The sequence below is a fragment of the Thalassospira lucentensis genome, from assembly GCF_032921865.1.
GTDB classification, from domain to species: domain Bacteria; phylum Pseudomonadota; class Alphaproteobacteria; order Rhodospirillales; family Thalassospiraceae; genus Thalassospira; species Thalassospira lucentensis_A.
On sequence record NZ_CP136684.1, the window covers coordinates 4,135,078 to 4,190,000 of the forward strand.

The 54,923-nt window shown below is 55.6% G+C and carries 53 protein-coding genes and 2 rRNA genes (1 of these 55 running past the window's edge); 18 read left to right on the forward strand and 37 right to left on the reverse strand.

The features are described from left to right. A protein-coding gene (locus R1T41_RS19970; protein WP_317338771.1) for a siderophore-interacting protein crosses the window boundary here: on the forward strand, positions 1-138 show its end. It extends 642 nt beyond the left edge of the window; 138 of the gene's 780 nt are visible here — the last part of the coding sequence; its start codon lies off the left edge, out of view; its stop codon occupies positions 136-138. Positions 139-146: 8 nt separating this feature from the next. Here the strand turns inward: R1T41_RS19970 and R1T41_RS19975 are convergent, their stop codons facing one another. After that, a complete protein-coding gene (locus R1T41_RS19975) occupies positions 147-1,064 on the reverse strand; it encodes a LysR family transcriptional regulator (protein ID WP_085643553.1) in 918 nt (305 codons plus the stop codon). 144 nt (positions 1,065-1,208) lie between these two features. On the opposite strand from R1T41_RS19975, the gene R1T41_RS19980 reads away from it, so the two are divergent. Continuing rightward, positions 1,209-2,057 (forward strand): oxidoreductase, encoded by an 849-nt coding sequence (locus R1T41_RS19980; RefSeq protein WP_317338775.1) that lies wholly within the window; start codon positions 1,209-1,211, stop codon positions 2,055-2,057. Between the two features lie 14 nt (positions 2,058-2,071). Here the strand turns inward: R1T41_RS19980 and R1T41_RS19985 are convergent, their stop codons facing one another. The 3 genes from R1T41_RS19985 to R1T41_RS19995 all read right to left on the reverse strand — a co-directional run bounded on the left by R1T41_RS19985 (position 2,072) and on the right by R1T41_RS19995 (position 3,898). Further along, complete coding sequence (locus tag R1T41_RS19985; protein ID WP_317338776.1) at positions 2,072-2,725, reverse strand: exopolysaccharide biosynthesis protein; 654 nt, start codon at positions 2,723-2,725, stop codon at positions 2,072-2,074. Positions 2,726-2,832: 107 nt separating this feature from the next. After that, positions 2,833-3,510, reverse strand: coding sequence for a hypothetical protein (locus R1T41_RS19990; protein WP_317338777.1), 678 nt, complete (start codon positions 3,508-3,510; stop codon positions 2,833-2,835). 169 nt (positions 3,511-3,679) lie between these two features. Further along, positions 3,680-3,898, reverse strand: a complete 219-nt coding sequence (locus tag R1T41_RS19995) for a DUF3126 family protein (RefSeq protein WP_062953055.1) — start codon at positions 3,896-3,898, stop codon at positions 3,680-3,682. Between the two features lie 362 nt (positions 3,899-4,260). Between R1T41_RS19995 and R1T41_RS20000 the strand changes: the two genes are divergently transcribed. Then, positions 4,261-4,923 carry a glutathione S-transferase gene (locus tag R1T41_RS20000; protein WP_317338779.1) on the forward strand — a complete coding sequence of 221 codons (663 nt, stop codon included), beginning with the start codon at positions 4,261-4,263 and terminating at the stop codon, positions 4,921-4,923. Positions 4,924-5,118: 195 nt separating this feature from the next. Beyond that, positions 5,119-5,655 (forward strand): hypoxanthine phosphoribosyltransferase, encoded by a 537-nt coding sequence (gene hpt / locus R1T41_RS20005; protein WP_062953053.1) that lies wholly within the window; start codon positions 5,119-5,121, stop codon positions 5,653-5,655. Positions 5,656-5,696: 41 nt separating this feature from the next. On the opposite strand, the gene R1T41_RS20010 is transcribed toward hpt, so the two are convergent. From R1T41_RS20010 to R1T41_RS20025, 4 genes are all read right to left on the reverse strand, one after another. After that, positions 5,697-6,194, reverse strand: coding sequence for a hypothetical protein (locus R1T41_RS20010; protein ID WP_317338782.1), 498 nt, complete (start codon positions 6,192-6,194; stop codon positions 5,697-5,699). Beyond that, positions 6,191-6,484 (reverse strand): YqjD family protein, encoded by a 294-nt coding sequence (locus R1T41_RS20015; protein WP_062953051.1) that lies wholly within the window; start codon positions 6,482-6,484, stop codon positions 6,191-6,193. Before R1T41_RS20015 ends, R1T41_RS20010 begins: the two co-directional genes overlap by 4 nt. 229 nt (positions 6,485-6,713) lie before the next feature. Then, entirely contained in the window at positions 6,714-7,886 is a 1,173-nt protein-coding gene (gene pobA / locus R1T41_RS20020; protein WP_317338784.1) for a 4-hydroxybenzoate 3-monooxygenase, read from the reverse strand. A gap of 176 nt (positions 7,887-8,062) precedes the next feature. Continuing rightward, positions 8,063-8,911 carry a hypothetical protein gene (locus tag R1T41_RS20025; RefSeq protein ID WP_317338785.1) on the reverse strand — a complete coding sequence of 283 codons (849 nt, stop codon included), beginning with the start codon at positions 8,909-8,911 and terminating at the stop codon, positions 8,063-8,065. A 285-nt stretch (positions 8,912-9,196) separates the two neighbouring features. Between R1T41_RS20025 and R1T41_RS20030 the strand changes: the two genes are divergently transcribed. Together R1T41_RS20030 and R1T41_RS20035 are read left to right on the forward strand one after the other, a co-directional pair. Further along, positions 9,197-10,027, forward strand: coding sequence for an HAD-IIB family hydrolase (locus R1T41_RS20030; protein WP_317338787.1), 831 nt, complete (start codon positions 9,197-9,199; stop codon positions 10,025-10,027). Beyond that, a complete protein-coding gene (locus R1T41_RS20035; RefSeq protein ID WP_317338789.1) occupies positions 10,020-11,249 on the forward strand; it encodes a glycosyl transferase in 1,230 nt (409 codons plus the stop codon). The genes R1T41_RS20030 and R1T41_RS20035 overlap by 8 nt, the downstream gene beginning before the upstream one ends. A gap of 22 nt (positions 11,250-11,271) precedes the next feature. Here the strand turns inward: R1T41_RS20035 and R1T41_RS20040 are convergent, their stop codons facing one another. The 4 genes from R1T41_RS20040 to R1T41_RS20055 form a co-directional block, all read right to left on the reverse strand. Continuing rightward, positions 11,272-11,763, reverse strand: a complete 492-nt coding sequence (locus tag R1T41_RS20040) for a hypothetical protein (RefSeq protein ID WP_317338792.1) — start codon at positions 11,761-11,763, stop codon at positions 11,272-11,274. 90 nt (positions 11,764-11,853) lie between these two features. Further along, positions 11,854-12,324: a hypothetical protein gene (locus R1T41_RS20045; protein WP_062953043.1), complete on the reverse strand. Its 471-nt coding sequence runs from the start codon at positions 12,322-12,324 to the stop codon at positions 11,854-11,856. Positions 12,325-12,460: 136 nt separating this feature from the next. Further along, positions 12,461-14,275, reverse strand: a complete 1,815-nt coding sequence (locus tag R1T41_RS20050; protein WP_317338794.1) for an alpha-amylase family glycosyl hydrolase — start codon at positions 14,273-14,275, stop codon at positions 12,461-12,463. A gap of 236 nt (positions 14,276-14,511) precedes the next feature. Continuing rightward, the gene (locus R1T41_RS20055) at positions 14,512-15,084 is read right to left on the reverse strand and encodes a hypothetical protein (protein WP_317338796.1); all 573 of its coding nucleotides are present in this window, start codon (positions 15,082-15,084) and stop codon (positions 14,512-14,514) included. Positions 15,085-15,257: 173 nt separating this feature from the next. Between R1T41_RS20055 and R1T41_RS20060 the strand changes: the two genes are divergently transcribed. Continuing rightward, positions 15,258-16,154 (forward strand): LysR family transcriptional regulator, encoded by an 897-nt coding sequence (locus tag R1T41_RS20060; protein ID WP_317338798.1) that lies wholly within the window; start codon positions 15,258-15,260, stop codon positions 16,152-16,154. A 45-nt stretch (positions 16,155-16,199) separates the two neighbouring features. Here R1T41_RS20060 and R1T41_RS20065 read toward each other — a convergent pair whose 3' ends face one another. From R1T41_RS20065 to R1T41_RS20080, 4 genes are all read right to left on the reverse strand, one after another. Then, positions 16,200-16,643: a cupin domain-containing protein gene (locus R1T41_RS20065; RefSeq protein ID WP_317338800.1), complete on the reverse strand. Its 444-nt coding sequence runs from the start codon at positions 16,641-16,643 to the stop codon at positions 16,200-16,202. An 87-nt stretch (positions 16,644-16,730) separates the two neighbouring features. Further along, positions 16,731-17,231: a hypothetical protein gene (locus R1T41_RS20070; protein ID WP_317338802.1), complete on the reverse strand. Its 501-nt coding sequence runs from the start codon at positions 17,229-17,231 to the stop codon at positions 16,731-16,733. Positions 17,232-17,359: 128 nt separating this feature from the next. Continuing rightward, positions 17,360-17,833 (reverse strand): hypothetical protein, encoded by a 474-nt coding sequence (locus tag R1T41_RS20075; protein WP_317338803.1) that lies wholly within the window; start codon positions 17,831-17,833, stop codon positions 17,360-17,362. A 117-nt stretch (positions 17,834-17,950) separates the two neighbouring features. Then, the gene (locus tag R1T41_RS20080) at positions 17,951-19,666 is read right to left on the reverse strand and encodes a thiamine pyrophosphate-requiring protein (RefSeq protein WP_317338805.1); all 1,716 of its coding nucleotides are present in this window, start codon (positions 19,664-19,666) and stop codon (positions 17,951-17,953) included. Between the two features lie 68 nt (positions 19,667-19,734). Between R1T41_RS20080 and R1T41_RS20085 the strand changes: the two genes are divergently transcribed. Both R1T41_RS20085 and R1T41_RS20090 read left to right on the forward strand, forming a co-directional pair. Beyond that, positions 19,735-20,565 carry an IclR family transcriptional regulator gene (locus R1T41_RS20085; RefSeq protein WP_317338808.1) on the forward strand — a complete coding sequence of 277 codons (831 nt, stop codon included), beginning with the start codon at positions 19,735-19,737 and terminating at the stop codon, positions 20,563-20,565. Between the two features lie 52 nt (positions 20,566-20,617). Further along, positions 20,618-21,289: a LysE family translocator gene (locus tag R1T41_RS20090; RefSeq protein WP_317338810.1), complete on the forward strand. Its 672-nt coding sequence runs from the start codon at positions 20,618-20,620 to the stop codon at positions 21,287-21,289. Positions 21,290-21,314: 25 nt separating this feature from the next. Here R1T41_RS20090 and R1T41_RS20095 read toward each other — a convergent pair whose 3' ends face one another. Then, on the reverse strand, positions 21,315-21,827 hold the full coding sequence (locus tag R1T41_RS20095; protein WP_317338812.1) for an N-acetyltransferase family protein: 513 nt from the start codon (positions 21,825-21,827) through the stop codon (positions 21,315-21,317). Between the two features lie 92 nt (positions 21,828-21,919). Between R1T41_RS20095 and R1T41_RS20100 the strand changes: the two genes are divergently transcribed. Further along, entirely contained in the window at positions 21,920-22,492 is a 573-nt protein-coding gene (locus R1T41_RS20100) for an XRE family transcriptional regulator (protein ID WP_317338813.1), read from the forward strand. Positions 22,493-22,511: 19 nt separating this feature from the next. Here the strand turns inward: R1T41_RS20100 and R1T41_RS20105 are convergent, their stop codons facing one another. Further along, complete coding sequence (locus R1T41_RS20105) at positions 22,512-23,453, reverse strand: AraC family transcriptional regulator (RefSeq protein WP_247793310.1); 942 nt, start codon at positions 23,451-23,453, stop codon at positions 22,512-22,514. Between the two features lie 124 nt (positions 23,454-23,577). Between R1T41_RS20105 and R1T41_RS20110 the strand changes: the two genes are divergently transcribed. Continuing rightward, complete coding sequence (locus R1T41_RS20110; RefSeq protein ID WP_317338815.1) at positions 23,578-24,786, forward strand: MFS transporter; 1,209 nt, start codon at positions 23,578-23,580, stop codon at positions 24,784-24,786. Between the two features lie 128 nt (positions 24,787-24,914). Here R1T41_RS20110 and R1T41_RS20115 read toward each other — a convergent pair whose 3' ends face one another. The 3 genes from R1T41_RS20115 to R1T41_RS20125 form a co-directional block, all read right to left on the reverse strand. After that, entirely contained in the window at positions 24,915-25,850 is a 936-nt protein-coding gene (locus R1T41_RS20115; RefSeq protein WP_317338816.1) for a pirin family protein, read from the reverse strand. A gap of 409 nt (positions 25,851-26,259) precedes the next feature. Further along, positions 26,260-27,684, reverse strand: coding sequence for a UvrD-helicase domain-containing protein (locus tag R1T41_RS20120; protein WP_317338817.1), 1,425 nt, complete (start codon positions 27,682-27,684; stop codon positions 26,260-26,262). A 2-nt stretch (positions 27,685-27,686) separates the two neighbouring features. Beyond that, on the reverse strand, positions 27,687-29,480 hold the full coding sequence (locus tag R1T41_RS20125) for an ATP-dependent nuclease (RefSeq protein ID WP_317338818.1): 1,794 nt from the start codon (positions 29,478-29,480) through the stop codon (positions 27,687-27,689). A gap of 531 nt (positions 29,481-30,011) precedes the next feature. Here R1T41_RS20125 and R1T41_RS20130 point away from each other — a divergent pair. Further along, a complete protein-coding gene (locus tag R1T41_RS20130) occupies positions 30,012-30,803 on the forward strand; it encodes a hypothetical protein (RefSeq protein ID WP_317338819.1) in 792 nt (263 codons plus the stop codon). A gap of 96 nt (positions 30,804-30,899) precedes the next feature. On the opposite strand, the gene araD1 is transcribed toward R1T41_RS20130, so the two are convergent. Both araD1 and R1T41_RS20140 read right to left on the reverse strand, forming a co-directional pair. Beyond that, positions 30,900-31,889: an AraD1 family protein gene (araD1, locus tag R1T41_RS20135; protein WP_062953030.1), complete on the reverse strand. Its 990-nt coding sequence runs from the start codon at positions 31,887-31,889 to the stop codon at positions 30,900-30,902. A 66-nt stretch (positions 31,890-31,955) separates the two neighbouring features. Beyond that, on the reverse strand, positions 31,956-32,729 hold the full coding sequence (locus R1T41_RS20140; RefSeq protein WP_209221862.1) for an SDR family NAD(P)-dependent oxidoreductase: 774 nt from the start codon (positions 32,727-32,729) through the stop codon (positions 31,956-31,958). Positions 32,730-33,358: 629 nt separating this feature from the next. Here R1T41_RS20140 and R1T41_RS20145 point away from each other — a divergent pair. Then, positions 33,359-34,108, forward strand: a complete 750-nt coding sequence (locus tag R1T41_RS20145) for a FadR/GntR family transcriptional regulator (RefSeq protein WP_007092507.1) — start codon at positions 33,359-33,361, stop codon at positions 34,106-34,108. A 435-nt stretch (positions 34,109-34,543) separates the two neighbouring features. On the opposite strand, the gene yjfF is transcribed toward R1T41_RS20145, so the two are convergent. From yjfF to R1T41_RS20165, 4 genes are all read right to left on the reverse strand, one after another. Beyond that, complete coding sequence (yjfF, locus tag R1T41_RS20150; RefSeq protein WP_082832881.1) at positions 34,544-35,521, reverse strand: galactofuranose ABC transporter, permease protein YjfF; 978 nt, start codon at positions 35,519-35,521, stop codon at positions 34,544-34,546. Beyond that, complete coding sequence (locus tag R1T41_RS20155) at positions 35,511-36,539, reverse strand: ABC transporter permease (protein WP_052268416.1); 1,029 nt, start codon at positions 36,537-36,539, stop codon at positions 35,511-35,513. The genes yjfF and R1T41_RS20155 overlap by 11 nt, the downstream gene beginning before the upstream one ends. Before the next feature lie 41 nt (positions 36,540-36,580). Continuing rightward, positions 36,581-38,086, reverse strand: coding sequence for a sugar ABC transporter ATP-binding protein (locus R1T41_RS20160; RefSeq protein ID WP_317338824.1), 1,506 nt, complete (start codon positions 38,084-38,086; stop codon positions 36,581-36,583). 173 nt (positions 38,087-38,259) lie between these two features. Further along, a complete protein-coding gene (locus R1T41_RS20165; RefSeq protein WP_062953026.1) occupies positions 38,260-39,210 on the reverse strand; it encodes an ABC transporter substrate-binding protein in 951 nt (316 codons plus the stop codon). Between the two features lie 205 nt (positions 39,211-39,415). Between R1T41_RS20165 and R1T41_RS20170 the strand changes: the two genes are divergently transcribed. The 4 genes from R1T41_RS20170 to R1T41_RS20185 all read left to right on the forward strand — a co-directional run bounded on the left by R1T41_RS20170 (position 39,416) and on the right by R1T41_RS20185 (position 42,908). After that, a complete protein-coding gene (locus R1T41_RS20170; RefSeq protein ID WP_317341599.1) occupies positions 39,416-40,408 on the forward strand; it encodes an aldose epimerase family protein in 993 nt (330 codons plus the stop codon). A gap of 332 nt (positions 40,409-40,740) precedes the next feature. Beyond that, positions 40,741-40,902 carry a hypothetical protein gene (locus tag R1T41_RS20175; RefSeq protein ID WP_317338825.1) on the forward strand — a complete coding sequence of 54 codons (162 nt, stop codon included), beginning with the start codon at positions 40,741-40,743 and terminating at the stop codon, positions 40,900-40,902. A 207-nt stretch (positions 40,903-41,109) separates the two neighbouring features. Further along, entirely contained in the window at positions 41,110-41,931 is an 822-nt protein-coding gene (locus R1T41_RS20180; RefSeq protein WP_317338827.1) for an alpha/beta hydrolase, read from the forward strand. Between the two features lie 167 nt (positions 41,932-42,098). Then, complete coding sequence (locus tag R1T41_RS20185) at positions 42,099-42,908, forward strand: SDR family oxidoreductase (RefSeq protein ID WP_317338829.1); 810 nt, start codon at positions 42,099-42,101, stop codon at positions 42,906-42,908. Positions 42,909-43,196: 288 nt separating this feature from the next. Here the strand turns inward: R1T41_RS20185 and R1T41_RS20190 are convergent, their stop codons facing one another. The 4 genes from R1T41_RS20190 to R1T41_RS20205 form a co-directional block, all read right to left on the reverse strand. Beyond that, positions 43,197-44,780, reverse strand: coding sequence for a gamma-glutamyltransferase family protein (locus R1T41_RS20190; protein ID WP_317338830.1), 1,584 nt, complete (start codon positions 44,778-44,780; stop codon positions 43,197-43,199). A gap of 156 nt (positions 44,781-44,936) precedes the next feature. Beyond that, complete coding sequence (locus R1T41_RS20195; RefSeq protein WP_317338832.1) at positions 44,937-46,262, reverse strand: TRAP transporter large permease subunit; 1,326 nt, start codon at positions 46,260-46,262, stop codon at positions 44,937-44,939. Between the two features lie 6 nt (positions 46,263-46,268). Next, complete coding sequence (locus R1T41_RS20200) at positions 46,269-46,856, reverse strand: TRAP transporter small permease subunit (RefSeq protein WP_317338834.1); 588 nt, start codon at positions 46,854-46,856, stop codon at positions 46,269-46,271. 1 nt (position 46,857) lies between these two features. Further along, complete coding sequence (locus R1T41_RS20205) at positions 46,858-47,976, reverse strand: TRAP transporter substrate-binding protein (protein WP_062961360.1); 1,119 nt, start codon at positions 47,974-47,976, stop codon at positions 46,858-46,860. Between the two features lie 359 nt (positions 47,977-48,335). On the opposite strand from R1T41_RS20205, the gene R1T41_RS20210 reads away from it, so the two are divergent. Further along, positions 48,336-49,052: a GntR family transcriptional regulator gene (locus R1T41_RS20210; RefSeq protein WP_317338836.1), complete on the forward strand. Its 717-nt coding sequence runs from the start codon at positions 48,336-48,338 to the stop codon at positions 49,050-49,052. Between the two features lie 2 nt (positions 49,053-49,054). Here R1T41_RS20210 and R1T41_RS20215 read toward each other — a convergent pair whose 3' ends face one another. From R1T41_RS20215 to R1T41_RS20240, 6 genes are all read right to left on the reverse strand, one after another. Continuing rightward, positions 49,055-49,603 carry a DoxX family protein gene (locus R1T41_RS20215; RefSeq protein WP_317338839.1) on the reverse strand — a complete coding sequence of 183 codons (549 nt, stop codon included), beginning with the start codon at positions 49,601-49,603 and terminating at the stop codon, positions 49,055-49,057. A 3-nt stretch (positions 49,604-49,606) separates the two neighbouring features. Next, the gene (locus R1T41_RS20220) at positions 49,607-50,359 is read right to left on the reverse strand and encodes a DNA-binding domain-containing protein (protein WP_317338841.1); all 753 of its coding nucleotides are present in this window, start codon (positions 50,357-50,359) and stop codon (positions 49,607-49,609) included. Beyond that, the gene (locus tag R1T41_RS20225; protein ID WP_317338843.1) at positions 50,356-51,243 is read right to left on the reverse strand and encodes a DUF692 domain-containing protein; all 888 of its coding nucleotides are present in this window, start codon (positions 51,241-51,243) and stop codon (positions 50,356-50,358) included. The genes R1T41_RS20220 and R1T41_RS20225 overlap by 4 nt, the downstream gene beginning before the upstream one ends. Before the next feature lie 58 nt (positions 51,244-51,301). Then, positions 51,302-51,601, reverse strand: a complete 300-nt coding sequence (locus R1T41_RS20230; protein ID WP_062953136.1) for a DUF2282 domain-containing protein — start codon at positions 51,599-51,601, stop codon at positions 51,302-51,304. 228 nt (positions 51,602-51,829) lie between these two features. After that, a 5S ribosomal RNA gene (rrf, locus tag R1T41_RS20235) occupies positions 51,830-51,944 on the reverse strand. Positions 51,945-52,065: 121 nt separating this feature from the next. Further along, a 23S ribosomal RNA gene (locus R1T41_RS20240) occupies positions 52,066-54,813 on the reverse strand. Positions 54,814-54,923 lie beyond the last annotated feature (110 nt).

Genomic DNA, 54,923 nt, shown 5'->3' on the forward strand with positions numbered 1-54,923 from the left:
ATGAAAATGCTGCGCGATCATTTCCGCAATGACCGCGGGCTTGGCAAGGATGATCTTTATATCTCAAGCTACTGGAAACTCGGCCTGAACGAAGACAACCACAAGGTCATCAAGGCCGAGGATGCGCAGGCCGCCTGACATGCGGGCTATGCGTCGCGGCCTTCCTGATGGCAATGACGCAGAAAATCAATCAAGGCACGAACAGCGGGCGGTGTCGCCCGCTGCTTCGGATAATAAAGATACCAGCCCGGAAAGGGCGGCGAAAATTCTTCAAGAACCGGCACAAGCGACCCGTCATCGATCATCGGCTGCATCCAGCGCGACGACCAATAGGCAAACGCAATCCCCACCCCCTGTGCCGCCGCTTTCAACGCCGTATCACGGTGCGACACGATCAGTGGCCCATCAACCGCAACGCTGATCCATCGCCCGTCAACGCAAAACTCCCAGTTATAAAGCTTCCTGCGCCCCGGTTTGCGCCAATTGATGCATTTATGCCCGTGCAGATCGGCTGGTGTTTGCGGAACCCCATATCGCGCCAGATAATCGGGCGACGCCACGGCAAGCTGATGGATATCCGGGCCAAGCCTGACCGCAACCATATCCTTTTGCAGCAACTCGCCCAGCGTAATGCCAAGGTCATATCCGGCATCCACGATATCAAGCGGCGCATCCTCGATCACAAGTTCCAGAACCACATCGGGATATTTTTCGTGAAACGCGCCAAGCCACGGTTCGATCTGGGTCGCAAGCGCAAGCCTTGGCAGCAAAAGCCGCACCGTCCCCGCCGGTCGCCCCTGAAACTGCATGATATCTTCCACCGCAAAGGCCATTTCGGCCATCGCCGGGCGAAACCGTTCAAAAAGCCGCTTTCCCGGCTCGGTCAGCGACGTGCTGCGCGTGGTTCGCTGCAAAAGGTTCACACCCAGCCGATCTTCAAGATTGCCAATCGTCTGGCTTAACGACGATGCCGAAATGCGCAGCCGTGCCGCCGCACGCCTGAAATTGCCTTCTTCGACCACGGCGACAAAGGCTTCAAGTTCGGCATATTCCCGCCCGCGCATAATGCATTCCTTTTTAAACAGTCCATGCAGACTTTAACCCATATACCAAACAATCAGATATCACTAGCCTTGGTCATCACATCACGTCCCCACACCCAAGCCTGCCCCGCATGGCTTGCCCGATTGCACAAAGGACCATCACGAATGACCACGAATACAAATTCGAAAAACATCCTGATCACCGGCGTCAGTTCCGGCTTCGGCCGCGCCTTTGCCACGGCGGCAATTGCCGAAGGCCACCATGTCATCGGCACGGTCCGCAAACAGGCCGACCTTGCCGCCTTCACCGCCCTGTCCCCGGCACAGACCACCGGCATCATCCTTGATGTCACGGATTTTGACGCCATCCCCGGCGCGATCAGGCAGATCGAAACCGATATCGGCCCGATTGACGTTCTGATCAACAATGCCGGATATGGTCACGAAGGATTGCTTGAAGAATCCCCGCTTGCCGAACTCGAAGCCCAATTCCGGGTCAATGTGTTTGGCGCGGTCGCGATGATCAAGGCCGTCCTGCCCCATATGCGCCAACGCAGACGCGGCCATATCCTCAATGTCACCTCGATGGGCGGCTTCATCACCATGCCCGGCATTTCCTACTATTGCGGCAGCAAGTTCGCCCTCGAAGGCATCAGCGAAACACTGGCCAGCGAAGTCGCCGGGCTGGGCATTCACGTCACCGCGATTGAGCCGGGATCATTCCGCACCGACTGGGCCGGGCGTTCCATGGTCCGCTCCGACCGCAGTATTTCCGATTATGACACCCTGTTTGATCCGATCCGCGATGCCCGCCAGAAAAAAAGCGGCAATCAGGCCGGTGATCCTGCCAAGGCCGCAAAGGCGGTGATGGATATCCTGAATGTGCCCAACCCGCCGGTTCACCTTTTGCTGGGGCGCGATGCGCTGGGTCTGGTGCGTGAAAAGCTTGATCACCTTGGGCGCGAAATAGCCACTTGGGAACATCTCAGCACATCAACCGATTACGACGCCTGATTGCCAGCCCGGCTTCACGCCGCCAGCGCATTCACGCCATACCATGTCAGGCCCGCAATCCCGGTTGCCGTCACCCCGCCGACCAGAATCCCGGCGGCAATCGCCACCCCGTCCGACAGAATAAGCCCCAGCCCGACAACGACAAGGCACAGGGCCGGGATGCTATTCGCACCGGGAACCGGGATCGGGATGGCAATGATAAAGGCAATGACAAGACAGATCAGCCCGATAACCGGCATGCGTGGCCCCGGGACAAAAAACTGCCAACGATCCGACATCCGGTTTTCAAGCCAGATCAGCCGTGGCCGCATATGCCGGTAAAGCCCGCTCAGGCGACGGCGGCCAATCCTGCGGCGGCGCATCCAGTCAGGCAGATAAAGTTTTTTCCGCCCGATCACCAGTTGCAGCGCCAGAAACGCCAGCGGAATGGTCAGGATCGCGTTCGGTCCCGGTACCGGCACACAGGCAATCAGCGCAAACAGGACAATCAACGCCCCCTGGCTTTTTTCACCCATCGCATCAAACAGCGCGCCCAGGCTGATATCGGGGCTGATGTCATTTGCTTCGCCCTGCGCGGGCACCACACCGGAATCATCATTTAACATTGCATCAAAGATCGATGAAAGCCTTGCCCCGTCTTTGGGAAGCGGATCGTCGGTTCGTGTCATGATATTCCGTAACTGATTGCGATCACCCCTGATATGTCCAACGATTGTGATCAATCCGTGGCGATATGATGAAATGGCTGGCCGGGATACCCCTGCCTTTTCCCGGCTCAGATATATTGCGAATGCAGTCTGCCCATCTCGCGCCGGGCGAAAAAGCCGGTATGCTGTGTGGTTTTGATTTCTTCGGGACGCAGCCGGAATTCCCGGTCATAGACAAAGGCTCGGCTGGCCCCGATCACACCCTTTTCGGAACTGTAAACACCGATCACGATGATCTCGATCCGGCAATCGCGATCCCGGCCTAAGAATTTCTGTTCGTTATCGTCCGATGTTCTTGCGATCTGGCGGCGCACCCGGGCCAGCAGACGATTGACCGAACCAAGTTCGATACATTTCCCCGGCGGCAATGGCCCCTGCAGGGTAACATCGTCAAGCCGTTCGGAAAGCGCACGGCTTTCATCCATCCCGTCATGCGCCCCGTCCTCGTTCCGGGCATCATATCCCTCGCCGGGTTCGGCATCGGTGATAACCTGACAGACACGATCATTGCCGTTATCAATGCACAGCAAAACCGTTTCGATATGAATGGCTTCCTGGCTCATATTGCTGATCAGGAACCGCGCGGTTTGCGCATGATCAAGCAACTGGTTGATCACGATTTTGGGGCGTCTGGCCCGCCGATAGCTTTGAAAAAGCAGTTGGGCATAGAAAATCCAGACCAGCAATGTCGCAAAGCTGATCAGTATCTGAAGCATTGTGCCGTGCTGCTCTATCCATGCGATCATCGATACCTCGTCTAACGGTGGCGAAATGTGCAGGCTGCACGCGGGCCCTCGCGGCCCCGTTAACGAACGTATCAGCGGGCATTTTGTTTCAAACCGCGCCATGCCCAAACAAAAACGCCCCGGCCATGATTGGCACAGGGCGTTTTGCAGAACCTTTTGGCAACCGGTCTTAGGGGGCCGGCGGCAGGTCTTCTTCAAGGATCACGATATTCAGCGAATAGCTGACTTCGCCTTCGTCCTCGTCACGATGCACAACACCGACAAATTCGTCGCCAACGCGCATTTCAATCGGGTGGCCTTTGCGCTTGGGCGCATCGACGGCAATTTTCGGATTATCAAAAGTACGGCGCAGATAATCGGTAACGCGCGCGATTTCGGTCGGTGTCATGTAACTGGTCCCTTGCTTCTGTCAGGTCGGCTTTGGTCTCTTTGAACCGTGTTCGGGGCAAACGGCGCGGCATGCGCGCCAGCACGTCCCCCAACGGGTCTTGCGAAATAAATGACGGGCATTGTCCTTTCACAAACTGTGCCATGAAATCAACCCCGCTTGCGCAAAAAAGGGGCGTTTGACCCAAGTTTTTTGCCTTAACGCTTTCGGGCGATCCCGTTTTGCCCCTGCCGCGAAATGAATATCCCGTCTTTCCCTTTCCAGAACATGGGAAGGCTGTGGGTGAATGTCTAACGCATGACAATGGAATTTGTGCCCGATAAGCGGTTGCAATGCGGTGCGCCAAAGGCTAATCGGGTAATATGAGCAAGCAAACAGCATGTCCGGTTTTATACAGTTTCCGTCGCTGCCCCTATGCGATGCGCGCCCGCATGGCTCTGCTGGCCAGCGGGATGGATGTCGAACTGCGCGAAGTTGTCCTGCGCGACAAACCCCAATCCATGATCGATGCATCGCCCAAGGCCACCGTGCCCGTGCTGATCCTGCCCGATGGCAGCGTGATCGATGAAAGCCTTGAAATCATGGTCTGGGCGCTGGCGGAAAACGACCCGGAAAAATGGCTCGAACCCGAAAGCGGCACGCTCGAAGACATGCTGGCCCTGATTTCGCAAAATGATGGCCCGTTCAAACATCATCTCGACCGCTATAAATATTTCAACCGCTACGAGGATGCCGACCCGGCCGAACATCGCCGTGATGCCGAAAAAATCCTTAACCGGCTCGATGGTCGTCTGGCGGTTGGCAAATATCTGTTTGGCACCCGCCCGGCCCTGGCCGATTTTGCCATTGCGCCCTTTGTCCGCCAGTTCGCCAATACCGACAGGGATGCGTTTGACGCGGCCCCGTTTGTCCATCTGCAACGCTGGCTTGATGATTTCCTGAATTCCCGCTGGTTTGCGAACGCGATGGTCAAATATGACCAGTGGCACGAAGGCGACGAACCGGTGATTTTCAAAGCCGCCTGACGGGTCGCCGCCTGCCTGTTTCCATCTGATGAAAAAGCCGTCGTATAGTTATGCGCCCTGTTGCACAATCAGGGCGCGCAACAGGGTATGAATTTTACGGGATTATACTTCTGTTACCATTCACGGGCTGGTCATGGGGGGCGGCTTGTGATAGCAAGCGGGAAATCATCCCATAACGCTTCAGGACCGAGATTGATGGCCGATTATGATGTCAAGCCGCTGATAACGGCGGACGAAATTGCCACACAGATCGATGCGCTTGCCGCCAGGATCAATGAAAACTTCAAGGATACCGAAAAACTGATCGTTGTCGGTCTGCTGCGCGGATCGTTCGTTTTCATCGCCGATCTGGCCCGCAAACTGACCGTTCCGGTCGAAGTCGATTTCATGGTCGCCTCAAGCTACGGCGATTCCACCGAAAGCTCGCGCAATGTCCGCATCATCAAGGATCTTGATGGTCAGATCCGCGGCAAGGACGTGCTGCTGGTCGAAGACATCATCGATACCGGCTATACGCTTTCGGAAGTTGTCCGTTTGCTTAAAACCCGCGATCCGAACCGGCTTGAAATCTGCACGCTGCTGAACAAGCCATCGCGCCGCGAAGTCGAAATTCCGATCCATTATTGCGGCTTTGACATTCCCGATGAATTTGTCGTCGGCTATGGCATTGATTACGCTCAGGCCAACCGCAACCTGCCCTTTATCGGCACGGTGCATTTCCACGGCGAATAAGGCTTCGGCAATCTGAAATGAAAATGGCGGGAACCATATGGTTATCCCGCCATTTTTGTATCCGTTTCTGATGCTGGTGCTGGACGACCCGCATCGTCATTACCCGCCGTATTGGGAAAATCAAACGCGCCAAGATCGGACAAATCCCGCGCCAGCTTGTCCAGCCCCGCCTGCATGCGTTTCGGGTCGCCCTGCCCGGTGGCATAACCGGCGGATGCCGCATGGATCAGCATATCAAACAGCATCGCATCCTCGCTGCGTGCCGGTGCTTTTGCAGAACCACTCTGCCTGGCCACCGCATCGCTCGGATCACGCTGCATCATGACCGCAAGTGCGACAAGGCCAAGGGCGATCAAACCCGCACCAATGCCGGTTGCAGCCGCAATCGCCCCGAACTTCGCGGCAAGCCCGACATAGGCCGCCGCCAGCAAAAATCCGATACCGGTCAGAACGATCAGGCCGATCGCGGCAAAAGCCGCAAGCTTGATTGCCGCGGCTCTTGCCATCTCACCGATTGCGTCGGTCAGTTGGTCGATCATTTCTGCAACAGACGGCCGACCAGCATGCCGACACCAAATGTCAGGGCAACCGTTGTCAACGGGCGTTCACGCACCTGATCCACCGCGACTTCGCGCGCATGGTCAAACTGGTCACGTGCCTGGCCCGATACTTCACGGACACGTTCGGCTGCGGCCTGTGCCTTGGTTCTTGCGCTTTCGTTACCCATCGCCTTGAGCGTCTTGGTAACCTCCGAAAGATCCTTGCGCAGGGCATCAACATCAGCCTGCAGTTTGGCATTGTTGGCGGCAGTTTCAGTATTGGCAGCCATTTCGTGCTCCTGTCTTCATTGGGATATTCGTTTTCAACACCCCTTTAACGGCACAGGCACCCTCATGGTTCCCCAAAAGATTATGATCATTTCGGGGCAGGCCCGGCAAGACAGGGCGCAGGCTTTGCCGCACCTTTAAAAAACAGAACGGCCCGTCGTGGGAACGGGCCGTTCATCCCTTGCAGAAATCTGGGCGGATTACGGAGCGTGGGGCTCCGAACCATGCCGATCAGTAAGGCAAACCGACATAGTTTTCTGCAAGCGTCGTCAAACCTGCCTTGGATGACAGGATATATTCCAGTTCGGCGCGGCGGATGCGACCGTCAAAATCGTGATGGTCATCAAATGTGTGCAGCATCGATGTCATCCACCAGCTAAACCGCTCCGCCTTCCACACGCGCGCAAGTGCTGTATCGGAATAGGTCTCAAGCAAATCATCACGGTTGTTCTTGAATTTCCCGATCAAGGCTTCGGACAGGTAATGAACGTCACTCGCCGCAAGGTTAAGCCCCTTGGCCCCGGTCGGCGGCACGATATGCCCCGCATCGCCCGCCAGGAACAGACGCCCGTGGCTTAGCGGTTCGGCAACAAAGCTTCGAAGCGGTGCGATGCTTTTTTCAAACACCTCGCCCTCATTGACCAGTTCCGCATCGGCCTCGCCAAGGCGGACCCGAAGCTCGTTCCAGAACCGGTCATCGGACCAGTCTTCGATTTTCTCGCTGCTCGGCACCTGCACATAATGGCGCACAACACTCTCGGATCGCATCGAACAAAGCGCAAATCCCCGATCATGGCTGGCATAAATCAGCTCGTCCGCCACCGGCTTGGCCTTCGCCAGAACACCCAGCCAGCCAAACGGATAAACCTTTTCATAAGTCCTGAGTTTCGATGACGGCATCGTCTGCCGCCCAACCCCGTGGAACCCGTCACAGGCCGCAATATAATCACAGCTCAGTTCAACCGGATTGCCATCCTTGACATATCGAACACGCGGCTTGCTGGCATCAAAGTCATGCAGACTGACATCCTCCGCCTCGAACACGATCTCGCCGCCATGATCAAGGCGGGCCGCGATCAGATCCTTGGTCACCTCGGTCTGGCCGTAAATCATCACGGTCGCGCCACCGGTCAGTTCTTCGATATTCACATGCTGGCGCTTGCCATTGACGCTGATATAGATCCCGCCATGAATGATGCCCTCGCGCTTCATGCGGGCATCAACGCCGACCCGCTCCATCAGGCCAACCGTCCCCATTTCAAGAACACCGGCCCGGATGCGCCCCTCGACATAGGCGCGGTCCTTGCGTTCAAGGATCACACTGTCAATTCCCTGCACATGCAGCAGATGCGAAAGCAGCAACCCCGAAGGACCGCAGCCGATAATGGCGACAGGGACATGCATGACGTAATCCTCACTCGACTATTCTTGTTGGTTTTCTGGAACAAGAACCGTTCCAACAAGGAAAGAATACGCCTGATTTCACACGGGAAGAATGGATAAACCGGGAAAAGGATGGGACAAATCGAACATCTATATCCGAACGATTATATCAACATATCGCAACGGTTTTACAAATCTCAGTTCGGCACAGACTGATTTTCGCCGGATTTTTTGCAGACACCCCATCTGCGGCACATCGACTGCCCGTTCGGCGTGTCGAGAAACCGGTCGAAGGCATCCCGCAAGGCCGGACCCATCGGATGATTTCGGGAAAACAGGATGAACATATCGTCCGATTGCACCGGCTGTGTGGTGGTGTAATTCGCCACGGCCTCCTCGCCCAGAATGCGTTTCATGTCCAGCCAGCCGACCTGCTCCTCCTCGAAAAAGATATCCGCCCGGCCGGCGTCAAGAAACCGCCACGCAGCTTCCGATGATGTAACAATATCCGCCTCAATCCCGTGGCGGCGAAACTCCACCTCGTACCAGTAACTCGCCACACCGACCGGGCGCAGCCCCAGCGGATCAAGATCGGCAATCCGGTCTATCTCCAGTCCATCGGGAAAACGGGATTTTTTATAGAACCCTTTTTGATAGGCCCGTGCGACCGGATGGTCGGGATAAATGATTTCCGCCGAACGTTCCGGCGTCCAGATCCAGCTGAAGGTGGCGGCATATTCGCCCCGTGCGGTCAATTCATACGCCCGGCGCCACGGCAAAAAGATATAGCGCACCCGATACCCCATCGCGACGAATGCTTCGGTTACGCGCTCTGTATGGATGCCAAAACCCGGTACGTTTTCCGTGATCATCGGGGGCCATTCGCCAACCGCAAACAGCACTTCCGGTTTTGGCTGTGATCTTTCCGGGCCTGCGTTCCCTTCCTGCGCAACAGCCCCGGAAATGCCCCAGACCGTCCCCCAAACGATCTGCAACAGCATCACCAGCCACCGTGGCACGATAACGCCCGTCTGTCTTTTCCCCACGCCCTGCTCCTGCATGGTTACGGCATTGAATGCCGCCTCACCCCGATAAGTCGATTTTATTGTTTTTCGGCATTTGTTTATGTTGATACGCCGTGCCTGACATTAAACGACAGAAATCACAGTTTTTATAGCGTCGAATTAAAATGCATTTAATTTCATCAACATGAAACATCGCATAAAATTTAATCTTTCGGCTGTCGCCCTGCCCGGACCTGTGTGCTAAGGTAACTTCCGGTCACTGCACCGGCCCCGTCAAAAGCCTTCTGAAACCAACCAAACGGGACGATGACAGAACACAGTCACTACGTAATCTTCACCGATCTTGACGGCACCCTGCTTGATCATGACACCTATTCCTGGGCCCCGGCGGCCCCGGCGATTGCCCGCGTAAAAAAGCTTGGCATTCCCCTGATCGCAATCTCGTCAAAAACCCTGGCCGAACTTTCCCATATCAATACCACCGATCATCTGTTTGATGGATTGATTGGCGAAAATGGCGGTGTCATCCGCCTGGGTGATCAGACCGAACAACCCGGCCCCGCCACCGAAACCATCGATGCCGCCCGCGATGCGATCCGGGCTGCCCTCTCCATTCCCGTCACCAGTTTCCGCAGCACATCGCCCGAAATCATCGCCGCCCAAACCGGCCTTTCCCCCGATGATGCGGCGCGCGCCGGACTTCGTCACTGCTCCGATCCGCTGATCTGGGCGCCGACGGACAAAGATATCGCAACCGCCCGAACCATTGCCGAAACATTCGGCCTGAAACTGGTCAAGGGCGGGCGCTTCCACACCCTTTGCGGCCCGACTGACAAGGGGGCTGCAATGGCGCGCATGGTGGAACTATTGGGCCAAAACGGCGTTCTTCCCTCAACGGGTTTAACGCCGCGCACAATCGCCCTGGGGGATTCCGCCAATGACGCGACCATGCTGGCCGCGGCCGATTTCCCGATCCAGATACCGCAAAAACATGCTTCGGTAACAACCGCATTGATAAAGGATCAGAAACTGATCATCGCCCCGGAACCCGCCCCTTCAGGCTGGAATGCGGGCGTCAATTCCCTTCTCGATCAATTGACCAATACCAATAACAAAGGCGAGGTACTTCATGGCTGATTTTCATCAGGGCGGGCCGATCACGACCCTGCACCGCATCATCGACCGCAACCCCGAAGAACTCGCTTATGAAATGACCGCCTTCGCCCGCCAGCGTCGGCAAACCCTGATCCTGCCCTGCCTGTATTCCGAACTTGAAACCCCGGCCATGACCACGATCCTCGAAGGATTGAAACAGGCCACCTATATCGATCAGATTGTCGTCGGGCTGGACCGGGCCGATGCCACCCAATACGCCTATGCCCGGGAATTTTTCAAGGATCTGCCGCAACATGTCCGCATCCTGTGGAATGACGGCCCGCGCCTGCGCAGCGTCCATGATCGTCTCGCCGAATATGATCTGGCCCGCTATGAACCGGGCAAGGGCCGCAATGTCTGGTATTGCCTTGGCTATACGCTGGCATCGGGCCGAAGCTCGGTGATCGGTATCCATGATTGCGACATCGCAACCTACAAGCCCGATCTGCCCGCCCGCCTTATGTATCCGATTGCCAACCCGGCATTCAATTTCGCCTTCGCCAAGGGGTACTACGCCCGCGTTGCCAATGGCACGCTCAAGGGCCGGGTCTGCCGCCTGTTTGTAACCCCGCTGATCCGCGCACTTAAACAGGTCGTCGGCAAAACCGAATTTCTCAATTACCTTGATTGCTTCCGCTATTCGCTTTCGGGGGAAATGGCCATCCGTACCGACGTTGCCTATGGCCTGCGGGTTGCATCCGACTGGGGCCTTGAAATTTCAATGCTCTCGGAAATGTATCGCAACCACACGGTCCACCGTCTGGCGCAGGTCGATATCGCCGATATCTATGATCACAAACACCGCGAATTTGATCCGGCCGAAAAGGATGACGGCCTGTCACGCATGGCAAGCGACATCGCGAAATCCCTGTTCCGCAAACTCGCAACCCAGGGCACCGTCTTCTCGCACGAAACGTTTCGCACGCTCAAGGCCACCTATTATCGCACCGCCCTTGACCTGATCGAACAATACCGGGCCGATGCGCTGTTTAACGGCCTTAAAATCAATCGCGACGAAGAAGAAAAATGTGTCGAGGTCCTGGCCGAAGTCATCATGAGTGCCGGTCAGCATTACCTTGATAACCCGCTCGAAAGCCCCTTCATCCCAAGCTGGCAGCGCGTTGAAAGCGCCATGGACGATATCTTCGAACAGCTTTCGGCTGCTGTCGAAGACGACCTGAACGATGCCAGCATCGGCACATAATGCCAGCGCCGATCAGCAAAGGTCAGATATCATACTGGTATTCATAGTCGAACCGGATGCCAAGTATCTGGTCGACAGGATAGCCATCCCGGTTCCGCGTACGCACCGGCAGAAGAACGCGCAGCCAATGCTGATCGGCGCGCACGGCAAGGGTAACATGGTAAAATGTCGGCTGCCCGCACATCATGGTATTGAACAATGCCGCCGTCAGGCAGGACCCGTATTTCATATCGATCTCGCGCGGGCTGGCACGCTGAAAGCTTTCGCCGTTCAACGCCACAATCGACGGCGCATCAATCCGCACAACGAAATCTTCCTTTAACGGCATATATTCATAGATGGTGATATCGTCGATCCACGGGCGCAATCGCTCTGCGGTCAGAATGTCGCGCGACGGTACAATCTGCTCCGGATCTTCTGCGCGCGCCTCATGCCAGACCCTGACCAGATCGGTGACATGCAGTCCGATATTTTCGGGTAATTCATCAAGTTCGAAATCTGTCGTCTCGGCCATTCTGCGGTGTGACCTTCTGCCTCTCCCAATATTAGTAAAATTGGGAATACAAGGTAAAATAACAAGTCCCGGCCGAAAAATCGGCCTGTCTCATACCTTATAAAGAAAATGCACTACCAGAACCTGAATGACCGGCGCACCCTTCCGGCACCGGGTGCGCACCGGCAACATCAACCGCAGCCAGTTTTCCCACTCTATGCGCTCAACCCCGATCATGTGAATTTGCGCCTGCCCGGTTCTGACCACCTCGCACAGGGTCGGATAGACCGCCGTTCCGAAATCCAGATCAATCTGGCGCGGGGTTGACCCCTGATAATTCTCGCCACTGGCCGCGATCATGTTCGGCGCATCAATACGGATCAGGAAATCGTTGCGATCAGGCTGATATTCATAAATCCCGATATCGTCCCGCCACGCCGACAGAACCTCGCAGCTTAATTCACCCCGATCGGGAATATCCCCGTCTCGACAGGCATCCTGCCAAAGCGCAAGCAATTGCGAAACATGCCCGTCCACATCGTCCGGCAAGTCATCCAGCCGAATTTCCTGCGCATAGGCCATCACGCAACACGCTCCCCGACACGTCCATTCACTCTGTATCGATCATAGGAAAGCATCACGCGGCATTGCAAGGCGCAAACATCAGGACTTTCTGATTTTAAGTATTACAGCGTAGCAACCGGGCCGAAAGCCTTCCTCAAACCGGCATCGCATCGCGATAGCGTTGCAGCAACCGGCTATCAATGCGATTGCGCCCGTCGATATTTGAAATCCACACGATCTGATAGGGTGCCAGCGCAAGGATACCGTTGAAATCCTCGATCACCTGCTGGGACAGAAGATCGGTCCAGCCCTCCGTCATGATCAGGTTGATCTTCGAAAGATCAAGGTCCTGCACCTGATCGGTCAGGTTGAACACACAGAAAATGCTTTGATCATTCAGATGGCTTTGCCGCCAAACGCCCAGCAATTCCGGGCCAAGGTTCAGGGTATATTGCGTTGCATTGGGATGGAATGCCGGCTGCCCCATGCGGATCGACATCAATGCGCGCAACTGGCCAAACGCCCGCTTGGCGATGCCTTCCTGTGATAACCGTTCCTCGGCCTCCTCAAGCTGCCAGATTTTGCGGTTTAGTCTGCGCGGAATGCCGGTTTCCTCATATCCCGCCTGATCGTTTTCGGTGGCAAAGATCGACTGCACATAAATCGCCGGAACCCCTTCAAGCGACATGGCAATCGCCTGGCTCATCACAAACCGTTCCAGCCCATATGTGCGATCCCCGGCAAAGTTCTCGGCCAGCATGCTAAACAGCGTGACGTTAAGTTCATAAGCCTTCTGCCCGCCGCCCTTCAGCGACCGGTAACTCACCTGCCCGCCCATCCTGCGCGCATGATCGGTCATGGCATCGATATCCGCATCCGGGATCAGGTTTTCGGCCGGGCGCAGGCCAATGCCATCATGGCTGGCAGTAAAATTGAAAAATGTGCAGCCCGCCGGCGCCGGTGGCATCGACATGATGCATTTGCGAATGCAATCACTCCGCCCCGATAACAGCGCATGAATGATCACCGGCGGCAGGCTGAAATTGTAAATCAGATGCGCCTCGTCCTGATTGCCGAAATAGGACAGGTTTTCAAGCAGCGGCAGATTGGTTTCGGTAATAAACAGCACATCCGGATGCACCGCCGTGGTCGCCAGCCGCAATGCCTTGATGATCTTGTGCGTCTGATCCAGATTGATCGAACTGGTCCCGGCCACCTTCCAGATAAAGCCGATGGCATCCAGCCGCACGACCCGCACCCCGTGTTTAAGATATTCCAGAACGATCTTCAGGATTTCAAAAAACACATCCGGGTTGCCGTAATCCAGATCGACCTGATCATAACTGAACGTGCACCAGACATGCTTTTCCCCGTCCGATGTCGTGACCTTGCTCAGCAACGGGTGGCTCCGCGGCCTAACCACATCGGAAAGATCATCATCGGGGCTGGCGGTCTTGATGTAATCGACACCGGGCTTGTCGCCTGCAAGGAACTGCTGAAACCACACATGGGACGCCGAAATATGGTTCGCCACCAGATCGGCCATCACGGTGGCATCTTTGGACAATGCCTTCACATCATCCCACGTGCCAAGTTCCGGTCGCAAGCTGCTGAAATCACTTACCGAAAACCCATCATCGGACGTAAACGGATGAAACGGCAGGATATGAATGCCCGTCAGCCAGTCCTTAAGCCATGTGCGATAAAAATCGCCAAGACTTTGCAAACCATGATGCCCACCACGCGAAATGCTGTCGCCATAGGTGATCAGAAACGCATCGCGCTGATCCCATTTGCGCAGATATTCCTCGCACGGCTCCGCCCCGTCCCCCTCAAGCGGCAGGCCCAGCACTTCAAACACCCGGCGCACCAGATCGGCGTGATCATGTTCCGGATACACATCCGCAAGCAGATTGCGCATTGCACTTGCGAACGCAATACGCCCCGAGGTTCCAATAGCGCGATCCATGCTGGCTCCTTTGGGCAGGCAAATCAGGAATTCACCTTAATCAAATAATGATTTTGCCTATGATGCAAGCAACGATTTCAAAGTGCTAACAAAGCAGGCAATCAAACCCTTTAGAAGCTTATACCGCCCTAAAGACGGCCAATTACGTCGCAGGAAAACCTACCCGGCACATGGCCGGGTAGTGATTGAAATCCTTATATTCCGCATCCAACAAAAAGCATCCCGACTATTTCCGGCTATTCGGCAACCGCCCCTGCAACAAAGTCGGCAGACGGCACAACCGATGACCGACGTTCAAGCTGACGGCGCAACACCGGCCTCACGAACAAAATCGCAACGAACAGCCCGGCCGCCAGACAGGTGCCATAAAACAGCATGAAGTGCTGGTAACCCAGCCACGGCGCAACCACGCGCGCGGCCCCGAACGCAGATGCACAAAACCACGACACGGAACTTACCGCACCAAGGATCGTGCATATCAAAAGCCTGACCGATGACGCTTTTCCCTGTTTGTCGGCAAATACCGGAAAAGCATAAAGGTGAAGGAAAATGCCATTGATCGTCAGGATAGTGACGACCGTAACCTTGGCAAATACCTTGCCGTTCGCGGTGATGGCGGCAACATCAAACCCGATACCAAGCCCGATCAATGCCACCCCGGACACCCAAAGCAGCCCCAACAGCCAAGCCGTGTAAACGGCATCCCTGCCCAGGTCATACCTGCCTTCCTGATACTGACCACGCAGCATCGCAATATCTGCCCGCGCCACCAGAACAAACGCAAATGCGAACGCAAACAGGTGCATCATCAAAACGGACTGCCGTATCAACGGCACTAAAAATTCATGGGGATCAACGCCCAGCACGATCTTACACTCCTTGTGCCCCTCCCCTATTTCGCTCCTGCACAAAATTTACGAGTGTCAGACCATAAAAAAAATTCTATATTTATGATTATCTCATTCAAAAAAGTTGAAGCCTCATGTCCGGCATCACCCTTGATCAATTGCGGGTCTTCGTCACCATTGCCGACCTCGGAAGCTTCGCCGCCACCGCGCGGCATCTGAACCGGACACAATCATCGGTCACCTACACGATCCAGAAACTCGAAGAACAGACCAATCTGGAACTGTTTGACCGGACGGCCTATCGCCCGACCCTGACCAAGGCGGCACATTCCCTGCTGCCCCACGCGCGCAAGGTCATGGCGGATATTTCCAGCTACCGCCAACACGCCAAAGGCATCGCTGACGGGCTCGAAGCTTCGATCACGATTACAATCAGCCAGTTTGCATCAAACGCCCCGCTGATGGATGTCCTTGCGGTTCTCGCCCGGAAATTCCCGACAGTCCGCGTAAGCCTGTCGACGGTCACGATCCAGACAACCGAAGTCCTTGATAACGGCGCGTCCGATCTTGCGATTTTGCCGGAATTCATTCCCTTTGGCTCCGACTATGCCCGGGCCGCCTGCGGGCAGGTCAGAATGTGCGCCGTGGCACGACCGGACCATCCGCTCGCCTGGTTTCCGGGAAAAATCCATATCGATTCGATGCACGCCCACACCCAGATCATCACATCCGCGCGCGATGCCCCGACCCTGCAACGCAATCATGCCGTTCAGGCCCTGAATTACTGGAAGGTCAATGACCTTGAAACCAAACTTGCTATGATATTACGCGGGATTGGCTGGGGCGGCATGCCCGAACATATGGTCGCGGATCATATCCGCAACGGAACCCTCGCCCTGCTTGATCCCGAAAGCTGGGACGGACTGGATCACATGCCGACACTCGACATTGTCGTCGCCCACCGTCAGGACAGGCCGCTTGGCCCGGTTGCACAGTGGATTTTTGACCAGCTAAAAGACACACCCCGGTAATCGACCGCACCGCACCCACGACCACCTTGCGACCACCTTGCAAAATCAGTCGTCGCCGGATGGGTCTTCGGGCTTGTAGATCACATTTTCCGCGCCCTCGGCCCCCATGAAGACGACAACGACACGTGCAGGCACATCACCGTCATTGATCCCTTCATGCCAGTAATCCATCGCCTCAAGCACGCCTTCCCCGGCGCGATAGGTGGTTTTCCCGGCATCGCCGTAATCAACCGTAATCTGCCCTTCAAGGATATAGCCATAGGTCGGCACGCCATGCTTGTGCCAGCCGGTTTTCTGCCCCGGCGCCATCGTCGCCAGCACCGATTTGATGCGTGCCTTGCCCGGCGGATAGGAAACCTGCTCGCCGACAAAATTCACACCACTATCAAGCAGCTTTACGCCGTCATGGACATCCTTGGCGGGTTTGGATGCCCCGGAATCCTGACTGGCTATCTTTATGTCTGAATTGTCGCGCTTCGTGATTGCCATAACCGTCCAATGACCTGTTTGTTTTTACAACCTGCCAGCAAATTACACATGAATATCAGGTAATTCATACAGCATATCGGGAACACACTATCTTGCGTGGCGCAAAGCACCCAGGATTTTGGTTCGGCGATCACATCCAAACAGCACGCGTAAAATCCATGGCCGGAACATAAGAACAACCAAACCATAGCTCGCAGAAAATGCGATATGAAAGAATGGGATAAAGTACGCTGGCCCTTTCTCCAGAACCACGGGATGAACAACCCACATAAATGGGATAATAGCTAGAACATAAAATGCCCCATACCCTGGAAAGGGGTGAATGCGTCGCTTTACATGTTTTTCAAATTGCCGAAGATACCGACCTCTAGATGGCAGAAAGCTGAGAAATAATATCGGCAAGATGGCATAAATGACCAACTCTAAAACCGTCAAAGACCATAAGCCGCCGTAGATTAGAAAACCGACAATGATCGGCCAAACAAGGAATGCCAGAACCCTGATGAGCTTTCCATTTTTCAGTCGATACAGACGAACAATGATTCTTGCAAATTGATACACAGCTTCTCCCGAAATACTGTACGGCATTTACAATCATAACGAGAACTGCACACAGCAACACAAAAAACGGACGCAAGCATTCTGACGCCCGAAAACATTCCCCTTTGTGTAAAGCTCCTTTCTGCGTGACTATTACTTCCACCAACGCAAAGATGTCACTTTATCACCCCAAAAACCTTTGTCCGCTTATCAAAGCCTAACAGCACCCTCAGAATAAGGGGGCGCCAGAACAACAACGGAGGAGCAATAGCTAATACACCCAAAAATGCAAATGCTGGGAGAATGAATTGGGCATCGTGTTGCGATAAACCAAAATACGCAAATATTAATCCCGGTCCCGCAAAATGCATAACAACCAAATGCAACTTCGGATGAGGACGGCGCCTCCACCCCCAAACAGTTGGCTTGAAAGCAATAGCGCGAAGCCCCTTCCGACGATTTGGAGAAAGCGGCACTAACACCGGAAAGACAGAAGGAATACCGAAATTCAACCAATCTAAATTTGGTAACAACTGATTATAAATCAGAAATCCTGCAATTATTGGCCAGAAAAACAAAGTGATCAACACGCATTTGCTGCGTTTCAACGTAGAGAAACGAACATACTTTCTTAGTGTTGCATACTTCATCTTGCGCCCCAATCCGCCACCAAGGTATGCAACCTAAAGTAATTTATCTGATTTGCCAAAGAATTAGGGTGCCGGTTTCACGACACCCTGTCAAAAAATTCTCCTGCCTGTAACGACTTACGGCGCAATCGTCACCTCAACCAGCGCATGGCTGCGGTTGGTGTCGATATGGGCAATCGCACGGCGCAGGATTTCCGGCAAATCGGTCGCCCGTTCGGCCTTCGCCGTCCATGCCCGGCTGGCTTCCGCGACCTTGGTGAAATCGGGGCTGGGTTTAAGGCCGGTCAGGGGCATCTGGTTGGTTTTCGCCGCATAACCATCGGGATACATCCCGGTCACCGACTGACGCACGGCCCCCCATTCATTGTTGTTCAGAACAAGGATCAGGATCGGAAGCTCCAGCGCCTCGGCAATCTGATGGCACGCCGTCGGATTGGCAAACATATATGATCCGTCCCCCATGGTCGCGATCACAAGCTTATCCTTATCGGCAAGCTGATAGCCCATCGATGCCGGGAAGGACCAGCCAAGCCCGCCGGAATGCGGCTCCTGATACCAGCTACTGTGTTCCGAAAGCGAAAGCGGCTCCAGCGGGCAGCCAAGCTCCGAAAACACCGTCGCCGACCGTTCGGCAATCGCCTCCGAAAGACACCGCGAAACAAAGGCCTTGCTCATCGGATCAACCGATCCGGCATCGGCCGCCGCCAGTGCCTTTTTGCGCGTGGCGGCATTGATCGCCGCGACCTTTTCACGCCGGTCCGCGCACGTTTCGCGATGATCGCCATGATGGCGATCCAGCGCGTCGGCCAGCGCCACGATCACATCTCCGGTTTCCCCGGTAAGCGAGAGGTCGGCGGCAAAATTGCGCCCCGGAAAACGCGAATAAAGCGGGTTCTGCCCGATCTGGATTACCTTGCAATCGGAACGCAGCGTATGAATATCGGGCGACCACGGGGCCAGACAATCAATCACCAGAACCGCATCGGCATCTTTAAGCCACGGCGCCGGATCCATCCCCGCCATCATCGGATGATCGGTGCCAAGGGCAAGCTGGATCGCCCAATATTGCACCACCGGAATGCCCCACTGATCCACCAGTGACGACAGGCGATCAAAGGCCTCGTGGGTGCCCGCACCGCGCTGGGCAATGATCACCGGGTTTTTGGCATTGGCAAGGATCCGTGCTGCATCCTCAAGGCTTTCGCTTGGCGGCATCACCCGGACCGGCTGCATGCGAAGCGGCGCGTCAATCGCATCCCCCGGACAGGGTTCGCACAAAACCTCGCGCGGCAGGGATACATAAACCGGCCCTTTAGGCACGGACGATGCGATTGCATAGGCACGGTCAACAACGTCGGGCACCTGTTCGGGGAATTTAAGCTCGTATTCCCATTTCGATGCCTCGCGCACCATCGCCGCCTGATCGCGCATTTCCTGGCCCCAGCCAATGGGAACCGTGCGCGCGCCAAGCCGCCCCTGTTCCATCACCGGTGTTCTGCCCGACATCAGGATCACCGGCACATGCTCGGTCGCGGCATTGATTGCGCCAATCGCGCAATTGGCCAGCCCGACATTGGTATGCGCCATCACCGCCTGGGTTTTGCCGGTCGCAAGGTAATAGCCATGCGCCATGCCCATCGCGGCATTTTCATGCGGCATGACAAGCGCATGAGGAAGCTCGATATCCTTGGCATTGGCTTCGGCCAGCCCTTCGATAATCGGCGGAAAATCGGTGCCGGAATTGGCAAAGATATAATCCACCCCGATCGCCTTCATTCGCGCCAGAACGGCCCCGCCTGCGGTGAGCGTGATTTGCGCCTTGTCATTTTTCATTTGACGTTCCTGCCATATTTCTATATTTGAAATTTGATTTATAATATAGTTTATTATCGAAATCGAGCATGCGTCAAGGCACCGCGATGCAAAATCATGCGCGTGCAGCACAAAACCACCAGACCAAAGGAAACATGATGCCAAGCCAGCTTAACGGATCGGTGCTCAAGGCCTTTCGCATCCTCGAACTCTTTGCCGAGGGACGGTCTGAGCTGACCGCCAGCGACACCGCCGCGGCCCTTGGCATCAACACCATCACCGCGCATCGGTTCCTGCATACGCTGGAACAGGCAGGTGCGCTTCGCATGGTTGCGCGCGGGGTCTTCCGGCTGGGTTATGTCTTTGCCGATCTGGGGGATCGCGTACTGCGCGACGGCAGCCTGCCCAACCTGATCCAGCCGGTGCTGGACGATCTGGCGCGCAAGGTGGGCGAGGCCTGCATGGCCACCGAATTTGATCGCGACATGGCGGTCTGCATCGCCAAGGCCCTGCCGGATCGTTCGCTTTATGTCGATATCCGCATCGGATCGCGCCTGGATGCCTTTTGCACCGCCCATGGCAAATTGTGGCTGGCTTTCATGGGCCCGGATCAGCAGGACCGCTATTTCGATAGCATCCACCTGACCGGCATGACCGAACGCACCATCACCGATCTGACAGCCCTTAAATCCGAACTGCGCACCATCCGCGAACAGGGTTTTTCAACAAATAACGGCGAACGCGAAAGCGACATTTACGCCCTCGCCGTCCCGATCCTGACCCAGCATGGCCGCATGGTTTCCGCCATTTCGGTCTTTGGCGCCTCCCCGACCCTGATCGAACAGAAACGCGATCACGTTCTGGCGGCCCTGCGCGACGCCGCCGAAAACGGCACACGCGCCCTTTACGGGCATTTCTGATCGTCACAATCGTTCAAGACGACATCCGGCAAACCATGCGACATTTCCGGCGATGGCCCCAAAAACCGAAAAGGCGCGCAACATGGTGATTGAAAATCTGCTGCTGCTTTGGCTGGCGGCCCTGCCGCTGATGGGCAGCCCCGGCCCCGCGACCATAAGCCTGGCCGCAAGTGGTTCGGCCTTTGGCATTCGGCCAAGCCTTGGCTATCTCGGCGGGATCATCATCGGCACGATTGCGGTTTTGCTGATGGTCGCCACCGGCATTGCCGCCGCCCTTCTCGCCCATCCGGTTGCCGGTCAAGTCCTGACGGCAATTGCCGCGATCTATATCCTTTATCTGGCATGGAAAATCGCCACCGCCCCGATCAGGCCCGCCAGCAAACCAGCACATCAGACCCAAGCCAGCCCCGAAACCACCCCTGAAGCCAAAGCCCCCGATTTCCGCGGCGGCGTGATGCTGGCAATCGCCAATCCCAAGGCCTTCGCCGCCATCGGTGCGGTCTATGCCGCCCATGCCATCGCGCCACATTCCTTATGGCTTGATAACACCCTTAAAATCACGGCTCTGGCGCTGGTGATCGTGCTGGTCAATAGTCTGTGGCTGGTTTTCGGGGCGGGCTTTGCGCGCCTGCTATCCGATCCGCGTTTCGGGCGGCTGATCAATATCCTGTTTGCTGTCCTGCTGGTCGCATCCCTCGCCATGGCCCTGCTGTCGCTATCCTGACGGCAACAGGAATCTTCTACGTCATTTACGCGCGGGCACCCGGCTCGTTTAAAAAAAGCTGCATCGTCACAAGATCAAGCCACCGGTCAAACTTGCGCGCAACCTGCTTGGCACGGCCGACCTCGACAAAACCAAACCGCTCATGAAATCGAATGGAATTGACGTTTTCCGCATCAATGCCGCCAATCATCACATGCATACCGGCCTCTTTGGCCATCGGGATCAGCGCCGTCAACAGCGCCCTGCCAATTCCCGCCCCACGATGATCGACATGCACATGCACGGAATGCTCGACCGTAAAGCGATATCCCCAGCGCGCCCGCCACGGGCCATAGGACGCAAAGCCCAGAACCTTGCCATCGCCCTCCGCCACCAGAACCGGAAATCCCTGCTGATTGCGCCCGTCGAACCATTCACGGCGCTCCTCAAGGCTGGATGGCACGTCATCGTAAATCGCCGTACTGTCGCGAAGAACCTGATTGTAAATTTCAAGAATTTCCGGAAGGTCCCGTTCCGTCGCACCGCGCACAAGCATCATCGTCTCCGTTTTTTCATGCCGATAATCTCTTGCCGACGATAATCCATTATAGTAGACAGTCAATATCGATTTTACGGAAAACAAACATCACTATGATCATTATAGAAGACGAAACCACTGCCACCCTTGCTGCCCGGCTTAAGCGCGAACGCGAAATCCGCGGCTGGTCCCTGGGTCAATTCGCCGATAAATCCGGCGTCTCCAAGGCCATGATCAGCAAGATCGAACGCGGCGAAGCCAGCCCGACAGCAACGGTTCTCGGCCGGCTTTCCGGGGCCCTGTCGCTTACGGTTTCGGCATTGCTCTCGTCAGCAAGCCCCGTCCATCATGGTGTACGGAAACAGGCAGAGCAGCCATTATGGTCGGATCCCGAAACCGGTTATGTCCGCCGTCAGGTGCTTTCGGGGCAGAAAATCCCGCTCGAACTTGTCGAAGTCACCCTGCCCGCCGGAAAACAGGTCACCATGCCCGCCTCCGCATACAGCTTCATTCAGCAGGCGATCTGGGTGCTTGAGGGAACATTGCTGTTTCACGAAGGCGACAGGGTGCATCACCTCGACACGGGCGATAGCCTTGAACTCGGCCCGCCGCAAGATTGCATATTTGAAAATAAAAGCCCTGAAAACTGCCGCTATCTGGTCGCCGTCGTACGCAACTCGTACTGACGGGAAACCGCGCGGCTGGCTATGCCGCCCGCATGGTGCCCGGTGATTTGCCGGTTGTGCGTTTGAAGGCCCGGCTAAATGCCGCCTGCGAGCCATAGCCAAGCCGTTCGGCCACCACATCAATCGCCATGCGATCACGTGTGATCCACTGGCTGGCAAGGCGCATGCGAAGTTCCGTGACATAGCGAAGCGGCGTCACCCCGGTGACCTCAAGGAACCGTTCGGCAAAGACCGAGCGTGAACTGCCCATTTCCGATGCCATCGCCTCGACGGTCCAGTTGCGGCCCGGATCGCGATGGATGGCGGCAATCACACGCCCCATGCGCGGGTCGCGCAATGCCTCGACCCACCCTTGCGCATCACCACATCCACATTCGACCCAGTCGCGCACGATCGATGCCGATACCACATCGGCAAGCCGCGTCAGGATCCCGGCAAAACCGGCGCGCTCGGTCGAAACCTCGCGCGCCATGGCTTCCAGCACCGGCAAAAGTTCGGGGTTTCGATCAATCAGGGTGCCGACCTGCATCACCTCGGGCATCATGCTGACCAGCGGATGCATCCCGCCAAGGTCAAATTCCATGCAGCCGCTGAAAATCAGCGTATCGGTGCTGCGGCACAGCTCCGCCTTGCAGGCATGAATGTCATCCACCCGGCGGCAGATCGTCGTCACACTGTAATCGGTCACGTCAAGGCACGGGATCGACGGGTCCGACAGCAGCGCATGAATGCCCCCGCGCGGCAAAAGCACCGCATCACCGGCCTCAAGCGTATGGACAACCCCGCTATCGGTGCGCAGGTAAACCCGCCCGCGCGCGATGAAATGGAACTGTGCGCGCGTCGGATCATCGCCAAATCGCACGCCAAAGGGCGGGGAAATCTGGATGCGGTTGTAATGCAGCCCGTCAAGCCGCATGCCGAGCAAAAGCTCGCTGATCAGGTCACTGGAAAGCATCTGCATGTCATCAATTCCGGTATCTTTCGGACGATTGATCAATAATCAAGGAGAAACTGGCATAGCCCGTCCGGCAAGTCCACTCTATTCTGTTTGCAATGCACAAACACTCTATCCGAGAGGACATTCGATGACTGAGACAGTAAATAAGCCCACGGCTGCTGCTGCGCAAGGCGCGCCGGCCTGGTGGGCGGTTATTTCCATGACATTGGGGGTTTTCGGGCTGGTCACCGCCGAATTCCTGCCCGTAAGCCTGCTGACCCCGATGGCCGATGACCTGCGGATTACCGAAGGCCTCGCTGGTCAGGCAATGTCAACCACCGCCATTCTGGCCCTGATCACAAGCCTTCTGACCGCGACCGTAACCCGCAGCATTGACCGCCGTTATGTCCTTCTGGGCTTTTCGATCCTTCTGACCATCTCGAACATCATGGTCGCCACAGCACCCAGCTTTGCGGTGCTGCTGGCCGGTCGTGTTCTGCTGGGGATAGCGCTTGGCGGTTTCTGGACCATGTCGGCCGCCACCGTCATGCGCCTTGTGCCGGAAAAAAGCATTCCGCGTGCGCTCTCCATCCTGTTTAGCGGCGTTTCGGCCGCCACCATCTTTGCCGCCCCGCTCGGAAGCTATCTTGGCGATGTGATTGGCTGGCGCGATGTGTTCCTGCTGGCCTCCCTGCTGGGCGTTCTGGCCCTTGTCGTGCAGTTCCTGACTTTGCCGAAAATGCCGCCGCGGGGCCGTGCGACGCTGCGTACACTGGTCGAGGTCATCAGCCGCCCGCGCATGAAATTCGGCCTGTTTTCGCTCGTGCTGATCATTACCGGCCATTTCGCCCTGTTCACCTATGTCCGGCCGTTCCTTGAAAACATCACCGGCGTTGCCACGGCGGGCGTTTCGGGCATTCTGCTCGGCTTTGGTCTTGCCAATTTCATCGGCACCTATGTCGGCGGCGCGCTGGTCGCACGCTCCCTTCGTATGACGATTGCCCTGATGCCGATGATCATGGGGCTTGCCGGGATCGGCATGGTCACCATTCAGGGCGCAATTGTCCCGACCACCGTTCTTGTCGCGATCTGGGGCATGGCCTTTGGCGGGGTGCCGGTTGCCTGGTCCACCTGGATCACGCGCACCGTCCCGGACGAAGCCGAAAGCGGCGGCGGCCTTCTCGTCGCGGGCTTCCAGCTTGCCATTGCGACGGGCTCTGGCGTTGGCGGCCTTCTGTTTGACGCCAGCGGCGCACTTGGCGTCTTTACCATCGCCGGCATGTTGCTGGTCGGCGCATCGATCATCGTTACACTGGGTCTGCGGACCAGCCCTGTTCCCGCAACCGAACAGGCCTGAGGTCAGGACCGAGGCATCGCCCCACCCCCACCCTGATGCCTGATCAGGCGGGCCCAGTGCACCCCGGCAGTGTCACCACTGCCGGGGTTTCTTTATGCCAATTCACTCGGCTAATTCACTCTGCCAATTTACTCTGGCAGCGGGATAAATTCATCCCGGTCATCAACCGGCAGGTCAAACCGCCCCTTGCCCCAGTTTTCCGCCCGCCAGTCGGCCTTGGCTTCCTCAAGCCGTTCTTTGGACGAGGCCACGAAATTCCACCAGATATAACGCGGGCCTGAAAATGTCGCCCCGCCAAGGATCATCAGCCGCGCGCCACGCTCCCCGGCGACAACCGTAATCCTGTCACCGGGGCGGAACACCATCATCTGCCCGGCGTCAAAATCCTGCCCCGCGACCGAGATCGAACCCTCGACAATATAAATCCCGCGATCCTCGTGATCATCGGGCATCGGCAACATCCGCCCGGCATCCAGCTTCACATCGGCATAGAAGGTTTCGGAAAACATCGTCGCCGGGGCCACCTCGCCATAGGCAGTACCAAGGATCAGGCGCACCGAAACGCCGTCTTCCTCGATCACCGGCAAGGTACCCTTGCCGTGATGGGCGAATGTCGGGGCGATATCTTCCTGTGCTTCGGGAAGGGCAAGCCATGTCTGTATGCCAAACAGGCTGTTGGGGCCGCTTCGCGCCGTGGCGGATGTCCGTTCGGAATGCGAAACACCCCGCCCGGCCACCATCCAGTTAAGCTCCCCCGGCTTGATGATCTGATCGGCCCCGGTGCTGTCGCGATGATGGAAATCACCGCGAAACAGATAGGTCACCGTGCCCAGCCCGATATGGGGATGCGGCCGGACATCAACGCCCTGCCCGGTCAGGAATTCGGCCGGTCCCGCCTGATCAAAAAAGATGAACGGTCCGACCATCTGGCGCTTTGGCGCGGGCAAGGCCCGCCTGACCTCAAACCCGCCAAGATCGCGGGACCGCGGAATGATCAGGGTCTCGATGGCATCACTATCGACAATATCGGGGCAGCCGGGTTCAAGTGCGGGGTTCCAACTCATGGGCGTCATCCTTTTGCGGGTCTTTGGACGGGTATGGCGACTTTATCGGCCCTGCCGGTGCGACGGCCCGATGGCGATGATGCAGACTGGCGCGCGCACGGCCATCCGGCTAGTCCCCCGAACCGCCACGCTGTGTCGCCAAAAGCGGAACACAGAACGGAGCCCAAAGCAAAGCCCAAGGCCGAACACACAGCTTGCACCCAACCGCCCCGCAAGTCACCCAGAACCGCCACGCCATGCCATGCCGAGCCGAGCCAAACCAAGCCACCCCACCCCGTCATTCCCGCGAAAGCGGGAATCCATCTCGCAAAGCGCGCACGGTCCAAAACAAAAAAACCGGCTCAAATTCCTGAACCGGGTGCCAATCTCAATTATTCAACAAACACTACAGAGAACTAGCACGTGTCCGTCAGGGTAAAACGGGGCTCCGAGAGAAAACATGAATTGATCGGGCGCCTCGTGATAGGGCAACATACAAATGCGCTCTGGACATTGCGTTGCCGGGGCGGTCTGCATCAAGGATTACAGCATGATGAGCTTCTAAGCCTTTGAGCAACAAGGTCGAACCCACAGCTTTAGTGGGAACAATACGTCCCGCATGACGCCTCTGCTCTCTTAACGCAGCAATTGTCTCGACTAAACCCTTATCAGCTTGCGTGGCAACCATGAGCCCTTCGAGCAAAAGATTGAATGCACTATAGCGATATACCCGCCTATCAGCATCAGCTCTCATAGCCTCCAAAAACGCTATCGCATGTGGATAGCCTCCACCATTAACAAGCGCAATTGCGGCCAGTTCAGTATTTGTTGCCGGCGTTCGATTCCTTTTAGCTTCGATAGTTTTAATTCGGTCTAACAACCGCTTCCCTTGCACATTCGTCATCACACCACTTAAAAATGCGAGACATATTCTCAATAGTTCCTGACCAACTTGGCCATTCATCTGATTGGCAAACTCAACTACATCCCCGAAATCCACGGGTTCCACGACACCTACTCCATGCACTCGACTAGCATAGTTATGCCTAGACTGAGCCTGTATTGAGTCCCCAATGAATAAAATGCTTTCAGTCGGATATTGTCTGGAAATCTCGTACTGAACTCTAACCTGTTCGCTGATTAACGCATTGGGATCGCGACCAATAGAATGCCACACCACCCGGTTCCGACAAGTTCGCAAGTCAAGAGATTGCCCCTCCCTCAGAATTTCACGAGCCTGCAAAAGCCACGCACCAAGATCATTTGCCCCGAGGTTGTTCCACCGCCACGGGACGGTTAGTTGCCCGATTAGAGGGAACGCTGCAGTGACGTGGTCACGCCAATTGGCTAAAGGATCATTTGCGTTAAACCCGAAAATAGCTTGCATAGGATCGCCGAACACCACTGTCGGAATAGCGTTTGCTATCCCATTAACAATTGCGTGTTGGCTCACAGAGCAATCCTGATACTCGTCTACCAGCAACCGCGCATAAGTCGCGTGTAACTCGCGACTTATATTACCCGACACGCAAAGCGCTCCGACAGCCGCCTGTATCGCTGGATAGTCCGGAGCCAAGAGCGGATCATGCCTTAGCCCTGCTCGCTCAGGAAACATAGCAACGATCTTTAGTGCCCACCCCGCAATCGTGCTCAGACGATAGTTAGAAGTCGGCACACTACGCAGCTTTAAGCGCTGCCGAAGAGCGGCCACTCCAGCAGTCGTGTGCGTTAGGATCAAAGTAGGTTTCTGAGTCTCTCGACCTACACTCTCGACAATAAGTTGCGTCTTACCACATCCTGCCGGAGCTTCAACATGACCTCGCCGCGCCTGAATAATATCGCTGACCTCAACCATACTTACTCAAACACGTTGTGCGAAGGAGGTGGAGGTGGAGGTGGAGGTGGAGGTGGAGATATCCAGCGCCAAAGCCCATTTAGTGCGGAAGTAAGTATAGGGAGGGTTTGATGCCAATTAGGCGCCACGACATTGCGAAATGCTATTTCCGCAGGCTCTATATCTTTAAACCATTTTCCATCATTCGCACACCGGGCAAGTATCGGACGCATTTCGTCGACAAAACTCTCACGACAACTTGCAAGCGTGTAACTATTGCTGCTGGCATTCCTAATTCTATGATCTACAGAATCTGTCGACCGCCACTGGCAGGCGATGTCAAGCAGCGTCGGAATTTGGGCGGCAGCAACCGAAAAAAATAATGCCTGTTCAGTCGAATATCCGTCCGGCCAACGAAAAACGCTTATGCCTGCTTCCTGTAATCTTGTGTATTCAGTGGCAGGGTAAGCTACATCTGAGTCCATAAACAACGCAGTCCTATACCCCATGCTCGCGAAAATATAGGCACGCTCAAACATAGTAGAACCATCTCCATCCGCCCAATGGCATCCGAGAGCTAAAATACTGGTACGACCATTATCCTGATCGCAGAGATCCAACCCACGAATAACACCAATTTCCGTCTTACCTTCACAGACGATAACGCTAGGTGCCAGAAACGCCTCAGCGCATACTCGAAGGGTTTTCTGGGCCTCAAGACTACCACCAAGGGGATTTAGTCGATTCCGGATGATCTTACGTGCAGCTGGCTGTACGCCATCACCAACTTCAGCCGTCGGCAACGACTCTCGCTGCCCCCCAACTCTGAATAGTTGAGCCGACGACAGTTCCCTCAGAACAACAGGTGAATGAGTTGTCAAAAATACTTGCTGACTCTCATCATTCCTCTTAGCTCCCAGCAAATCCAAAAGCCGCACGATACGATAAGGTTCAAGCCCAAATTCAACCTCATCCACGATGAAGATTGAAGAGCGCCCAACCTCCTTCTGAAGTCCCGTCACCAGCAAACGAGTAGAGCCTGATCCAAGATTTTTCATCGGAACCTGGTCTTGGTCGTGCAACGAAATCGTACTTCCCGAAAGCATCATCCCTTTTACATCGAGTAGTGCCTTAACCTCATCAACACGGATACCCATATCATTTGAAATGCGCTTCGAGGCAGATAGGAGCGTTTCAATACCTTCGCACCCTTGGTCAGCAAACGTTTGCCTAGCCTGCCTTGAGGCTGATGCCAAAGCAGACGCCGCTTGCGCCACGTCGTCCGACAACTTACCGAGGACTGATCTCGGGCCTAGAGCTAAATGGTGAGCAGCAACAGCACCAAGACGAACCGGAGCAATCCTCTGCCGGTGTTTCCACTGTAAGTTTTTTTCTCTATCCTCGGCGGCTGGCCCAGGGGAAAACAGAAGCCATTGCGGCTCGAGATCATCTCGCACGATCAGTCGAAGTGTGAGAACTGTCTCCAATGCGGCACTTGTTTCGTCATATAATGTGCATGTCCCACCTTCCCAACCTCTGAAAAAGTGCCCATAAACTTCAAGGTTGAGCAATGCATCATCAAGTTCCCCAAGCGTCACATCTATGATTACGGGGTCTGAAAAGTTGCAGAAATGGAAGTCGGCGTCTGTGAACGTGAAGTTCTGTCGACTGCCAAGGCATAAATCAATGGCATCAAGTATTGTAGATTTTCCGGAATCCCCCGGGCCGATCAAGCAATTTATGCCGGGATTAGGACACCATTTCAAATAAGAGATCCCACGAAAATTGCGAATCTCCACCTCACGTATGACAGCCAAAACTCGCCTCCTTCGTAATTTCCCCACTTTCTAACCAGAAAAGAGGACAGGCTACCCTCTGTGAAACCTACGGCTCCCAAAAGATACTTTAGAAGAGCACGATTTACACCCGAACCACAACCTAAAGTTAAAAAACAAAACCCCGGCCCAATAAATTGAGCCGGGGTAGTTGATTCCCTGAAGGAAGGAGGGCTTTCATCGCTGCTCCCTTGGTAAACCTGAGCGCTTTATCTGTCCGACCTGAGCACGAATTGCTCAAATTTCGCAGGCCGTGAACTTATATTCCACCTACGAGATCAGTTAACGATTTGTGAGATTGACACAATTGACCACTACCTATAAATGCAAAAATCATCTGAAATCAATTGAGAATAGAAAATGCACCAAACTAGAATAATTTTAGAATGCATCAGTTCCATACTGAAAATTGTTCCTGTAATTTCGCTAGGAACTGGAGCGCTAACAGTAGCATTTTACTGTTTGAAAATTAATTTTTACCCTGTCGGCATATCAGTATCAGATACGATATTCATGATATTCATAACACTCGGATTACTCATAACTTTAATAATTGGAATTGCGACAGGATATCTATCAACTGTATTTATTTTTCCCGTTATAGCAAAAATAAAAACAAAATTTGGAAATGAAACAAAAGAAAATCCATTCGGAGAAAATTATCACTACGACAAAATAGACAAAACAATGACAATATTATCATCTTTATTTTGCATAACCATAATAATATTTATATTGGCAATTATATTCGGACATCAGGATTTAAATCAAAAAACATTAATTATCAAACTGATTCTAAGCTTCGCATTAGGGGGATTGTGCTTAGGGTATGGAATACATATTCATCCCCAGATGGCAGACGGAAGCGTATTGCCTTTGCAAAAATCCAAAAGCAATATCATCATGATCTGCGCGGCCTTTATTACACCAATGGTCATTGGTTCCCCCAGCATGATAATACAATTTCCCTTCTCATATTTCGGAATCAGTGACCACAATGCAACCGTATCCATTGATACTGAGTCATGGAAAAAAATTGAATATGTTGCTCAATTGTCAAAGATTGAACCCGACGCCTGCCTAAATGGTAAAGATCTAGTAATCTTGAAAAACGCAGAAATTCTTTGGTCAAAAATCGGGAATCAAGCGCTACTCCGTGTATTTGGGAAAGATAAACGTCATGACACGGCCTTCATAGAGATTGAGCTTCCTTCAAAAAAAGTCTTTCCAATCAAAGTTGGCAATACGCAAATAGATTGCTCCCTTAAAAATCCCCAAAAACAAAACCCCGGCCCAATAACATGAGCCGGGGCACGAAGTGCTCTGGAGGGAGACGGGGCTTTTATCGTGGCCCCTTGGTAAAACCCTGATATCCCTTGGGCGTCAGATCGATCCGGTCAATCAGATCGACCTGATCGTCACCTTGCGTTCCGCCTGCGTTTTAAGCCGGTTGCGAAGCGCGCGGCCAAACGGGGCAGCCTCGATCTCGAACTCGTCGCCATCCTGCGTTTTGATGCCATCGGCAAAGGAAAGCGTCGCCGTGCCAAAGAAATGCGCATGCACATCGCCCGGGCGGCAGAACAGATCATATTTGAAGTGATGATATTCAAGATTGGCGAGAGAGTGAGACATATTGTCCTCGCCACTCAGGAACGGTTTTTCCCAGATCACCTTGCCATCGCGATAAAGCCGTGACGTGCCTTCAACATGGCTTGGCAGATCACCCAGAAGCAGTTCCGGCCCCATCGCGCACGCACGCAATTTCGAATGCGCCAGATAAAGGTAATTCTGGCGTTCCATCACATGATCGGAAAACTCGTTGCCAATCGCAAAGCCGATGCGCACCGGATTGCCTTCGGGGTCAATCACGTAAATCGCGGCAATTTCGGGTTCCTCGCTGCCATCAAGGGCAAAGGACGGGCTTGGGATATCCGCGCCCGGATTGGCCACGACCGAGCCATCCCCCTTGTAAAACCATTCCGGCTGCACGCCCTGTTCGCCTGCTTTTGGCTTGCCGCCCTCGACCCCCATGCGAAACATCTTCATGGAATCCGTTTCGTCCGCCGCCTTGTTATCGGCCTTGTGCATGTTGGCCCGGGCCGACGCAGAGCCAAGGTGGGTAAGCCCCGTGCCGGTGACAAGGAAATGCGCCGGATCGGCATGGGTGATCGGCGGCAACAGACGGCCGGATTTGGCGACCTCGTCATAATCAACATTGGTGTCGCCCAGGCGGGCCTTTGCCGCCTCGATCATCGTCACCCCTTGCGAAATCGCGATGCTGGCAAGCTCGCGCGTGGAGGCAACCGCCTTAAGCGGGATCAGGGTTTTGGCATCCTCGACCACGGCCACATGCTGCGCGCCGGCGGTATCCTTGTATTGAACCAGTCTCATGAAATCTGTCCTGATAATGTCTCTGTTCGTAAAATCGGGGGTATTTTCCGGCCGATCAGACCGCGATCAGACCCAGCCGCCATCAACGATAAAGTTCTGTGCCGTCACCATGCGGCTTTCATCCGAGGTCAGGAAAAGCGCCATGCGCGCGATGTCGCTCGGCATCACCCTGTTCTTAAGGCACTGGCGCTCGTCAATTTCGCGCTCGGCAGCTTCGTCGACCCAAAGGTCAAGCTGGCGCTGCGTCATGACCCAGCCGGGCACAAGCGTATTGACCCGGATGCCGTCCTTGCCAAGGTCACGCGCCATGCCGCGCGTCAATCCATGGGTTGCGGCCTTTGCCGTGGTATAGCCCGGCATGCCGCCCTGCCCCATCATCCAGCTCACCGACCCGAAATTGACAATCGCCCCGCCACCGGCCTTCTGCATCATCGGGGCGACCGCCTGAATGGCAAAAAACGACGGGCGGATATTGATCGCCTGGCGCTCATCCCAATATTCCGGCGTCACGTCCTGCCATTTATGGCGGGTGTCATTGGCGGCATTGTTCAGCAACGCCGTGATCGGGCCGTTGGCCTTGGCAGCCAGCGCCACCGCATCCTGAAGCGCCTTGATATCGGTAATGTCGCATGTGATGAAAAGCGGCTTGTTCTTGGCATCCTTGCCCAGCTTTTCAACAAGCGCGTGGCCTGCTTCCTCGGCAATATCGACAAAGGCGACTTTCGCCCCCTGCTCGACAAAGGCGGTTACAAGCGCCTCGCCAATGCCCGTGGCACCGCCGGTAATGAAAACCGATTTATCGGCAAGGCTGGTATAGTTCGTTGGCATGCGATCGGACATGATCGTCGGCTCTCCCGTCATCTGGTCTTTGTGTGCCGATCCCTGATCCAGGTACCGGTTCCCTCCGGCACGCCATGATCGGGGATCAGGGTTCAAACTGGCAGGATGCACCCGACAAGGGGTACGTAAGGGGCATCGCATCACATCACGTCAGGTGATCGGGTAAATGCAAAACATCTCGCCCGCCTGCCCGCAAATTTTGCGAAAATCCACCATCGCGCATCTTTCGGGCCGGATTATGATACCCGTTTACAATACCCGTTGCCGCACGATGGGGCGCTTCCTCCTGACAGTCTTGTTCTTTTATTCTTCATACAATAACATTAATTATCAGGATGTGGCTTGCTGTCAAGCCGCAAACCGGCAACATCCGGGTCCGGGACAATGCCAAACTCATTGCTTCTTATTTGGTGATAAGTGGTCTATAAAAATGACACCTCCGATAGGGTGCAATCGCACACGGCGCAGAGCCACCGAAATAAATATATGCGTTGCAGCACAAGGCATTATCGGGCGCACGGAAGTTGCCCTTAAAATAAATTCATATTATATGAATAATGTCAGAGTGCGGTCACACATCGAACCACCGCTTTCCACAGATATCAAAAGACCGCACCGGAGGAATTTGAATGCCATCGTCCATGTCACGAACCTATGCCAAACGCAGCCTGCACAGCATCGTTGCCCATGATCTGGGATCACGGATCGTTTCGGGCAAACTGGCACCGGGCGATGTCCTCCCGACCGAGGCGGCCTTGAGTGAATCGCTTGATGTCTCGCGCACGGCCCTGCGCGAGGCGATCAAGATCCTTTCGGCCAAGGGGCTGATCGAAAGCCGTCCGAAAACCGGCACGCGCGTCAAACCGCGCACAAGCTGGAACCTTCTGGACCCCGATGTTCTGTCCTGGCATTTCCCCGATCCCGATCCGGCGTTTCTGTATGGCCTGTTTGAAACCCGCATGATCATCGAGCCCAACACCGCCGCCATGGCCGCCGAACGCGCGACCGAGGAACAGCTCGCCACCATCGAGGCCGCCTATACCGGCATGGAAAATGCCGAACTGGGTACCGAGGCCGTCTATATCACCGACCTTGTGTTCCATCAGGCGATTTTGGATGCATCGGGCAATGATTTCATGAAATCGTTCGGCATGCTGATTGAAACCGCGCTGATCGGCTCGTTCCGCCTATCGTCGGGCGGGCCAAAGGCGCATGTCAAATCCCTGCCCGACCATTTCGCGGTCTACCGCGCCATCGCGCACCGCGAACCCGGCGACGCCCGCGAAGCCATGCGCAACCTGCTCAGCCGCACCATGCTGCAACTCCGCCAGCAGCTCGGCATGAAAAGCGAACATGACTGGGACGTGATTGGTCTTTGATACTGCTTTGACCGGTCTGTGATATCGCTTTGGATATCGCTTTGATCCCGCCTTACAGGCCCGGCGCTGTCATCGCGCCCACACAGCGGCAAAAGACAAAAACGGGGCTGTCATCAGGACGGCCCCTTTTGCATTCCTCATACAAATAAAAAGCCGTTTTTCGTCTCATAACGGCCAAAACCCGTATTCCTCACACAAATAAAAGCCGGTTTTTCGTACCCGAAACGCAGGGTCACGATCTTCGCCACGCCGCTTCCCGATCCATTATTCACCAAAAATGAAAAATCGGATCGATTATGAAAAATAACTTCATAAAAAACCGGATCGCAAAGCCGCATTCTGGCCGCCGGAATGGACGGCCCGGAAAACAATTCGGGCCGAGGCAGCCCTGCCGCCCCGGCCCGAATTTTACGCTATGACGTGACCAGTTTCAGGTCACCCCGCCCCGGCCCGCATGCCCGAAAATGACCTTGTAATCAGGCGTTGCAGCACGATAAAGCCAAACAGAAGCGCCCCGATCATGATCTTGGTCCACCAGCTATTGAGTGACCCGTCAAACGCGATCAGGGTCTGGATCACCCCCATGATGATCCCGCCAAAGAAGGTGCCGACCACAAAGCCCATGCCCCCGGTCAGAAGTGTTCCGCCAATCACCACCGCCGCAATTGCGTCAAGCTCCACCCCGACAGCTGCCAGCGGATAGGCCGACGCGGTATAAAACGCAAAAACAACACCGGCCAAGGCACTGAAAAAGCCCGACAAAGTATAAACCCGGATGATCGTGCCCTGCACCGGAATGCCCAGCAATTCCGCCGATTGACGATCCCCGCCAATCGCATAGACATTGCGCCCGAACCGGGTGTAATGCGCAATCACCACCCCGGCAATCACCGTCATCAGCATCAGCAACGCCGCCGCACTGATCCAGCCGCGACCGGGCAGCGGGATTTTAAATCCGCTGAAATCGGCGACAAACGGATGATCAATCGGCACGGAATCAAGGTTGATCAAAAAACACATCCCGCGCAGGAAAAACATCCCCGCCAGGGTGATGATAAAGGGCTGGATATCGAACTTGGCGATAATCACCCCCATGAAGGCCCCGAAAAGCGTGCCCACCGCTATCGAAATCACCACCGCCACTAGCGGATGCATGCCAAACCCGGTCACAAGTTCGGCCATCAATACGCCGACAAAGGCAATCATCGACCCAACCGAAAGATCAATCCCGCCCGACAGGATAACGAATGTCATGCCGACCGCGGTAATGATCAGAAACGCATTATCGGTCAGAAGCGCACCCAGAACATAGGTATCGGAAAACGCCCGATGTTCAGCAATCCCGTAACCGTAAAGCAGGGCCAGCACCGCCAAAGTGGCAAGCAACGGGTAATAACGTTCATTAATTTTCATCGGAATTCCCCCGCACCTTCCGGCTGCCGATCTTTTCCCACGCCTTGCCCGCCAGTTCGCGGGATTTCGGCGCCTGCACCAGCAGAACCACCATCACCACCGCCGCCTTGACGATCAGGGTATATTGCGACGGCAAACCCGACAGCAAAATGCCCGTGGTCAGCGACTGAATGATCAGAACCCCGATCACCGTCATGCCGATAAAGAACCGCCCGCCCATCAGCGACGCGCCGCCAATAACAACCGCCAGAATGGCATCCAGTTCAAGCCACAGACCGGCATTGTTGGCATCTGCCCCGCGAATATCGGCGGCAATAATGATCCCGGCAAAGGCCGCACAAAGCCCCGAAATCGCATAAGCCAGAAGCTTGATCCCGCGCGCATCAATGCCCGCAAGACGGCTGGCGCGTGCATTGCCGCCAACCGATTCAACAAACAGGCCAAGGGCTGTTTTGCGCATCACGCCGTAAAGCGCCCCAATCACCACCGCGGCAATGATCACCCGCCACGGAATACCCAGCAGATAACCGCTGCCGATGCCTTCGAAAAACGCCCCGTGGAAGGTCACGATCTGGCCATCAGTGATCATCTGCGCAATCCCGCGCCCGGCCACCATCAGGATCAGGGTCGCGATGATCGGCTGGATATCAAGATAGGCCACCAGCATCCCGTTCCACAGCCCGCAAAGCACCCCGGCGCCAAGGGCGGCCAGGATGATGACGGCGGGATGAAGATCTGTATCACGGATCAGGACCGCCATGACGGCTGCTGAAATCGCAATCACCGATCCGACCGAAAGATCAATGCCCCGCGTACCGATGACCACCGCCATGCCGACCGCGACAAGGGCGGTTGACGCCCCGCGATGCACCACATCAACAAGCGATCCGTAAAGATGCCCGTCAACGATGCGAATATCAAAAAAGTCCGGCGATATGATCCCGATACCCAGAATGATCAGCACAAGGGCCGCCACCGGGCCAAACCATTGCCGGCTCAGCAAAGAAGATGCAGACATGGTGCTGCTTTCCCGTAATTTCTTTTTGTCCTGCAAGCTGGTCATCGTGCAATCGCCTCGATGATCCTGTCCTGCGTGATTTCGGCACCCGTAAGTTCGGAAACCTTTTGGCGGTCGCGCATCACCGCCACCCGGTCGGCAAAGGCAACGATTTCCTCAAGCTCGGATGACGCCACCAACAGGGCCAGCCCCTCGTCACAAAGCTCCTTGATCAGCTTGATGATATCGGCATGCGCGCCGACATCAATCCCGCGTGTCGGCTCGTCAAGAATAAGGAAAATCGGCTTGGACACCAGCCACCGCGCCAGAATGACCTTCTGCTGATTGCCACCGCTCAGCTGCCCGACGGGCTTTTCGCTGTCTGGTGTTGCAATCCCCAGCGCCTTGATCATCTCATCGGCGGTTTTCTGCTGCTCGGCGCGTGCAATCGGGCGCAGCCAGCCGCGCCGTCCCTGAAGGGCCAGCATGATATTTTCACGCACACTCAGTTCGGCAACAATGCCATCCTGTTTGCGGTCCTCGGGGCAAAGCCCGAAACCCGACCGGATCGCATGGCGCGGGGATCGCAGCATCACCGGCTCCCCGTCAAGGAACACAAGGCCGCTATCGGCCTTTTTCGCCCCGAAAATAAGCTCCGAAAGCTCCGTCCTGCCTGACCCCAGAAGCCCGGCAAGACCAACAATCTCGCCGCCCGAAAGGTCAAGCGTCACGGGCTCCAGCACGCGTTTCTTGCCCAAATTCTTGATCTGGATCTGGCGGCCCTTGCCGGTAAAATTGCTTTCATCCTGATGGCGATGCGAACTGACTTCGGCCAGTTCCCGGCCCAGCATGTGATTGATCAGGTCAATCTGCGCCAGTTCTTTGGTCACAAACGTACCAACAAGCCGCCCGTTGCGCAGCACCGTGATCCGGTCCGTGATTGCGTAAACCTGATCCAGAAAATGGGTGACGAACACAATGCCAAGCCCCTTGGCACGCAGTTCGTTCATGATGCGAAACAGGGTGCGGATTTCCTCGGCATCAAGGCTTGCGGTCGGTTCATCAAGGATCAGAACCCGCGCATCAAGTGCTACCGCACGTGCAATCGCAACCAATTGCTGGATCGCCACCGAATAGGAACCCAGCGGCCGGTTGACATCAATATCAAGCCCCAGCGTTTCAAGCGCTGCCTTGGCGTCGCTTTCGGTTTTCTTCCACGAAATAAACCCGAATTTCAATGTCTGGCGTTCCAGCATCAGGTTTTCGGCAACCGACAGCGTGGGAACCAGGTTCACTTCCTGATAAACCGTCGAAATGCCAAGCGCCTGCGCGTCGCCCGGATGATTTGGATTGATTTCCTGCCCGTCAAGCAGGACCGTACCGGCATCGCGCGGATGAACCCCGGTAATCACCTTGATCAGGGTCGATTTCCCGGCACCGTTTTCACCCAGAAGCGCGTGAATTTCACCGGATCGCAAATCGAAATCGACATCCTGCAAGGCTTTGACGCCGGGAAAAAACTTTCCCGCCCCGCGTACTGACAGCACGGATTGCGTCTTCTCAGACATGGATAGCCCCTCTCCCTTTATGTTCACTGGCTTTGACACATCATACACGGCACGAAATTCATGCCCGGATGCGTCCAAACGCACCCCCACCATCAGACAGGGATGCGTTCAGACATCACGCCAGTTGCGTCATCCCAACCGCACGGTAAGGCGCACGGTTGCGGACAACGGCCTTACTTGCTGCGCATTTTGTATTCTTCGGCAGCGGTATCAGGCAGATAAAGCGGACCATTGGCCTTGATCCATTTCGGCACTTCCTGGCCGTCCATGGATGCCTTGATCGCGTCAAAGGCCGGTGCGCCCAGATGCGGGTTCAGCTCGATGGTGGCATTGGTATCGCCATCGGCCATCGCCTTGAAGATATCAGGAACCGCATCAATCGATACGATCAGGATGTCATCCCCCGGATTAAGACCGGCTTCCTTGATCGCCTGCACCGCACCGAGCGCCATGTCATCGTTATGCGCATAAACCGCACAGATGTTCTTGCCGCCATCTTCGGCTTTCAGGAAGCTTTCCATAACTTCCTTGCCGCCCGAACGGGTGAAATCGCCCGACTGGGAACGGATGATGCTGATGCCCGGGAAGTTGCCGACAACGGACTCAAAACCTTCCTTGCGGTCATTGGCAGCCGACGAGCCAACAGTGCCCTGCAGCTCGACAACATCACAAACGCCGTTGGTTTCCGCTGCCAGCCATGCGGCTGCAAGCGCGCCTTCCACCACGAAGTCGGATGCAACCTTAGTCAGATACAGGCTTTCATCGGCCGCAACCCCACGGTCGACCAGAACGACGGGAATACCGGCATCCTTGGCTTCCTGAAGCACCTGATCCCAGCCAGTTTCAACAACCGGTGCCAGCAGAATGCCATCAACGCCCTGGGCGATGAAGGAACGGACTGCCTTGATCTGGTTTTCCTGTTTCTGCTGCGCATCCGAGAATTTCAGATCAATGCCGCGCTTTTCCGCTTCGGCCTTGATTGATTCCGTCTCGGACGTACGCCAGCCGCTTTCCGACCCGATCTGCGAGAAGCCGATCATCATTTCGGCCTGTGCCGCAAAGGACAGACCAAGTGCAACACCAAGGGCTGCTGTCGAAACTGCAAGCTGCTTGAGACTTTTCATTATTTCCTCCCTAAAGGCTGTTTTATTGCTAAAAGCCATATAGTAATACAATATGATTTGAAGGAACTCAACGGCCTAAATGCGCCTCCCCACTTTCGCGTAGAAAGCGTGGTTGACAGCGGATGAAAAAACCGCAAAGTCTAAATAAAACAGCTATTTGCAGATAAAATGAGGCGACATGTCGAAAAACCCGACAGCAATCCCGATGAACCCGGCACCGGCAGGAACCCTGCAAATCAGGACCGCAAAAATGCGAATCCTGCTATCCCCCTATGGGGCACGTATCCGGGCGCTTTGGCTGCGTAATGACGACGGCACGGAAACCAATATCACTGTCGGCCTGCCCGATGATGATGCCTACGCCACCCATGACAGCTATATCGGCGCGGTCTGCGGGCGCTATGCCAACCGCATTGCCAATTCGGCCTACATCGCCCCGAATGGTGACCGGGTGATACTGGCCGCCAATGAAGGCCCCACACACCTGCATGGCGGCATCACCGGCTTTGACCGGCACGACTGGTCGGTTACGCAAAACTCTGATCACAAAATCGCGTTCCACCTCGAAAGCCCGGATGGCGATCAGGGATATCCGGGGAATTTCGCGGCCACCTCGACCTATTCGATTGTCGCTGAAAATCGCCTGCGCCTTGAAATCACGGCAACCTGCGATCAGACCTGCCCGGTCAATATGACCAGCCACGCCTATTGGAACCTGACAGGGCGGTTTGATAAATGCGCGGCCCTGCATATCCTGCAAATCAATGCCGATGCCTATCTTCCGATTGATGATCGCCTGATCCCGCTTGCCGGGCGCCGCGACGTTGCCGGAACCAGCTATGATTTCCGAAACCCCGCCGTGATCGCACAGAACCTACTGAATGCCGATCAGGGCTTTGATCACAATTTCTGCCTCAATGGCGCGCGCGGACCGCTTAAACAGATCGCAACCCTGTCCGATCCCGATAGCGGCCGGACGATGAAACTGTTCTCGACCGAGGCCGGATTGCAATTCTACCTATCGCAGCATTTCACCGATGCGATGAAAATGCCCGACGGCCAACGCCTTCACAAATCCGGCGGCATCGCCCTTGAACCCCAAACCTTCCCCGACAGCCCCAACCGCACGGATTTCCCAAGCCCGTGGCTCAATCCGGGCGAGACATACAAGCATGTGATCGAGTGGGAATTTTCATAACAAAGACAGTCCCTGCCTCCGGCTCATGGTCATTAAAATATCATCGAAAGTTGCATGACGCAGCGCAATAACGCGCTGGTGTAAAACAACTTTTATGATACCTTATAGTCATTCCATTTGAGAAACCCATCTGGAGGCACACCTCGCGGAATGTCCGCAGGGTGATCGTTGCGTGGAAGAAGAGCTTTCATTCGGCCCCTTCACGTTCTTGCCTGCCCGACGCGCTCTTTTGCGCGATGGCAAAGCCGTGCCTGTTGGCAGCAGGGCAATGGAAGCCACTAAACAGGCACCGGGCTTCATCACCAATATTCCCGGACGCGGATACATCCTCATTGCAACGCTGCAACACGGCACAGGATCGTCAGACAGCGATCAAGGCAACAATTCGCCCGCCGATAACATCACTACGCCGACATCCGATGCACCCCGCCCCGCCATCCTATGGCCATGCCAAGGCCTTTGTCGCCGGTTTCTATTCGCAATCAAAGGGTTGAAAACCCGACAGAACAGCAGCCCGTCTCCAGGCTGCTGTTCTGTCGGCCCGGGTGGGTTGGCAAAACGAACAGTCAAACGCGTTTTCGATGGAAACATCACGGCGAAATCTTCTTTTGGCGGGTGGGGCGGCAATCGCGGCCACCGCACTTCCCAAAATGTCCTTTGCCGCAACCAATCCAAACCCGACAAAATCAGGAGTACAGAGCATGTCGTTTATCAAAACCAAGGATGGCACCGAAATTTTCTACAAGGACTGGGGCAAGGGTCAGCCGATCCTGTTTTCTCATGGCTGGCCGTTATCGGCCGATGCATGGGATGCCCAGATGGTGTTTTTTGGCCAGCAGGGATATCGCGTGATCGCCCATGACCGCCGCAGCCACGGCCGTTCCACCCAGACCTGGGATGGCAACAATATGGACCAGTATGCCGATGATCTGGCCGAACTGATCGAATATCTGGACCTGAAGGACCTGATCATGATCGGCCATTCGACCGGCGGCGGCGAAGTGGCGCATTATCTGGGCCGTCATGGTACAAAACGCGTTGCAAAGGTCGTTCTGGTCGGCGCGGTTCCGCCCCTGATGCTGAAAACCGACAAGAACCCCAACGGCTTGCCGATGAACGTGTTTGATGGCATCCGCAAGGGCACGCTTGAAGACCGGTCGCAATTCTTCCGCGATGTGACCATTCCGTTCTATGGTTATAACCGCGAAGGCGCGAAAATTTCCGAAGGTGTGCGCGAAAGTTTCTGGGCACAGGGCATGATGGGCGGCATCAAGGGCCAGCTTGACTGCATCCGCGAATTTTCCGAAGTCGATTACACCGAGGACCTTCGCAAGATCGATAAACCCACCCTGATCGTGCATGGCGATGATGACCAGATCGTTCCGATTATCGCATCCGCGCTTGAAAGCTCGAAAATCGTCAAGGGATCGGTTTTGAAGATTTACGAAGGTGCCGATCACGGCCTTTCGCAAACCCATACCGAACGCTTCAATCAGGATGTCCTCGATTTCATTCGGGCCTGACATCCGTTTTCGATGATTGCCTGAACCGTTACGCAGAACAGACCCGCTTTCCGGGGCCGGATTGATGCACCCGCCAATCCATCCCCCGGAAACGGCCCGATCTGCCTTCGCCTTTTCAAGGACAATTCGCATTAATAGTTTCAAACCTCAGAAAGCAGGAGCCCGCTATGTCAAAGGGAACCGCACTTGTTACCGGTGCCTCTTCGGGCATTGGTGCCGTCTATGCCGACCGGCTTGCCAAACGCGGCTATAACCTTGTGCTTGTTGCACGCAATGCCGGACGTCTTGACCAGCTTGCCACCGATCTTTCCACGCAATACGGTGTCGCGGTCACAGCCCTTCCGGCGGATTTGACCAATCATGACGATCTTGAAAATGTCGCAGCCCGGCTCGCCACCGGCGACGACCTGACACTGGTTGTCAATTCGGCCGGTATTGGCCCGAATGCAAACGTTCTGGCTTCCGACCCGGACAGCCTGCTCCAACTGGTGTTTCTGAATGTCGATATCCTGCACCGGCTGACACTTGCCGCCGCCCACAATTTTGCAGATCGCGGTCGCGGCGCGATTATCAATATCGCATCGGTTGTGCCGCTGATGCCCGAACGTTTCAATGCATCCTACTGCGCCAGCAAGGCCTTCGTCCTGTCATTGACCCAGTCACTTGCCGCCGAAATCGGCCCGCGCGGGGTGCAGATGCAGGCAGTTCTTCCGGGCTTTACCCGCACCGAACTTTTCGAACGCGCCGGGCTCGATATCAACGTGATACCGCCAGAAATGATGATGGATGCCGGTGACATGGTCGATGCCGCCCTTTCCGGCTTTGATCAGGGTGAATTGATCACCATTCCGTCCCTTGCCGATCCGGCGATGTGGGATGCCATGGAAACAGCCCGCCATGCGATTGCCCCGTTCCTGTCCCTCGTCCAACCCGCACCGCGTTACGCAAACCGCGCCAAAACGGGTGAACCGGCATGACCCGCGCGGCATTTCCCCCGATACCAGGAACACCGAACGACTTGCAATCCTGCAGATGATGGGTGGGAATGCCTGCGCACAAACGACATCATATTTTTTGCCCATCCCGCTTGGCATTTTGGCTTTGACACAGCGCCGGAACAGGCCCTTGCCAACCGGCTGATGCTGCTTGACCGCGCCGCCTCGGAAAAAATCAAAATGCTGGGCTATCACTGGACCTATCCCGGCGTCGGCCACGCCGAACGCCACGGCAATGCCTACCGGTTTGTTAGGGCCTGAGTGATATGATCAAAGCCCCGCAACCACCCCATCCGCCCGCGGATCGGTCGCCCCTTCCATAACCCCATTGGCGCGCAGCAAAATGCCACCAGCATGGCCCATCATGTCTTCGAAATCGCCGACGACTTCAACCGCATGACCGGCTTTTTCAAGCTGCGTGATCAGGGCCGGGTCAAACCGGTTTTCGAGTTTGAGGGTCGTGGTTTCCGCACCCCATGTCCGGCCAAGCAGCCAGCGCGGGGCGGTAATCGCCGCCTGCAAATCCTGTCCGAACAGGACACTGCGGGTAAACACCGCCGCCTGGGTTTGCGGCTGTCCCTCGCCACCCATGGTGCCGTATGTAAGGACATCGCCGTTGTTCAGCCGTGCCATCGCCGGGTTGAGTGTATGGAACGGCAACCGGCCGGGGCCAAGCTGATTGGGGCCGTCATGAAGCGTAAAGCTCGCCCCGCGGTTCTGCCACAGGACCCCGGTTTCGGGCACGACAACGCCCGATCCGAATTCCCAGAAAATGCTTTGGATGTAGCTAACAACCGTGCCGTTTTTATCCGTCGTCCCCATCCAGATCGTATCGCCGGGCTTGGCGATATGCGGCCACGGCAATGCGGTTTTCATATCGATTTTTGCCACCTCGGCATCCAGCATCGCATCACTCAGAAGCGACATCGGATCAATATCCATCCGGCCCGGATCGCCGATATGGGCATCACGTTTGATAAAGGCGCGTTTGGTCGCCTCGATCACGCCATGGATATGATCAAATCCCTCGCCCGTTTTCACACCCAGTCGATCAAACAGGCCAAGGATCATAAGCGACGCGGCCCCCTGCGTTGGTGGCACCATGTTGAAAACGGTGCCGCTTGATAGCTTCACCGAGAGCGGTGTGGTGGTTTTGGCGTGATAGCCCTCGAAATCGGATAACCGAAGCGGACTTCCCGCCGCCTCAAGCCCCTTGGCATTGGCGCGCGCGATATCACCCCGGTAAAAATCATCAAGCCCGGCGGTGCCAAGCCGTTCCAGCGTTGCGCCAAGGGCGGGCTGCGTTAAAACGTCGCCAATTTCGGGCGCGCCATTCGCGGCATAAGCCGCCACATACCCCGGCGCATCGCGAAGTTCCGGCAGCTTGTCACGCGTCAGTTCATGCTGCGATTTCGTGATCGGCACCCCGGTGCGCGCATGATGCACCGCATCGGCAACGAGGCGTGCGATGGGCAATGTCCCGCCCAGTTTCCGTGCGATTTTTGCGGCCTCCATCCAGCCGCCAATCGCCCCGCCCACGGTCAATGCCGCCAACGGCCCGCGCGCCGGGATTTTGTCATGGCCAAGGTCACGGTAAAATTCCGGGCTCGCCAAACCGGCCGCCCCGCCACATGCCCGGATCGCCACCGGGTCCTTGCCCGGTTCCGCAATCAGCCAGAACCCATCCCCGCCAATCGCATTCATATGCGGATAGACAACCGCAATGGTGGCCGCCGCCGCAATCATCGCCTCGACCGCGTTGCCGCCATCGCGCAAAACATCGCGCCCGGCCTGGGCTGCCAGATGGTGCGGGGCTGTGACCATCCCGCCAAGGCTTGTTCTGGTTCTAAGCATTTCGGGGCCTCCTGATGGCGCAAAAATCTTTGGCATGCCGTGTGTCCGGCATGTCCTGTTGTTCTTTGAAATCTATCGTGAAAATGATCCGGGTATCAGGCGATTTTCACATCGTGGACAAATCGTCTGATATTTCGGATCAGGACCTATCTGTTGCTACCAGCCGATAAGATCCGGTAGCCAGCTTGTCAGTTCCGGGAAGATGAACAGCAGCACAAGGGCCAGCGCCTGAATACCGATAAACGGAATGACCCCGCGATAGATATCCATGGTCGACACCGATTTTGGAGCAACCCCCTTAAGGAAAAATAGCGCCCAGCCAAAGGGCGGTGTCAGGAAGCTGGTCTGCAGGTTCATCGCCACAAGGATCGCAAGCCACGCCATATCGATGCCGCTATTCATGAACACCGGCAAAAACATCGGCAGCGCGATATAGGAAATCTCGATCCATTCAAGAAAGAACCCAAGAACAAAGATCACCGCCATCATGAACAGAAGGTTGCCCATATCACCACCGGGCACCCATTCAAACATGGCATGCACCAGCCCCTCGCCGCCAAGCCCGCGGAAGGCAAGGCCAAAGGGCTGCGCGCAGATCAGGATGAAAAACACCATCGCACTGGTGATCAGGGTATCGCGCAACACATCGCGCATCACCCCGAAATTAAGCCGCCCGGTAAACAGCGCCAGAAGTAATGCGCCAAGCGCGCCCATCGATGCGGCCTCGGTCGGGGCAGCAATCCCGCCAACAATCGACCCAAGAACCGCAAAAACAAGTGCCAGCGGCGGCAGCACGACCTTGGCGATCTTCAGCATAAGGTCACGGGTCGCCAGCGCATCGCGCTCATCCTGCGGGATCGCGGGCACCATGTCGGGTTTGAAAATTCCCAGAAGGACAAGATAAAGTGCCAGCATCCCGGCAAGGATAAGCCCCGGCACCATCGCGGCGGCAAACAGCGTCCCGACGAACTCCCCCAGGATATCGGCAAGCAGGATCAGGACAAGGCTTGGCGGGATGATCTGCCCCAGCGTGCCCGATGCGCAAATCACACCGCACGCCACCCCCTTGTTATAACCGCGATTGATCAGCGGCTGTAACGACAGCAACCCAACCGTCACCACCGTCGCCCCGACCACGCCCGAAGACGCCCCCATCAGAACCCCGACAATCACAATCGCAAGCCCCATGCCGCCGCGAAGGCGGCCCATGGCATGGCCGATCACATCAATCAGTTCTTCGGCCAGTTTCGACTTTTCAAGCATCACCCCCATGAAGATGAAAAGCGGTAGCGCCAGAAGCGTATAGTTGGTCACAACCCCGTAAATGCGCGCGGGCAGCAGGTTAAAAAGCCCGGTGCCAAATCCCAGAATGCCAAAGGCAAAACCCGAAATCGCAAGCGATATCGCCACCGGCACCCCAAGCACGAGGAAGCCGAAAAAGCCGCCGACCATGCCGATGGCCAGCCATTCATTACCAGTCATGTTCGATTATTCCCCAGGCACGTCAGTGGCGGTTTTATGGGTGGCGTATCCGGCATCTTCCGCGGTTTGGGCCGCTCCGGTCACCTGCCGGAAATTGATCAGGGCCTGCGCGATTGCCTGCACGAAAAGCAACCCGAACCCGACCGGGATAAATGCCTTAAGCAGGAAACGATACGGCAATCCCCCCGGATCGGGCGATCCCTCGCCCATCATGATCGACTGGTTCACATAGGGAATGGCAAACCAGATGATCGCAGCCCCAAGAATGACCATCAGCACCGCCGAAAACAGATCAATCATCGCGCGTGCCCGGTCACTTAGCCGGTCATAAAGAAAATCGACCCGTACATGGCCGCCATGCCGCATGCCATATGCCATCCCCAGAAGGGCAATCGGCGACACCAGATGCCATTCAAGTTCCTGCATGGCGACACTGCCGGTATTGAACACATAACGAAGCAACACATTGCCGCCGACCACCAGAACAAGCGCAAGACCGCTTAACGCGGCCGCCCATCCGGCAAAATCAACGATATATCCCAACACACGGTCGGGAAGCGGTTCTGCCAGCGATTCAGTACGGGTCGAATTCATGTCAGCTCATCCCGTCTTTGGATGAAATGATGCCGTGATAGGGCTTTTCACTCACCGCCGCCCATTCACGGTGCGTATCGCGGAACGCCATGAATGCGTCATGGACCTTTTTGGTCAGCGGGTCCTTGGCGGCTTCGGCTTCCAGCGTGTCGTTGGTGATGCCTTTAAGCTTGTTGACGACATCATCAGGCAGGGTCTGGGCGATAACGCCCTCATTCTCGACCAGATCACGAAGGGCCGCGGCATTGTTGGCTTCACACCAGGAATGACTGTCAAGATTGCACGCCTGTGCGGCGTTTTTGACAATCGCCTGAAGATCGGCCGGAAGGCTTTCCCATGCTTTCTGATTGATCAGAAGCTCGGTCACGTTGGACGGCTCATGCCAGCCGGTGGTGTAGTAATATTTCGCTGCCTTCTGAAGGCCAAGACGACGGTCCTGATACGGACCGACGAACTCGGCAGCATCAATCACGCCACGTTCAAGTGCCGGGAAAATCTCGCCCCCCGGAAGCAGTTTCACCTCAACCCCGATCTGCTGATAGACCTTGCCGGCAAGGCCCGGAATACGCATTTTCAGGCCATTGAAATCATCAAGGCTTTCAATCGGTTCGCGGAACCAGCCGGTCATCTGAACGCCGGTATTGCCCATCGGGAACGCAATCAGGCCATAGGGCTGATACAGCTCATGCCAAAGTTCAAGCCCGCCGCCATGATACAGCCACGCATTGACACCCTGGAAGTTCAGGCCAAACGGAACGGTAGTGAAATACTGTGCGGCAAAAATCTTGCCCGCCCAGAAATAGGCATTGGCGGCATTCATTTCGACCGTACCGGCCTGAACGGCATCAAAGCCCTCAAGCGCCGGGATCAGTTCACCCGCGGCAAAATGCTGGATGTTCAGACGCCCGCTCGACATTTCCGTAACACGTTTGCAGAAATCCTCCGGGCTGCCCGGGCCGGTCACGTAGAACGGTGAACCCGGACCATAGGCATTGGTCATTTTCCAGTTAAAGCTCTCCTGGGCACGCGCGATATGTGGCGTGGCAAAAACAGCCGCCCCGGCGGCTGCCGTGCCAAATGCCGACTTCGTCAGAAAGTCGCGTCTTTTAAGGTTGGTCATCGGTGTCTCCCTGATAGAGAAAGCGCAATACGCGGATAATATCATCGAACGGATCTTGGCCCGCATTGTGTATACACCGTGCAACCGACGTGCCATTTATTTTATTTCAATAACTTAACTGATTTTCACCCCCAACATAGTCACTTTTATTGTTTATTTTTTAATCATATATAATTGCTGCACTGCATATATGCATATTAATTAAACATATTGCATGTGGTCGCCTGGGACGGAATCCCGCACGCGACAGTTGCGCTTGGATTTTACGGGAAATATCATGTATACATCGGTTGTATAGGGTGCCCCGAAAGAGCATCTGAATATCAATCGACAACAAGATCAAAGGGTCGAAACGGCACATGATCCATCTGCAGCAAGCCCCGCAACCTTCGCCCGAACCGGTCGGCATTGCGCAAAAACTCTGCCAGTCCCTCGAAGACGATATTGTTACCGGTGTGCTTGTTCCCGGTGCCCGGCTCGAAGAAACCCAGCTTGCAAAACGCTTTGGCGTGTCACGCACCCCGGTCCGCGAAGCCCTGCAATTGCTGACCGCGACCGAACTTGCCGAAAAAATCCCCAATCGCGGGGTTTATGTCTCACTGGCAACGCCGGAACGACTGACGGCGATGTTTGAAAGCATGGCCGAACTCGAAGCCACCTGCGGGCGACTTGCCGCCAAACGCATGACAAGCGGCGAACGTCACGCACTCGAAGAACTCCATCACGAACTGGCCCATGCCATGCGTGCAGGCGACAGCCCGGCTTACGAAAGCCAGAACCGTGAATTTCATAATGCGATCTATGCTGGAACGCACAATGACGTTCTGGTCGAAGTCACCCAGGCCGTGCGTCGGCGCGTCGCCCCCTTCCGCCGGGTACAGTTCAACAGCCTGCCCCGCCTCGCCTCCTCGCACGAGGAACATCAAGGCATCGTCGATGCCATCCTGCGCGGCGATCACAAGGCCGCCGAAGAACTGCTATATGCCCACATCATGTCAGTCCATGACGTTAGTCAGGAATATCTGGCGACACTCCGCGCCGAAAGCGACCATCAGGCCCTTCTGATCGCCAAATAATCTCATTCGTCGAGCGCGCGCCGCCCCAGAACATGATCAAGCGAAAATTTACCCGCCCCCTTGATCACCAGCATCAGCAACACAAAAACCCACAACATCCGCTGATCAATCAACTGATCAGGCAGCCCATCAAAAAGTGCGCCTGCCGCCGCACCATGGGCCGTGATATCCACCACACTCTGCACCACCACAAACCCGATCATGCCAAGCGCACCCAGACGGGTAAACAGTCCCAGAACGATCAGAACCGGCAAAATGAATTCCGCCAAGGTCCCGGCAATCACGATGATATGCCACGGGAAAAACGGAATGGCTGCGGTGTCATATAAATACTGATCGGCAATCGACGGCACGATCTGCGCAAACGCCCCGGCACTGGGGAAACTATCCCCCGCCACCTTGGTCATCGCGCTGTTGAAATAATAAGGCAGCAAAATCGCGGCAAACCACAACCGTGCCGAAAGCCCGATGAACCAGCCATCGGTCCGCGCCTCCAGACCACCAAACAGGCTGGCATGCAGGTCGGTCATTCTTTTGATCGCTGTTTGCATTTTTCACTCCCTCAAACCGGCAAACGCACCGACCGCTATCAGTTGGGCGAACGCGGATGTCACATCAAATTGCGGATCACGTTCGATTGCCGCGCCATAACCCTCGGCAACCGTCATGCCGTCCAGAAGGCATCGGGCAAATACCGCGCCCGCGTCATCCAGCACGATCTGGCGCACCGTCATACCGGGTCGGGTAATCAGGACATTTTCCGCCTGCTGCACAATCGGTTCGGTCTGCCTGCTGTCCGCCTGTTGCCGCACCCAGATCGCATGGATCGGAAAGGACGAGTTCATCAACCGGCAGGCGCTATGCGCCACAAACCGGCAGCCCGCCAGATCATCGCCAAAAGCCGCAAGTATCCCGGCATCCAGTACCACCTCATCGGCTTCATGCAGCACTTCAAGCCGCGCCCGTTCCAGCCGGGCCATATCGGAAAGATAGGGCACTGACGCGGCGGCATCGAAACCATCAATGAAATCGGCAAAACCGGCGCCATAAAGTGCAAGTGATCCGGTGCGCGCCTGCTCTGCCCGGAAAAAGCCCTGCGCCATCGCCCGAAAGAATTCCTCCCCCACCAGCTTCGCCACCACCGGATAGGCCGCGATTAACGCATCACCAAGGCCGCGATGGACATTATTGCGATAAATCGCAAACCGTCCCGCCATCGCCGGGTCAAGACCCATGGGCCGCGCCGACGGGTCTGCTGCCATCAGGGCGCGGGAAAATTCCGCCTGAAAGGCTCCTGCTTCACTCATGACGCCGCCCGCACGGGATCGGCACCCGAAAACCGCGCAAGATGCCCCTCAAGGTGCAAGTCCGCAAGCGCCGCCTCGGCCCGAAGTGTCGCCCAGTCGGGCACATCATTATCCCATTCAATCAGGGTTGGCCGCGCCCCGATGCGCGCAATCAGGCGATCAAACAGATCCCAGACCGGATCGGCCACCGGGCGCGAATGGGTATCGATCAAAACCTTCTCATTGCTATTGGCATCCGCCTCATGCCCGGCCAGATGGATTTCCCCGATCAGATCGCCAGGGATCGCATCAACATAATCGCTGGCGTCAAAGCCCAGATTACAGGCCGAAATGTAAATGTTGTTTACATCAATCAGAAGCCCGCAGCCCGAACGCCGCGCGGCCTCGGTAATAAAATCAATTTCGGGGATCGAATTTTGCGGCAACGCCAGATAGGACGTCGGATTTTCAATCAGGATTTTGCACCCTGTTACCGTCTGTACTTCGTCAATCGCCTCAACCAGTTGATCAAGCGATATCTGCGTCATCGGTGTCGGCAAAAGGTCGGCCATGTAAAGCCCGTCATGACTTGACCATGCAATATGTTCCGACAGCATCGCAGGCTCAAACCGGTCCACCAGCCGCTTGAGATCGGCCAGATGATGGGGATCAAGCCTTTGCCCGCCGCCAAGTGACAACCCAACCCCATGCATCGATATCGGATAGTCGGCGCGCAATGCCTCAAGCACCGCAAGGCGCGGCCCACCGGACACCATGTAATTTTCCGGATGGATTTCAAACCAGCCGACCTGTTTTGGCTTGCCGATCACATCATCGGCATGCGCGCCCTTGAAACCGACACCGGCCCGGTCGGGCAATCTGGCGCCATGCGGGTTACTGACCATCGCAAATCTCCCGGAGAAAAGAATATGCCGACCGGCCAGACCGGTCGGCATCATCACATCAGGATTTCGGAAGATCGCGCTCAAGCGCCTCGAGGCTGCCCATCACTTCACGACCATCCGCCGTCGTAAAGCTCATATCCTCGCATGTCCCGGCCGGAACCAGCTTCCAGGCATTGCCCTGATAATCGACTTTCGATGTGCCGGCACATGTGGTGCCCGGCCCCGCTGCACAATCATTCTGCCCGGCAAGTGAAACACCGAAACATTTTTCCTTGGCACCCTGTGCCTGCGCCTGACCAACCGCCGCAAGCGAAACCGCCGCCGAAAGTGCCGCGCCCAAAACCAATGCGTTTTTCATGATGTCATCCTTGTTGCGTGAAACCTGATCGCCTGTCTGGCGATGTCTTTTTGGTAACAGGCGAACGGATCACCGTCATTGCAACTTCGGCACACGAAACATCAAGTCAGTGTGAGAGTTTTCCGGCATTTCATCACGGATGCGTGAAACGACAAAACCCCCGACCATTTAAGGTCAGGGGTTTCATGAAGTCGTTGAACAGGGAATATGTTTTGCTGTGTTTAGAAGGCCCGGCGGTGACCTACTCTCCCGTGCCTTAAGACAAAGTACCATCGGCGCAGGCAGGTTTCACTTCTGAGTTCGGGATGGGATCAGGTGGTTCCCGGCCGCTATGGCCACCGGGCCGTCGAAACACAGCGAAGAGATCGGAATGTGATTTAGGTGCGATATTGGTTGTTCTGTATTTTGCTTTGGCGGGTTTTACCGCTGCGCAAGAAGTCAGAATAGTCAATTAGCAAGAGGGATCAATCAAGCCGATCGATCAATTAGTACTGGTTAGCTTCACGTGTTGCCACGCTTCCACACCCAGCCTATCAACCTGGTGGTCTTCCAGGGATCTGATAGGGATACCTAGTCTTGAAGGGGGCTTCCCGCTTAGATGCTTTCAGCGGTTATCCCTTCCGCACTTAGCTACCCGGCGATGCTCCTGGCGGAACAACCGGTACACCAGAGGTGCGTCCATCCCGGTCCTCTCGTACTAGGGACAGCTCTTCTCAAGTATCCTACGCCCACGGCAGATAGGGACCGAACTGTCTCACGACGTTCTAAACCCAGCTCACGTACCACTTTAATTGGCGAACAGCCAAACCCTTGGGACCTGCTCCAGCCCCAGGATGTGATGAGCCGACATCGAGGTGCCAAACACTCCCGTCGATGTGGACTCTTGGGGAGTATCAGCCTGTTATCCCCGGCGTACCTTTTATCCGTTGAGCGATGGCCCTTCCACGCGGGACCACCGGATCACTATGACCGACTTTCGTCTCTGCTCGACTTGTCAGTCTCGCAGTCAGGCAGGCTTTTGCCATTGCACTCTTAAGCTGATGTCCGACCAGCCTGAGCCTACCATCGCGCGCCTCCGTTACTCTTTGGGAGGCGACCGCCCCAGTCAAACTACCCGCCATGCAGGGTCCCGGATCCGGATAACGGACCTCGGTTAGATATCAGGAAGCAAAAGGGCGGTATCTCAAAGGTGGCTCCACCGAAGCTGGCGCTTCGGGTTCATAGCCTCCCGCCTATTCTGCACATTCACATCCTGATACCACTGCAAAGCTGTAGTAAAGGTGCACGGGGTCTTTCCGTCTGACCGCGGGTACTCCGCATCTTCACGGAGAATTCAATTTCGCTGAGTCGATGTTGGAGACAGTGGGGAAGTCGTTACGCCATTCGTGCAGGTCGGAACTTACCCGACAAGGAATTTCGCTACCTTAGGACCGTTATAGTTACGGCCGCCGTTTACCGGGGCTTCAATTCAATGCTTGCACATCTCCTCTTAACCTTCCGGCACCGGGCAGGCGTCAGACCCTATACGTCGTCTTGCGACTTCGCAGAGCCCTGTGTTTTTAGTAAACAGTCGCCACCCCCTGGTCTGTGCCCCCACCGTAAAGTTGCCTTCACGGTGGGCCCCCTTCTCCCGAAGTTACGGGGGCAATTTGCCGAGTTCCTTCAACATCGTTCTCTCAAGCGCCTTGGTATATTCAACCTGCCCACCTGTGTCGGTTTCGGGTACGGTCCATATGTGAGAGTTATTTCCTGGACCTCCTTGGCAGCATCTCCAATCCAATAAGGAGACACAACTTCCAGAGGCCGTCACTTCTCACGGGTACAGGAATATTAACCTGTTTCCCATCGACTACGCGTTTCCGCCTCGTCTTAGGGGCCGACTCACCCTGCGCGGATTGGCCTTGCGCAGGAACCCTTGGGCTTTCGGCGAGGGAGGTTCTCACTCCCTTTGTCGCTACTCATGTCAGCATTCTCGCTTCCGATACCTCCAGCATACCTTACGGTACACCTTCACAGGCTTACGGAACGCTCCGCTACCACTTGTTCCGAAGAACAAATCCGCAGTTTCGGTGTGTGGCTTGAGCCCCGGTACATCTTCGGCGCGGGACAGCTTATTTAGACCAGTGAGCTGTTACGCTTTCTTTAAACGATGGCTGCTTCTAAGCCAACGTCCTGGTTGTCTTGGCCGTCCTACATCCTTTCCCACTTAGCCACAACTTTGGGACCTTAACTGGCGGTCTGGGCTGTTTCCCTCTCGACCACGGACCTTAGCACCCGTAGTCTGTCTGCCAGATAGTACTCATCGGTATTCGGAGTTTGATTAGGTTTGGTAAGCCGGTAAGGCCCCCTAGCCCATTCAGTGCTCTACCCCCGATGGTATTCGTCTGACGCTCTACCTAAATAGATTTCGCGGAGAACCAGCTATCTCCAGGTTTGATTGGCCTTTCACCCCTAACCACAAGTCATCCCCGTCTTTTTCAACAGACGTGGGTTCGGTCCTCCAGTGACTGTTACATCACCTTCAACCTGCTCATGGCTAGATCACCTGGTTTCGGGTCTAATCCCACAAACTCAATCGCCCTATTCAAACTCGCTTTCGCTGCGCCTACACCTAACGGCTTAAGCTCGCTTGTAAGACTAACTCGCTGACCCATTATGCAAGAGGTACGCTGTCACCCCATAAAGAGGCTCCAACTGCTTGTAGGCATCCGGTTTCAGGAACTATTTCACTCCCCTTATCGGGGTGCTTTTCACCTTTCCCTCACGGTACTGGTACACTATCGGTCGTTAAGGAGTACTTAGGCTTGGAGGGTGGTCCCCCCATGTTCAGACAGGATTTCACGTGTCCCGCCCTACTCGAGGACCTATGTGCTTTCTACCCGTACGGGGCTATCACCCACTTTGGCCGACCTTTCCAGATCGTTCCGGTTCTTACACATAGGCCACTGGCCTGGTCCGCGTTCGCTCGCCGCTACTAGCAGAGTCTCTGTTGATGTCCTTTCCTCCGGGTACTGAGATGTTTCAGTTCCCCGGGTTCGCCTCATAACGCTATGTATTCGCGTTATGATCATCCTATTGGATGGGGTTTCCCCATTCAGAAATCTACGGGTCAAAGCCTGCTCTCGGCTCACCGTAGCTTATCGCAGAGTGCCACGTCTTTCATCGCCTCTTAACGCCAAGGCATCCACCAAATGCCCTTATTATGCTTGAGAGATCCCTCAGCTAACTGTTCTGCGTCTTGCGCAGGGGTAAAACCCTGCCAACACACAATACAGCCAGTATCGCGATCACGTTCTTTCGTTGCGAAAAATCACAACGGAAA

Coding starts and splice junctions, on each gene's coding strand:
- R1T41_RS20190 (WP_317338830.1), bottom strand. CDS start 44,780: ATGCTTAGAACCAGAACAAGCCTTGGCGGGATGGTCACAGCCCCGCAC.
- pobA (WP_317338784.1), bottom strand. CDS start 7,886: ATGCATGTCCCTGTCGCCATTATCGGCTGCGGTCCTTCGGGGTTGCTG.
- R1T41_RS20095 (WP_317338812.1), bottom strand. CDS start 21,827: ATGATGCTTGTGCGCGGTGCGACGGAACGGGACCTTCCGGAAATTCTT.
- R1T41_RS20075 (WP_317338803.1), bottom strand. CDS start 17,833: ATGAAGTATGCAACACTAAGAAAGTATGTTCGTTTCTCTACGTTGAAA.
- R1T41_RS20060 (WP_317338798.1), top strand. CDS start 15,258: ATGTCCGGCATCACCCTTGATCAATTGCGGGTCTTCGTCACCATTGCC.
- R1T41_RS20170 (WP_317341599.1), top strand. CDS start 39,416: ATGAACCCGGCACCGGCAGGAACCCTGCAAATCAGGACCGCAAAAATG.
- R1T41_RS20210 (WP_317338836.1), top strand. CDS start 48,336: ATGATCCATCTGCAGCAAGCCCCGCAACCTTCGCCCGAACCGGTCGGC.
- R1T41_RS20100 (WP_317338813.1), top strand. CDS start 21,920: ATGATCATTATAGAAGACGAAACCACTGCCACCCTTGCTGCCCGGCTT.
- R1T41_RS20130 (WP_317338819.1), top strand. CDS start 30,012: ATGATATTCATAACACTCGGATTACTCATAACTTTAATAATTGGAATT.
- R1T41_RS20120 (WP_317338817.1), bottom strand. CDS start 27,684: ATGGTTGAGGTCAGCGATATTATTCAGGCGCGGCGAGGTCATGTTGAA.
- R1T41_RS20090 (WP_317338810.1), top strand. CDS start 20,618: ATGGCCCCAAAAACCGAAAAGGCGCGCAACATGGTGATTGAAAATCTG.
- R1T41_RS20220 (WP_317338841.1), bottom strand. CDS start 50,359: ATGAGTGAAGCAGGAGCCTTTCAGGCGGAATTTTCCCGCGCCCTGATG.
- R1T41_RS19980 (WP_317338775.1), top strand. CDS start 1,209: ATGACCACGAATACAAATTCGAAAAACATCCTGATCACCGGCGTCAGT.
- R1T41_RS20155 (WP_052268416.1), bottom strand. CDS start 36,539: ATGTCTGCATCTTCTTTGCTGAGCCGGCAATGGTTTGGCCCGGTGGCG.
- R1T41_RS20055 (WP_317338796.1), bottom strand. CDS start 15,084: ATGATGCACCTGTTTGCGTTCGCATTTGCGTTTGTTCTGGTGGCGCGG.
- R1T41_RS19990 (WP_317338777.1), bottom strand. CDS start 3,510: ATGATCGCATGGATAGAGCAGCACGGCACAATGCTTCAGATACTGATC.
- R1T41_RS20010 (WP_317338782.1), bottom strand. CDS start 6,194: ATGATCGACCAACTGACCGACGCAATCGGTGAGATGGCAAGAGCCGCG.
- yjfF (WP_082832881.1), bottom strand. CDS start 35,521: ATGAAAATTAATGAACGTTATTACCCGTTGCTTGCCACTTTGGCGGTG.
- R1T41_RS20015 (WP_062953051.1), bottom strand. CDS start 6,484: ATGGCTGCCAATACTGAAACTGCCGCCAACAATGCCAAACTGCAGGCT.
- R1T41_RS20105 (WP_247793310.1), bottom strand. CDS start 23,453: ATGCAGATGCTTTCCAGTGACCTGATCAGCGAGCTTTTGCTCGGCATG.
- R1T41_RS20045 (WP_062953043.1), bottom strand. CDS start 12,324: ATGGCCTATGCGCAGGAAATTCGGCTGGATGACTTGCCGGACGATGTG.
- R1T41_RS20185 (WP_317338829.1), top strand. CDS start 42,099: ATGTCAAAGGGAACCGCACTTGTTACCGGTGCCTCTTCGGGCATTGGT.
- R1T41_RS19975 (WP_085643553.1), bottom strand. CDS start 1,064: ATGCGCGGGCGGGAATATGCCGAACTTGAAGCCTTTGTCGCCGTGGTC.
- R1T41_RS20070 (WP_317338802.1), bottom strand. CDS start 17,231: ATGCCGTACAGTATTTCGGGAGAAGCTGTGTATCAATTTGCAAGAATC.
- R1T41_RS20040 (WP_317338792.1), bottom strand. CDS start 11,763: ATGGCCGAGACGACAGATTTCGAACTTGATGAATTACCCGAAAATATC.
- R1T41_RS20205 (WP_062961360.1), bottom strand. CDS start 47,976: ATGACCAACCTTAAAAGACGCGACTTTCTGACGAAGTCGGCATTTGGC.
- R1T41_RS20000 (WP_317338779.1), top strand. CDS start 4,261: ATGAGCAAGCAAACAGCATGTCCGGTTTTATACAGTTTCCGTCGCTGC.
- R1T41_RS20200 (WP_317338834.1), bottom strand. CDS start 46,856: ATGAATTCGACCCGTACTGAATCGCTGGCAGAACCGCTTCCCGACCGT.
- R1T41_RS20085 (WP_317338808.1), top strand. CDS start 19,735: ATGCGTCAAGGCACCGCGATGCAAAATCATGCGCGTGCAGCACAAAAC.
- R1T41_RS20030 (WP_317338787.1), top strand. CDS start 9,197: ATGACAGAACACAGTCACTACGTAATCTTCACCGATCTTGACGGCACC.
- R1T41_RS20115 (WP_317338816.1), bottom strand. CDS start 25,850: ATGAGTTGGAACCCCGCACTTGAACCCGGCTGCCCCGATATTGTCGAT.
- R1T41_RS20145 (WP_007092507.1), top strand. CDS start 33,359: ATGCCATCGTCCATGTCACGAACCTATGCCAAACGCAGCCTGCACAGC.
- R1T41_RS20035 (WP_317338789.1), top strand. CDS start 10,020: ATGGCTGATTTTCATCAGGGCGGGCCGATCACGACCCTGCACCGCATC.
- araD1 (WP_062953030.1), bottom strand. CDS start 31,889: ATGAGACTGGTTCAATACAAGGATACCGCCGGCGCGCAGCATGTGGCC.
- R1T41_RS20230 (WP_062953136.1), bottom strand. CDS start 51,601: ATGAAAAACGCATTGGTTTTGGGCGCGGCACTTTCGGCGGCGGTTTCG.
- R1T41_RS19995 (WP_062953055.1), bottom strand. CDS start 3,898: ATGACACCGACCGAAATCGCGCGCGTTACCGATTATCTGCGCCGTACT.
- R1T41_RS20215 (WP_317338839.1), bottom strand. CDS start 49,603: ATGCAAACAGCGATCAAAAGAATGACCGACCTGCATGCCAGCCTGTTT.
- R1T41_RS20195 (WP_317338832.1), bottom strand. CDS start 46,262: ATGACTGGTAATGAATGGCTGGCCATCGGCATGGTCGGCGGCTTTTTC.
- R1T41_RS20160 (WP_317338824.1), bottom strand. CDS start 38,086: ATGTCTGAGAAGACGCAATCCGTGCTGTCAGTACGCGGGGCGGGAAAG.
- R1T41_RS20140 (WP_209221862.1), bottom strand. CDS start 32,729: ATGTCCGATCGCATGCCAACGAACTATACCAGCCTTGCCGATAAATCG.
- R1T41_RS20050 (WP_317338794.1), bottom strand. CDS start 14,275: ATGGATCGCGCTATTGGAACCTCGGGGCGTATTGCGTTCGCAAGTGCA.
- R1T41_RS20065 (WP_317338800.1), bottom strand. CDS start 16,643: ATGGCAATCACGAAGCGCGACAATTCAGACATAAAGATAGCCAGTCAG.
- R1T41_RS20110 (WP_317338815.1), top strand. CDS start 23,578: ATGACTGAGACAGTAAATAAGCCCACGGCTGCTGCTGCGCAAGGCGCG.
- hpt (WP_062953053.1), top strand. CDS start 5,119: ATGGCCGATTATGATGTCAAGCCGCTGATAACGGCGGACGAAATTGCC.
- R1T41_RS20225 (WP_317338843.1), bottom strand. CDS start 51,243: ATGGTCAGTAACCCGCATGGCGCCAGATTGCCCGACCGGGCCGGTGTC.
- R1T41_RS19985 (WP_317338776.1), bottom strand. CDS start 2,725: ATGACACGAACCGACGATCCGCTTCCCAAAGACGGGGCAAGGCTTTCA.
- R1T41_RS20080 (WP_317338805.1), bottom strand. CDS start 19,666: ATGAAAAATGACAAGGCGCAAATCACGCTCACCGCAGGCGGGGCCGTT.
- R1T41_RS20165 (WP_062953026.1), bottom strand. CDS start 39,210: ATGAAAAGTCTCAAGCAGCTTGCAGTTTCGACAGCAGCCCTTGGTGTT.
- R1T41_RS20180 (WP_317338827.1), top strand. CDS start 41,110: ATGTCGTTTATCAAAACCAAGGATGGCACCGAAATTTTCTACAAGGAC.